The organism is Microcoleus sp. A6-C6 (genome assembly GCF_036705955.1).
In the GTDB taxonomy this organism is placed as follows: domain Bacteria; phylum Cyanobacteriota; class Cyanobacteriia; order Cyanobacteriales; family Microcoleaceae; genus Microcoleus.
In genome coordinates this window covers 57,672-115,342 of record NZ_JAUBVR010000005.1, presented here as the reverse complement: position 1 = coordinate 115,342, position 57,671 = coordinate 57,672, and the positions used below count along the sequence as shown (strand labels likewise).

Annotated in this window: 54 protein-coding genes and 1 tRNA gene (1 of these 55 only partly in view); 31 read left to right on the top strand and 24 right to left on the bottom strand. The window is 44.3% G+C overall.

The annotated features are described in order from the left end of the window. The 4 genes from QUB52_RS04230 to QUB52_RS04215 all read left to right on the top strand — a co-directional run. On the top strand, window positions 1-388 hold the 3' portion of the coding sequence (locus QUB52_RS04230; protein WP_265237212.1) for a serine/threonine-protein kinase. It extends 1,544 nt beyond the left edge of the window; only the last 388 of its 1,932 coding nucleotides appear in the window; its start codon lies beyond the left edge, outside the window; its stop codon occupies window positions 386-388. 80 nt (window positions 389-468) lie between these two features. Then, window positions 469-738, top strand: coding sequence for a hypothetical protein (locus QUB52_RS04225; protein ID WP_332967311.1), 270 nt, complete (start codon window positions 469-471; stop codon window positions 736-738). Window positions 739-1,163: 425 nt separating this feature from the next. Next, window positions 1,164-2,510 (top strand): EAL domain-containing response regulator, encoded by a 1,347-nt coding sequence (locus QUB52_RS04220; protein WP_265237208.1) that lies wholly within the window; start codon window positions 1,164-1,166, stop codon window positions 2,508-2,510. 314 nt (window positions 2,511-2,824) lie between these two features. Continuing rightward, entirely contained in the window at window positions 2,825-3,490 is a 666-nt protein-coding gene (locus QUB52_RS04215) for a response regulator transcription factor (protein ID WP_332972499.1), read from the top strand. A 125-nt stretch (window positions 3,491-3,615) separates the two neighbouring features. Here QUB52_RS04215 and QUB52_RS04210 read toward each other — a convergent pair whose 3' ends face one another. After that, the gene (locus QUB52_RS04210) at window positions 3,616-4,341 is read right to left on the bottom strand and encodes a pentapeptide repeat-containing protein (RefSeq protein WP_332972498.1); all 726 of its coding nucleotides are present in this window, start codon (window positions 4,339-4,341) and stop codon (window positions 3,616-3,618) included. Between the two features lie 191 nt (window positions 4,342-4,532). Beyond that, window positions 4,533-5,732 (bottom strand): phosphoglycerate kinase, encoded by a 1,200-nt coding sequence (locus tag QUB52_RS04205; protein WP_332972497.1) that lies wholly within the window; start codon window positions 5,730-5,732, stop codon window positions 4,533-4,535. A 185-nt stretch (window positions 5,733-5,917) separates the two neighbouring features. On the opposite strand from QUB52_RS04205, the gene QUB52_RS04200 reads away from it, so the two are divergent. The 4 genes from QUB52_RS04200 to QUB52_RS04185 all read left to right on the top strand — a co-directional run bounded on the left by QUB52_RS04200 (window position 5,918) and on the right by QUB52_RS04185 (window position 9,234). Then, window positions 5,918-6,328, top strand: coding sequence for a universal stress protein (locus QUB52_RS04200; protein ID WP_332972496.1), 411 nt, complete (start codon window positions 5,918-5,920; stop codon window positions 6,326-6,328). Then, window positions 6,304-6,429, top strand: a complete 126-nt coding sequence (locus QUB52_RS04195) for a hypothetical protein (protein WP_332972495.1) — start codon at window positions 6,304-6,306, stop codon at window positions 6,427-6,429. Before QUB52_RS04200 ends, QUB52_RS04195 begins: the two co-directional genes overlap by 25 nt. Before the next feature lie 261 nt (window positions 6,430-6,690). Beyond that, window positions 6,691-7,545 carry a ribosome biogenesis GTPase YlqF gene (gene ylqF, locus QUB52_RS04190; RefSeq protein ID WP_332972494.1) on the top strand — a complete coding sequence of 285 codons (855 nt, stop codon included), beginning with the start codon at window positions 6,691-6,693 and terminating at the stop codon, window positions 7,543-7,545. A gap of 75 nt (window positions 7,546-7,620) precedes the next feature. Continuing rightward, a complete protein-coding gene (locus tag QUB52_RS04185; RefSeq protein ID WP_332972493.1) occupies window positions 7,621-9,234 on the top strand; it encodes an adenylate/guanylate cyclase domain-containing protein in 1,614 nt (537 codons plus the stop codon). Window positions 9,235-9,396: 162 nt separating this feature from the next. On the opposite strand, the gene QUB52_RS04180 is transcribed toward QUB52_RS04185, so the two are convergent. After that, window positions 9,397-10,212 carry an MOSC domain-containing protein gene (locus tag QUB52_RS04180; protein ID WP_332972492.1) on the bottom strand — a complete coding sequence of 272 codons (816 nt, stop codon included), beginning with the start codon at window positions 10,210-10,212 and terminating at the stop codon, window positions 9,397-9,399. A 241-nt stretch (window positions 10,213-10,453) separates the two neighbouring features. On the opposite strand from QUB52_RS04180, the gene QUB52_RS04175 reads away from it, so the two are divergent. Further along, a complete protein-coding gene (locus QUB52_RS04175; protein ID WP_442923164.1) occupies window positions 10,454-11,140 on the top strand; it encodes a carbonic anhydrase in 687 nt (228 codons plus the stop codon). A gap of 166 nt (window positions 11,141-11,306) precedes the next feature. Here the strand turns inward: QUB52_RS04175 and QUB52_RS04170 are convergent, their stop codons facing one another. Continuing rightward, entirely contained in the window at window positions 11,307-12,494 is a 1,188-nt protein-coding gene (locus QUB52_RS04170) for a TPR domain-containing glycosyltransferase (protein WP_265237188.1), read from the bottom strand. 298 nt (window positions 12,495-12,792) lie between these two features. On the opposite strand from QUB52_RS04170, the gene QUB52_RS04165 reads away from it, so the two are divergent. Continuing rightward, complete coding sequence (locus tag QUB52_RS04165; protein ID WP_265237186.1) at window positions 12,793-13,062, top strand: GlsB/YeaQ/YmgE family stress response membrane protein; 270 nt, start codon at window positions 12,793-12,795, stop codon at window positions 13,060-13,062. 243 nt (window positions 13,063-13,305) lie between these two features. Here the strand turns inward: QUB52_RS04165 and sppA (QUB52_RS04160) are convergent, their stop codons facing one another. From sppA (QUB52_RS04160) to QUB52_RS04150, 3 genes are all read right to left on the bottom strand, one after another. Then, entirely contained in the window at window positions 13,306-15,126 is a 1,821-nt protein-coding gene (gene sppA / locus QUB52_RS04160; RefSeq protein ID WP_332972491.1) for a signal peptide peptidase SppA, read from the bottom strand. 224 nt (window positions 15,127-15,350) lie between these two features. Then, window positions 15,351-16,400 carry a type 2 isopentenyl-diphosphate Delta-isomerase gene (fni, locus tag QUB52_RS04155; protein ID WP_332972490.1) on the bottom strand — a complete coding sequence of 350 codons (1,050 nt, stop codon included), beginning with the start codon at window positions 16,398-16,400 and terminating at the stop codon, window positions 15,351-15,353. 180 nt (window positions 16,401-16,580) lie between these two features. Beyond that, window positions 16,581-17,264, bottom strand: coding sequence for an SDR family oxidoreductase (locus QUB52_RS04150; RefSeq protein ID WP_265237180.1), 684 nt, complete (start codon window positions 17,262-17,264; stop codon window positions 16,581-16,583). A gap of 81 nt (window positions 17,265-17,345) precedes the next feature. Between QUB52_RS04150 and QUB52_RS04145 the strand changes: the two genes are divergently transcribed. After that, on the top strand, window positions 17,346-18,455 hold the full coding sequence (locus QUB52_RS04145; RefSeq protein ID WP_332972489.1) for an S-(hydroxymethyl)glutathione dehydrogenase/class III alcohol dehydrogenase: 1,110 nt from the start codon (window positions 17,346-17,348) through the stop codon (window positions 18,453-18,455). 90 nt (window positions 18,456-18,545) lie between these two features. After that, window positions 18,546-19,400 (top strand): S-formylglutathione hydrolase, encoded by an 855-nt coding sequence (fghA, locus tag QUB52_RS04140; RefSeq protein ID WP_332972488.1) that lies wholly within the window; start codon window positions 18,546-18,548, stop codon window positions 19,398-19,400. A 121-nt stretch (window positions 19,401-19,521) separates the two neighbouring features. Here the strand turns inward: fghA and QUB52_RS04135 are convergent, their stop codons facing one another. Next, the gene (locus QUB52_RS04135) at window positions 19,522-20,436 is read right to left on the bottom strand and encodes a branched-chain amino acid transaminase (protein WP_265237174.1); all 915 of its coding nucleotides are present in this window, start codon (window positions 20,434-20,436) and stop codon (window positions 19,522-19,524) included. A 306-nt stretch (window positions 20,437-20,742) separates the two neighbouring features. Between QUB52_RS04135 and QUB52_RS04130 the strand changes: the two genes are divergently transcribed. From QUB52_RS04130 to QUB52_RS04120, 3 genes are all read left to right on the top strand, one after another. Continuing rightward, complete coding sequence (locus QUB52_RS04130; protein WP_265237172.1) at window positions 20,743-21,111, top strand: Lin0512 family protein; 369 nt, start codon at window positions 20,743-20,745, stop codon at window positions 21,109-21,111. Between the two features lie 342 nt (window positions 21,112-21,453). Next, window positions 21,454-21,936 (top strand): YqhA family protein, encoded by a 483-nt coding sequence (locus QUB52_RS04125; protein WP_332972487.1) that lies wholly within the window; start codon window positions 21,454-21,456, stop codon window positions 21,934-21,936. Between the two features lie 784 nt (window positions 21,937-22,720). After that, window positions 22,721-23,440 carry a methyltransferase gene (locus QUB52_RS04120; RefSeq protein WP_332972486.1) on the top strand — a complete coding sequence of 240 codons (720 nt, stop codon included), beginning with the start codon at window positions 22,721-22,723 and terminating at the stop codon, window positions 23,438-23,440. A 52-nt stretch (window positions 23,441-23,492) separates the two neighbouring features. Here QUB52_RS04120 and QUB52_RS04115 read toward each other — a convergent pair whose 3' ends face one another. From QUB52_RS04115 to QUB52_RS04105, 3 genes are all read right to left on the bottom strand, one after another. Further along, a complete protein-coding gene (locus QUB52_RS04115) occupies window positions 23,493-24,593 on the bottom strand; it encodes an iron-containing redox enzyme family protein (protein ID WP_332972485.1) in 1,101 nt (366 codons plus the stop codon). Window positions 24,594-24,769: 176 nt separating this feature from the next. Then, entirely contained in the window at window positions 24,770-26,074 is a 1,305-nt protein-coding gene (locus QUB52_RS04110; protein WP_332972484.1) for a sterol desaturase family protein, read from the bottom strand. Window positions 26,075-26,097: 23 nt separating this feature from the next. After that, on the bottom strand, window positions 26,098-26,661 hold the full coding sequence (locus tag QUB52_RS04105) for a type IV pilin-like G/H family protein (RefSeq protein ID WP_265237165.1): 564 nt from the start codon (window positions 26,659-26,661) through the stop codon (window positions 26,098-26,100). Between the two features lie 291 nt (window positions 26,662-26,952). On the opposite strand from QUB52_RS04105, the gene QUB52_RS04100 reads away from it, so the two are divergent. Continuing rightward, window positions 26,953-27,513, top strand: coding sequence for a Uma2 family endonuclease (locus QUB52_RS04100; RefSeq protein ID WP_332972483.1), 561 nt, complete (start codon window positions 26,953-26,955; stop codon window positions 27,511-27,513). Window positions 27,514-27,520: 7 nt separating this feature from the next. On the opposite strand, the gene QUB52_RS04095 is transcribed toward QUB52_RS04100, so the two are convergent. Then, window positions 27,521-29,332, bottom strand: coding sequence for an AAA-like domain-containing protein (locus tag QUB52_RS04095; RefSeq protein WP_332972482.1), 1,812 nt, complete (start codon window positions 29,330-29,332; stop codon window positions 27,521-27,523). 138 nt (window positions 29,333-29,470) lie between these two features. Then, complete coding sequence (locus QUB52_RS04090) at window positions 29,471-29,620, bottom strand: hypothetical protein (RefSeq protein WP_332972481.1); 150 nt, start codon at window positions 29,618-29,620, stop codon at window positions 29,471-29,473. A 58-nt stretch (window positions 29,621-29,678) separates the two neighbouring features. Between QUB52_RS04090 and QUB52_RS04085 the strand changes: the two genes are divergently transcribed. The 9 genes from QUB52_RS04085 (at window position 29,679) to QUB52_RS04045 (ending at window position 39,756) form a co-directional block, all read left to right on the top strand. Next, window positions 29,679-30,293, top strand: coding sequence for a type IV pilin-like G/H family protein (locus QUB52_RS04085; RefSeq protein WP_332972480.1), 615 nt, complete (start codon window positions 29,679-29,681; stop codon window positions 30,291-30,293). A gap of 66 nt (window positions 30,294-30,359) precedes the next feature. Continuing rightward, complete coding sequence (locus QUB52_RS04080; RefSeq protein ID WP_332972479.1) at window positions 30,360-31,187, top strand: pentapeptide repeat-containing protein; 828 nt, start codon at window positions 30,360-30,362, stop codon at window positions 31,185-31,187. Between the two features lie 215 nt (window positions 31,188-31,402). After that, complete coding sequence (locus tag QUB52_RS04075; protein ID WP_332972478.1) at window positions 31,403-32,596, top strand: DUF6745 domain-containing protein; 1,194 nt, start codon at window positions 31,403-31,405, stop codon at window positions 32,594-32,596. A 464-nt stretch (window positions 32,597-33,060) separates the two neighbouring features. Further along, window positions 33,061-33,615, top strand: a complete 555-nt coding sequence (locus QUB52_RS04070) for an NfeD family protein (RefSeq protein WP_332972477.1) — start codon at window positions 33,061-33,063, stop codon at window positions 33,613-33,615. A gap of 128 nt (window positions 33,616-33,743) precedes the next feature. Beyond that, window positions 33,744-34,289, top strand: coding sequence for an SPFH domain-containing protein (locus QUB52_RS04065; protein WP_332972476.1), 546 nt, complete (start codon window positions 33,744-33,746; stop codon window positions 34,287-34,289). Between the two features lie 189 nt (window positions 34,290-34,478). After that, complete coding sequence (locus tag QUB52_RS04060; protein WP_332972475.1) at window positions 34,479-34,925, top strand: type IV pilin-like G/H family protein; 447 nt, start codon at window positions 34,479-34,481, stop codon at window positions 34,923-34,925. 175 nt (window positions 34,926-35,100) lie between these two features. After that, complete coding sequence (locus QUB52_RS04055; protein WP_265237153.1) at window positions 35,101-35,610, top strand: type IV pilin-like G/H family protein; 510 nt, start codon at window positions 35,101-35,103, stop codon at window positions 35,608-35,610. A 19-nt stretch (window positions 35,611-35,629) separates the two neighbouring features. Further along, entirely contained in the window at window positions 35,630-38,617 is a 2,988-nt protein-coding gene (locus QUB52_RS04050) for an AAA-like domain-containing protein (RefSeq protein WP_332972474.1), read from the top strand. An 80-nt stretch (window positions 38,618-38,697) separates the two neighbouring features. Continuing rightward, window positions 38,698-39,756, top strand: a complete 1,059-nt coding sequence (locus tag QUB52_RS04045) for a potassium channel family protein (protein WP_265237149.1) — start codon at window positions 38,698-38,700, stop codon at window positions 39,754-39,756. A 134-nt stretch (window positions 39,757-39,890) separates the two neighbouring features. On the opposite strand, the gene QUB52_RS04040 is transcribed toward QUB52_RS04045, so the two are convergent. The 4 genes from QUB52_RS04040 to pyk form a co-directional block, all read right to left on the bottom strand. Continuing rightward, window positions 39,891-40,256 (bottom strand): hypothetical protein, encoded by a 366-nt coding sequence (locus QUB52_RS04040; protein ID WP_265237148.1) that lies wholly within the window; start codon window positions 40,254-40,256, stop codon window positions 39,891-39,893. Window position 40,257: 1 nt separating this feature from the next. After that, window positions 40,258-41,316, bottom strand: coding sequence for a hypothetical protein (locus QUB52_RS04035; protein ID WP_332967344.1), 1,059 nt, complete (start codon window positions 41,314-41,316; stop codon window positions 40,258-40,260). Between the two features lie 425 nt (window positions 41,317-41,741). Beyond that, window positions 41,742-41,813, bottom strand: a tRNA-Thr gene (locus QUB52_RS04030). Between the two features lie 93 nt (window positions 41,814-41,906). After that, entirely contained in the window at window positions 41,907-43,694 is a 1,788-nt protein-coding gene (gene pyk / locus QUB52_RS04025) for a pyruvate kinase (protein WP_265237144.1), read from the bottom strand. 429 nt (window positions 43,695-44,123) lie between these two features. Between pyk and crtR the strand changes: the two genes are divergently transcribed. Next, the gene (gene crtR / locus QUB52_RS04020) at window positions 44,124-45,014 is read left to right on the top strand and encodes a beta-carotene hydroxylase (RefSeq protein ID WP_265237216.1); all 891 of its coding nucleotides are present in this window, start codon (window positions 44,124-44,126) and stop codon (window positions 45,012-45,014) included. After that, a complete protein-coding gene (locus QUB52_RS04015; RefSeq protein ID WP_332972473.1) occupies window positions 45,011-45,151 on the top strand; it encodes a hypothetical protein in 141 nt (46 codons plus the stop codon). Before crtR ends, QUB52_RS04015 begins: the two co-directional genes overlap by 4 nt. A gap of 107 nt (window positions 45,152-45,258) precedes the next feature. On the opposite strand, the gene QUB52_RS04010 is transcribed toward QUB52_RS04015, so the two are convergent. The 4 genes from QUB52_RS04010 to sppA (QUB52_RS03995) form a co-directional block, all read right to left on the bottom strand. After that, on the bottom strand, window positions 45,259-45,708 hold the full coding sequence (locus QUB52_RS04010; protein ID WP_332972472.1) for an HNH endonuclease: 450 nt from the start codon (window positions 45,706-45,708) through the stop codon (window positions 45,259-45,261). Further along, window positions 45,699-45,944 carry a hypothetical protein gene (locus QUB52_RS04005; RefSeq protein ID WP_265237140.1) on the bottom strand — a complete coding sequence of 82 codons (246 nt, stop codon included), beginning with the start codon at window positions 45,942-45,944 and terminating at the stop codon, window positions 45,699-45,701. Before QUB52_RS04005 ends, QUB52_RS04010 begins: the two co-directional genes overlap by 10 nt. Before the next feature lie 228 nt (window positions 45,945-46,172). Further along, a complete protein-coding gene (aroH, locus tag QUB52_RS04000; RefSeq protein ID WP_321161626.1) occupies window positions 46,173-46,580 on the bottom strand; it encodes a chorismate mutase in 408 nt (135 codons plus the stop codon). A 196-nt stretch (window positions 46,581-46,776) separates the two neighbouring features. Further along, window positions 46,777-47,595 carry a signal peptide peptidase SppA gene (gene sppA / locus QUB52_RS03995; RefSeq protein WP_332972470.1) on the bottom strand — a complete coding sequence of 273 codons (819 nt, stop codon included), beginning with the start codon at window positions 47,593-47,595 and terminating at the stop codon, window positions 46,777-46,779. A 319-nt stretch (window positions 47,596-47,914) separates the two neighbouring features. On the opposite strand from sppA (QUB52_RS03995), the gene QUB52_RS03990 reads away from it, so the two are divergent. Then, a complete protein-coding gene (locus QUB52_RS03990; protein WP_332972469.1) occupies window positions 47,915-48,985 on the top strand; it encodes a DMT family transporter in 1,071 nt (356 codons plus the stop codon). A 114-nt stretch (window positions 48,986-49,099) separates the two neighbouring features. Here QUB52_RS03990 and QUB52_RS03985 read toward each other — a convergent pair whose 3' ends face one another. After that, window positions 49,100-49,774, bottom strand: coding sequence for a phage tail protein (locus QUB52_RS03985; RefSeq protein ID WP_332972468.1), 675 nt, complete (start codon window positions 49,772-49,774; stop codon window positions 49,100-49,102). 1 nt (window position 49,775) lies between these two features. Next, window positions 49,776-50,945, bottom strand: a complete 1,170-nt coding sequence (locus QUB52_RS03980) for an AAA family ATPase (protein ID WP_332972467.1) — start codon at window positions 50,943-50,945, stop codon at window positions 49,776-49,778. Between the two features lie 47 nt (window positions 50,946-50,992). Here QUB52_RS03980 and QUB52_RS03975 point away from each other — a divergent pair, with 47 nt between their 5' ends. Genes QUB52_RS03975 through QUB52_RS03965 form a run of 3 tightly spaced genes read left to right on the top strand, consistent with a single transcriptional unit; the run spans window position 50,993 to window position 56,898 of the window. After that, on the top strand, window positions 50,993-51,889 hold the full coding sequence (locus QUB52_RS03975; RefSeq protein ID WP_332972466.1) for a M20/M25/M40 family metallo-hydrolase: 897 nt from the start codon (window positions 50,993-50,995) through the stop codon (window positions 51,887-51,889). A gap of 50 nt (window positions 51,890-51,939) precedes the next feature. Continuing rightward, complete coding sequence (locus QUB52_RS03970; RefSeq protein WP_332972465.1) at window positions 51,940-55,704, top strand: hydantoinase B/oxoprolinase family protein; 3,765 nt, start codon at window positions 51,940-51,942, stop codon at window positions 55,702-55,704. A 51-nt stretch (window positions 55,705-55,755) separates the two neighbouring features. Beyond that, entirely contained in the window at window positions 55,756-56,898 is a 1,143-nt protein-coding gene (locus QUB52_RS03965) for a three-Cys-motif partner protein TcmP (protein WP_332972463.1), read from the top strand. On the opposite strand, the gene QUB52_RS03960 is transcribed toward QUB52_RS03965, so the two are convergent. Beyond that, window positions 56,873-57,667 (bottom strand): DUF5131 family protein, encoded by a 795-nt coding sequence (locus QUB52_RS03960; RefSeq protein ID WP_332972462.1) that lies wholly within the window; start codon window positions 57,665-57,667, stop codon window positions 56,873-56,875. The two genes, QUB52_RS03965 and QUB52_RS03960, sit on opposite strands and share 26 nt — an antisense overlap. Window positions 57,668-57,671 lie beyond the last annotated feature (4 nt).

Here is a 57,671-nt window from a genome sequence, read left to right as displayed (position 1 = left end):
CGGTTTGCCGATCGGACAAATTTGGCAAGCAATTACCGCCGACGCCCTCACAGCTTTGCAAGCGGGAGCAACTCTCGAAAGTGTTGAATTTGACCGCCGCTCCAACAGCAAAGCCCTCACGGGCAATCTCAAGCCCGGAGAAGGCAAAGCTTACATAGCCCGGTTCGCCCAAAATCAGATTTTGAGTGTAAATTTGCAAGCTGCGGGCAAATCGACTCTGCTATCAATTTATTCTCCTGGGCGGACAAACAAAGCCAAGGCTCTGCTGGAAGATGCAGAGGAGGTAAGTTGGTCTGGAACTCTGGATGAGGCTGGTTTTTATGAATTTGTGGTGGTTTCTCAGTCATCCGAGGCGATCGCCTACGAATTGAATCTGGCGATCAAATAAGGGCTATTGACGCAGGAAGTGCGATCGGGCGATAATCAAGTAATCCCGATCGGGTAAATTTTCCGGTTTACAAAAAGAATATGCTGAGATTCGCGATCATAGCTTTAGTAACTTTGGGATTAGTATTAGTGACTGCATTTGGTTTATATCCCGCCAGTGCGACAGTCAGCAATCCCGAATTTTATGCTTGGAACTTTGCCTCTGTAGGCAGCAGCGAACTGGTTTGCAAAAAGACAGTTATAGTTCCGCAAAACCTGATCATTCCGTCATCATCAATGCAGGCTGTCAGGATCAATTCTGCAATTGTAGATGACAAGTTTTGCACAAATTCCACTAAGCCTGTGAATTAATCCAGTGCATCCTACGATGTCCCCTCGAACTATCCAATAAAATTGATTTGATCGTTCGGACTTTAGTCCGTATTCATCATAGGACTAAAGTCAGAACTATCGAACACTTTTTTAGAGCGAATTGACCGGACATTGTATAGAGCTTGCCGCCATCCGCGCAGTGAAAGTGTTGACGGCATTTTTTATGAGAAACAACCGATAATTTGTCATAAAAATTTATCAAAATAGTCTGGCGCAGCAGTTTTCTCTCCTCGAACTCTTCCCAAATTAGCCACTTCTTTAATGTGACTTAAAAACCGAAGATAAATCATTAGCCAAATGGCTAATAATTTATTGGCTAATTGGCCTAATCAGTAAATCGCTAGTTTGAGTATGCTAGAGTTAGTCAGGTTCTGATATATAGTGCCATCTGTAATCTAAGTATCATGCTCAAAATTTTAGTCATTGAAGACGACGAATTAATCCGGGAAACTCTTGTACAACTCCTGGAATCTCACAGCTACCGGGTCATCGTGGCAGAAAACGGTCGATTTGGTGTGCAGATGGCACTTTCGGAGATCCCCGATTTAATTTTGTGCGACGTGCAGATGCCGGAGATAGACGGTTATGACGTGTTGCGGACTCTGCGGCAAAACTCACTGGCTGCAACAATTCCATTTATTTTCCTCACAGCTCAAAGTGACAAAACCGATTTTCGTCGGGGGATGGAATTGGGGGCCGACGATTACCTGACAAAGCCGTTTACTAAGGCTGAATTGCTGGGGGCCATTTCTTCTCGCGTCTCTAAACGGCAAACAATTACCCAACCGCTGACACTCGCACTTCACCAAGCAGAAGCCAGACTCAAAGATTTAGTTAACGACTCTACCAAGGTTTGTGTCCTTTCTCCCGAAAAATTGGCTCTGGAAGCTCTGCTGCGCCGCGCTTTGGCACAAGGTGAGTTTCAGGTATACTATCAGCCGCAGGTGAATATTGCTACCGGACAAGTTATCGGCGCTGAAGCTTTGGTGCGCTGGCAAAATCCCGATCGAGGTATAATTTCTCCCGCCGAATTTATTCCCTTAGCCGAAGAAACAGGTTTAATTATTCAGATTGGCGAGTGGGTACTGCTTTCAGCTTGCGCTCAAGCCGCTAGTTGGCTGGCGGCGGGGTTTTCGCCCTTTACAATATCAGTAAATTTGTCGGCCCGGCAGTTGTCCGACCCGGAACTCAAGAACCGAATCGTGCAAATATTGGAAACTACAGGCTTGGAGCCTGCTAATTTAGAATTAGAAATGACCGAAAGCGCTTTGGTAGAAAATGCGACAGTCGCAGGCACAACTTTAAACGAACTTAAAGCTCTCGGAATTCGGATTGCCATTGACGACTTCGGCACAGGTTATGCTACTTTAGGATATCTCAAGCAATTTGCTTTTGACGGCTTAAAGATCGATCGTATTTTTGTGCGAAATGCCAACGAAGACGCTCAAAATGCTGCTATTACCACAGCAGTAATTTTACTGGGTCACAGCTTAAATATGACAGTAATTGCTGAAGGAGTGGAAACAGAAGCAGAACTAGCTTTCTTGAAACAGCACAACTGCGACATCATCCAGGGGTATCTGTTCAGCCGCCCCGAACCCGCAACGATATTTGAAAGTATCCTAGTTGCCGACCAGCGTTTGTTCGCGCCGCCCGCTGCTGCTGCAACTGCTCGCGTTATGCCCTTTGTACCCCTGTCCGAACCAGAAAAATCTAAAAACCTTTCCATGTCGAGTCTAGGAATAGTGTAAACGTTAGCAGGATTTGTGTATAATAAAACAAAATTCTGGCTTTTAGCTGCTATTTTCTGCGGAAAAGTTGACGATGCCCCATAAAAAATTGTAACTTTTTTGGATAGGCAAATAAAAAAAGGAAATTTTCCCCAATATTCCTCTACTTCTTCCCATTTTATTCGCTTGACGCCCGTAATTGGACTATTTGAGGAATTGTGCCGTCTTGAAATTGGGAACCTTGATCAAGTTGCAGCAAGTAAACTCATTTAAGTTCCTAGTTTGGGAACCGCAGTTTCAAGAACTGTCAACTGACGAATTGGTGCAAGGCTGTAATGGAAAGAATCTTAGTAGTTGACGACGAAGCAGACTGTCAAACAGTCTTAGCAATGTACCTGGAAAGTCAAGGATACCGCGTTGAATGCGCTACTTCTGGCGCTGAGGCACTCTCGATTTTTGAGAATGCCCCCCCAGATTTAGTAATTTCCGATGTGATGATGCCGGAAATGGACGGGTTTGAGTTTTGTCGCCGCTTGCGCACTACACGTTTGGGACAATTGGTGCCGTTTATATTTTTGTCTGGTCAAGGCGAAATTGAGGCAAAAGTTGAAGGTCATGCGATCGGCGCGGACGATTATCTGGTAAAACCTTTTCATTCTGAAGAAATCTTGGCTAAAGTGAAAGCGCAGTTAGAACGCTCTCACCGCATTCACGCTGAGATTGTCCGACTGTTGCAAACTTCTACCGCCTGGGCGCCGGAACCAAAAGTTGTCGCAGTATTGCCTAACCCTGCACCTTTACCTCTGACACCAGCCGAGGAAAGAGTTTTTTGGGAGGTGATCCAGGGTTATACTAACAAACAAATTAGCGATCGACTATTTATTAGTCCCCGAACTGTCCAAGCTCATTTAGGCAGCATTTTCAGCAAACTAAAGTTAGAAAATCGCGCCCAGCTTGTGAAATTCGCCCTAGAAAGGGGATACAAACCACCTCAAACTTAGCTAATATCTCAACAACCGAGGGCGCGCCAGCCTTTAATTACCCGTAATAAAAAACAGTTTGTAGTGAGGACTAAATTCCTCACTACAAACCAATCAGACTGTGGTAGTTCTCTTTGGAAATGATATTATTCCACACTGAAAACACAATAGGGAAAAGTCGTTGTCACACAAACAACCGGCCCCAAATTCGTACCCCGCAAATTTGCACGCTCCAAATCAGCCTGACGCAGGTTATTAACCGCATCGATATTTGTCCCGCTCAATTGAGCCTTAGGAAGCCTGGTATTTGACAGAATAGCACTCTGCAAATTAGTATCGCGCACATCAGCGAAAGACAAATCCGCACCGCTTAAATTAGCGCGACTCAAATTAACTCTAAACAGCAGCGAACGCCGCAAATCAGCATTCGATAAATTAGCTTGTAGCAGATAAGCTTCGCCCAAATTAGCATTAAAAAGTTTAGCACCGCGCAAATCAGCTCTCGTCATATTTGCTCGCCCCAAAAAAGCATTAGACAAATCCGCATTACGCAGATTAGCACTGTCCAAGTCAGCTCCATACATCTCCGAATTAACTAAATTAGCATTCGCCAAATTAGCGCCACTTAAATCTGCTTCTAGCAAATTAGCTTCGTAGAGATTAGCTCCGCTTAAATCAGCTCCTCTTAAATTAGCTCTGTACAAACTCGCTTTAAACAAATCAGCATTTCTCAAATCGCAGCCTTCGCACTCTTTAGTTTCCAGCAATTGCCTAACATGATCTGGATTTTGAGCTTTGACGGGAGCTGCAAGCAAAAACGGGGCTAAAACTGCTACAGTTGCCGTTATACTTGCCAAGATTTTAAGTTTCACAAACAAACCTCACTGCCACTTCAGACCAATTATACTAGCAAACTGTAGACTTTAAACCCATATCCTTCTCTCTTTTCTCTTGCTCTGCGTTCTCTGCGCCCTCTGCGGTAAATATTCAAAAACATGATTCGCAGCCAACAATTTAGACCTGCTTCCAGCAAGGCGGGCAAAGCCCGCCCTACTTAACTTAATTAAGCCTCATCTAAAGCAGCAACACCAGGCAATTCCTTACCTTCGAGCAGTTCCAAACTAGCACCCCCACCAGTAGAAATGTGGCTCATTTCAGGCCCCAAATTCAACTGTTCCACAGCCGCTACCGAATCACCGCCGCCGATAATTGTGGTAGTACCAGTTTTAGTAATTCCAGCCAAAGAATGGGCAATTCCTTCAGTTCCAGCAGCAAACTTCTCCATCTCAAACACGCCCATCGGCCCGTTCCAGATTACTGTTTTGCAATCGGCCAAAGCATCTTGGAAAGTTTTCACAGAATCCGGGCCGATGTCCAAACCCATCCAACCGTCGGGAATATTTTCAACTGAGACAGTTTGAGTGTTAGCGTCAGCAGCAAACTTATCAGCAACTATCACATCAGTAGGCAACAGAAAAGTAACTCCCCGTTCCTTTGCTTTAGCTTCCAAAGACTTAGCCAGTTCCAACTTGTCATCTTCCACCAAAGACTTACCCACGTTCAAACCGCGAGCTTTGTAGAACGTGAACACCATGCCGCCTCCCAGCAGCAATTTGTCGCACTTTTCGAGCAGTTTTTCAATGACTCCAATCTTGCTGGAAACCTTAGAACCACCGATGATAGCAGCTAAGGGACGTTGCGGATTGTCGATCGCACTACCGAGATACTGCAACTCCTTCTCCATCAAAAACCCAGCCACAGAAGGACTCAGATACTTAGTAACGCCCTCAGTAGAAGCGTGAGCCCGGTGAGCCGTACCAAAAGCATCATTGACATACAAATCGGCCACAGAAGCTAACTTCTTCGCAAATTCCGGGTCATTTGCCTCTTCTTCGGGATAGAAGCGGACATTTTCCAGCAAAACCACATCGCCATCAGCCATCGCCGCCACTGTAGCAGCCACTTCATCGCCGATGCAGTCGTCAGTCTTTTTGACCTCTTTCCCCAACAATTCCGACAGCCGCTTAGCAACCGGAGTCAAGCGCAACTTCTCCGTCACACCCTTGGGACGCCCGAAGTGACTGCACAAAATGACCTTAGCGCCCTTCGACGCTAAATCCTGAATAGTCGGCAGAGCAGCCCGGATGCGAGTATCATCAGTGATATTGCCGTTGTCGAGCGGCACGTTAAAGTCCGCCCGCACCAATACCCGTTTGCCCGATAAGTCTGATGCTGATAAATTTGCTACAGTTTTTTTGGTCACAGGATTAACCTCCTAATATTTGTGTTTTTGTCTAATTCCGTTGAAATGGCAGCACTCGTCACTTGCACTTGGCGCCTCGGACGCATTCAACCGCGCCCGCACACAAAACGGAAGATGAAACAAACGGCACTGATTTGGCTCAACGTAAACATTTTATCGGAGTCCGTGTCCGGGAAATGCGAACTATGTTCAAGACTGTCTTATTTCCTGTAGATCAAAGCCGAGAAGCCCGCGAAGCTGCGGAAAAGGTGATCAATATTGTGAAAACCTACGCTTCTCGTTTAGTTATTCTGTCGGTAGTCGAACCCCCAGCCGAGGAGGGCGACGCGCCGCCAGAGGTGATGAGTTCGCCCGAAGCAGTCGCAAAACTGCTGTCTGAGGCCCAATCGATGTTTTCCCAGCAGGGAATCGAAGCTGAAATCATTGAACGAGAAGGCAAACCGGCTTTCACGATTTGTGATGTGGCTGACGAAATTGGCGCTGATTTGATTGTGATGGGCTGTCGGGGGATGGGTTTAACCGATGATGGGGCGTCTGACAGCGTTACCAATCGGGTGATCAATCTGTCTCCTTGTGCAGTTTTGATTGTGCCTTAACAGAAGGAAGAAGGAAGGAAGAAGGAAGAAGGAAGAGGGAAGAAGGAAGAAGGAAGAAGGAAGAAGGAAGAAGGAAGACAACTCTTTCTTATTGCTTCTGACATTTTCCTTTTGCCCTTTTCCTTTTGCCCTTTTCCTGATTTCTTCCTTATTCCCTCTGATTTCTTCTCTCTGCGCTCTCTGCGCCCTCTGTGGTTAGTTCCTTCTTATTTATTCCTTAGATTTATTGTAAAAGTTGCTTTCCAATTACGAAATCATCTGCATTTATCTGCCTTTCATCTGCGGTTGACTGGCTCGATCAAAGATTGATGTAATAAGTCTCTTCCTTCTTCCCTCTTCCCTCTTCCTTCTTCCTTCGTATTATGAAAATTCACTGGTATCCCGGTCACATTGCCAAAGCTGAACGGGCATTAAAAGAACAACTAAAGCGCGTAGATGTGGTGCTCGAAGTCCGAGATTCCCGCATTCCATTGGCTACTTATCACCCCCAAATGCCTAGCTGGGTGGGCGGTAAGGCGCGAATATTGGTGGTCAACCGCATGGATATGATTACGCCTCGAACCCGCGAGGCGTGGGAAACCTGGTTTGAGTCCCAGGGAGAAACCGCCTATTTTACCAATGCCGAACACGGCCAAGGAGTACACGATGTTTCCGATGCTGTCCAAGAGGCTGGGGTGCAGCTAAATAAACGCAGGTTCGATCGAGGTATGCTACCCCGTCCAGTCCGCGCCGTGGTAATGGGCTTCCCAAATGTCGGAAAATCTGCTTTAATCAATCGGCTGTTAGGACAGAGAGTAGTGGACAGTGCCCGCAGAGCTGGAATAACTAAATCGCTCAGATGGATTCGCATTTCTGACGAAATTGAGTTATTAGACGCCCCCGGAATCATCCCCACCCGGATTAACAATCAAGAAAATGCCATAAAATTAGCTATTTGCGAAGATATTGGCGAAGCAGCTTACGACAATCAAGTAGTAGCCGCGGCTATGGTAGATTTGCTTCTCAAACTTGAGGCGGATGATGACACTTTGATGTCAGTATCTGGTTTCAAATCTAGGTATAAATTAGATATAGCATCTAGTAACGGTGAAGATTATTTGCACGAGGTAGCAAAAGACAGATATAAAGGAGATGTCGAACGAACGGCGCGACAAATGTTGAATGATTTTAGAACTGGTGTGTTGGGTCAGCTTAGTTTGGAATTGCCGCCTACTTGATGGGACTGATGGAAGATTTTATCTGATGAATTCAATTCTTATCAAAGTCTTGAAAATTCAACAGCGGTGCTGTGTATGAATGAATTGAATCTGGAAGTTCAAATTAATGGAATCATCGAAAAAACCGTGCCTGTCGAGGGCGAGGAATTTATTATCGGTAGATTGCTAGAATGCGATTTGCAACTGCCTTTTTCTGACGTTTCCCGCCACCACACCCGCTTGTTTAAAATAGCTTCAGGGGAGTGGCTAGTTGAGGATATGGGCAGTACCAACGGGACGCTACTCAACAACAGTCCCCTCGACCACCCTCACGTAGTCAATCAGGGCGATGTGATTTATTTGGGACACCGGATTAATTTGATTGTCGTTTTACTCGATCGCTCCGACCCCGAACTTCCCGAAATCGGCACCATGCCCGAAGGATTCACCATCCTCGGCAAAGCCAAAGAACTGCAAAAGCAGTGGATAGAACCCGACACAAAAATCGAAAAAAACTACGAACAAGCGATCTCGCGTTTAAAATATTTAGTCGATATTGCCAAGTATTTGAACACCGCTGAATCCATCGAAGCAATTTTCGATCAAGTCCAGCAAATCGTGTTCCGCGACATCAAAAACATTGAACGTTTGGCGCTGTTAATAGACTTCCGAAATAACGGCGAACTCGAAGTAGTTAAAACCGCTGCCAGAAGCACAGCTAAAAATAAATACATCCCCGCTGACGGCAGTTGGATCGGCCGCACTATTTGCCGCAAAGTATTGGAAGAACAAGTTTCTATCAAAACTGCCGACGCTCAGTTTGACGAACAGTTTGACGACAATATGAGCATGATCGATAAAGGAATTCGCACGGCGATAGCTGTTCCTCTCTGGGATGAAAATACAGTTTTTGGAGTGCTTTACGGCGACGCTGAACTGACTTCTAGAGAGTGGCATCAGGGCGGAGATGAAGACTTGAGCTTTTTTTCAGCTTTAGGCAATATCGTCGCTTCCAGCGTGCAGCGGTGGCTGCTGACACAGAAACTCCGCACCGAAGAAACTATGCGGCTAAGATTGGAACGCTATCACTCTCCGGCTGTTGTCCAGCATTTAATGAATACGGGGACTTTAATCAATCACCGCTTGCCACCTGTGGAACGCGAAATCAGCATTTTGTTTGCAGATATTGTTGGCTTTACTGCGATGTCGGAACGATTGAGTCCACCTGAAATTGCCCGGTTACTAAACAATTTTTTTGAAGAAATGTTGCAAGAAGTTTTTGACGAAGGAGGAACTTTAGATAAGTTTATTGGAGATTGTATTATGGCGTTTTTTGGAGCGCCGGAACCTCAACCAGATCATGCCGATCGGGCTGTGGCCGCTGCTTTGGGAATGCTCAACCGTCTTGACAAACTCAATGCCAATAACAGTTTGAGTGAACCGCTGCAATTGCGGATTTCTATTAACAGTGGCAAGGCGATAATTGGCGATGTCGGCAGTTTTAAAAGAGTTGATTATACTGTGTTGGGTTCGACAATTAATCTGGCCGCTCGGATGGAGGGGATTTGTCTGCCAGGGGAATGTGTGGTGAGCGAAGCTACTTACAAGTTGCTGCGATCGCCCCAAAGTTTTGAGCCGATGGGAGATTTCCGTTTTAAAGGAATTGACAGACCGATTGTGGTTTATAGTACCAACCGAAATCAAAGGTAATTGGTCATTAGTCATTAGTCATTGGTCATTGGTCATTAGTCAACCCTTCTCTTTCGCAAGCTGTCAACTGTTAACTGTCAACTGTCAACTGTCATTGCGACGTTTAAGTCAGAAGGATTTAGCGATCGGTGAGGAATGGAATTTCTCATAAAAATTTGAGAACTAATCAGGAATGTTATTAAATAGGGATTTGCTGACGCTGAGGATTTGAACTTCATCTCCTATGTGTACTATTTGTCCGGCTGCTTGATGTGGCACTCGCGTGTTAACTATCAGCCGACTAAAGTTATTTAAACGCCCTATTTTTACCAAGTCAGGCATAATTTCTTTTTGCTTGGCTGCTAGTACATTTTTGATGTTTGAATAAGCTTCTGTCGCCGCATAATTTCGCGTAGATCGGATACAGGGCTGACCGGGATTAATAGCTTCAAATATTACTGTCCCTATTTTAAACCTGAGAACTTCATTGGCTTCTGGGAAAAGTTGGTCTTCCCAAAAAGCCGGGACATCTCCTATTTCAATATTAGCTCGCAAGCGGTGGCGCATCTCGTTAACGCAAACTCTCGGAAACCAAGATGCTACTTCGGCAATTGTTTCGGTACTGATAATGGTTGGCCCCGGTGTAGCGGTATCGTCGGGAAAGCCTGTCAGCAAGTTTTCAATTAACTTGACGGGGAAACCGAAGTAGCTGCTCAACCAACATTCTATGCCTGGGCGTTCTCTATCTACATGAAAAAAAAATTCTTGTTCGGTGTCTTTAATTTTCAGGCAGGCAATTCTCTGTTTGATGTCAAATGATAAGTGCAGAAAATCGACTCCGCAGTTGCGCTTACTGTTAACCAATTCTCCTGCTTGATCGCAGATTGCCAAAGAGCGATCGCCTTCTAGAGCTCCGCTGGCTAGAATAGTGGCTTGACTGACAGCTATACCGTCAAGGGACTTGACCGGATAGATATGAATGCTGGCGACGTAAGACATTGCGATTCATTGATAAATAATTGTCGTTTTAGATACATTCTAGCATCCCTTGCAGGCAGAAGCATGACTGCTGTTAGCTTTATGAAATAAAAAGGGGCAACTTTTTGAAGTTTACATTTTGCCGTAGCTGCTTGTAAAGAAAAATTAAACAAGTCTGGCTAAGCTTGTGGTATATATTATGCTAAAAAATACAAACAATTGAACCGAGTTGCAGCCAATGACACAAAGCCAAAAAACAGGTATGATTTCGCGACGTAATCTAATGTTGAGGGCTGGTGCAGGGATGCTGGTGGCAAGCATTGCACCTGTGCTTTTACAAGCTCAAGTCGCAAAGGCAGAGGGAATCTCTGACATTACTCCCGACGGTGCTCTCAAAAAATTGATGGAGGGGAATCAACGCTACATTGAGCAAAAACGGACATTTCCCGACCAAACTCGATCGCGAATTGTAGAAGTAGCAGAGGGTCAACATCCGTTTGCAACCATTCTGGCTTGTTCTGACTCGCGGGCTACTCCCGAAATTATTTTCGACCAAGGATTGGGGGATTTATTTGATATCCGAATAGCTGGAAATTTTCTCGATGATGTGGTTCTCGGAAATATGGAATATGCCGTAGTAGAATTAGGAGTTCCGCTATTAGTAATTTTGGGTCACGAACGCTGCGGTGCTGTTAAAGCAGCTTTAGATGGCAAAGCTCTTCCAGGTCACCTTAGCACTTTGGTGGCGGCGATTAAACCGGCAGTTGATTCGACTAAAGGTCAAACAGGTGATGCGTGGGATAACGCAGTCAGAGCTAATGTGAAAATGAATGTAAATAAGTTACAATCCTTGTCGCCTATTTTAGCTGAAGCAGTTAAAGCAGGTAAGCTTAAAGTTGTTGGGGCGCGCTACGATTTGGATAGCGGCAAAGTAGAGATAATTGCTTGATTTTGCTGTAAGTCATTAGTCATTGGGCATTGGGCATTGGGCATTGGGCATTGGGCATTGGGCGAAGCGAAGCGGAGGGATTGGGCATTGGGCATTAGTCATTGGTCATCTTGCCCGATCGCGAAGTCGAAGAGTGGTCATTAGTCAATAAAGTAGATATGCAAGTTTAGATTAAACCCATTTCTTGCAGTCCCCGGCGCAGGCGTTCGGCTTCAAAGGGGCGGCGCTGTTCGTGAAGGGCGATCGCTCTTTTGAATTCTGCTAAACTCTCTGGCATTTTACCAATTTTCAGCAGCGCTACTGCCAAATTTTGATGAGCTTCGGCGTGTTCGGGAGCGAGTTTAATGGCTTGTCGGTAATAGGCGATCGCATCTGCTAAATTTCCCGCCGCTTTCAGCGTCAGTCCCAAATTGTAGTGACCTGCTGCAAAATTGGGGTCAATTTTTAAGGCTGCTTTGTAAGCTTTTTCAGCGGCTGGCAAATCTCCTTCATCTTTGAGCAAATTGCCCAAATTATTGTAAGCACCTAACTTGAGCGCCGGGAAGACATCTGTATTAATTGCGACTTGATAGTGTTCTTTTGCTTTGGCGAATTGCTGTTGCTGGCGGTAAGCAATTCCCAAATGATAGTTGAGTTCGTAAACAATAGAATCATCAATTGTCGCAGCAGTCAAGCCCTTTATTAATAAATTAATTCCCCGCTGAAGTTCCCCGCTTTCTACGTACAGCGCGCCTAATTTGCTACAAGCATAAGCGTCGTTTGGATAATAAGCTATGTAGCGTTCCATTGCTGCTTGAGCTTTTTGGAATTTACCTTTGGCTGCGATCGCATCTTTGTGATAACCAGAGTGGTAAATCGCCACATCGGGGAGAGAAGCTATTTTCCATTGCGGTTCCCGCTGCAAAATCTCAGCCACGCTGTCGTCTACCATTGCGTGGTATGGGCGAGAAAAGCGGAGGTTGGGGCGATTGCGAAACAAGCGCGACACTAGGGAATAGGGAGATTGAGATGCGCCGATTTCTTGGCGGATGAGATTGATTAGCAGCAGTCGATCGCTCTTAATTGCCTGTTTAAGTTGAGGTACAATCTCCGGTACCAGCACCTCATCGGCATCCAACACCAAAATCCAGTCGCCCTGGGCGTACTTGAGAGACTCGTTGCGCGCCGCTGCGAAGTCGTCGCACCATTCAAAGTCATAAACTCTGGCCCCGGATGCTCGGGCAATTTCACGGGTGCGATCGCCCGAACCGGTATCTAGCACCACAATTTCGTCAACAACACCCTTAACGCTGTCCAAAGTCCGCGACAGTGTTGCTTCTTCATTTTTCACGATCGTGCACAGACTTAGATTCATCGGCGGTCAATTTTCCTAGTTTGACAGAAATATTGTAATTTTTTTTACCAGTAAAACACAAAAAGTCCCAGAAAAAATTCTTTTATTTCCCTTCGGCTTCAAGTATAAGTATCTTTCGGCGCGAAAAAAAATGGCTTAACTCTTTTGACTGATTAAAAAGCCTCAAAATCCGACGATTCATCAAAAAATCTACCACTTTTGGTTCCTCCCTACGGTAGAGGAAAGGACGGGATATCTGTTGTTATTCTTAGAACATAAGACAAGGCAGACAAAAGTTAAGCACTCAGGAGAAAGAGAAATGGGAATTATTGCTTGGATCGTTTTAGGACTGATTGCCGGTGCGATCGCCAAAGCCATTTATCCGGGAACTCAAGGCGGTGGCTTCCTGGCAACAACAGGTTTAGGAATTGTGGGTGCGCTAGTGGGAGGTTATCTAGGTCAAGTCTTTGTGGGGACTAGCGCGGGGGCATCCTTCGGAGCATTAACTCTACCCAGCATAGCTTTTGCAGTCATCGGCGCGATCGTGGTACTTTTCATCTGGGGATTGTTGACTCAGCGTGCAGCATAATAAATATTGCCAATTCCCAGTCGATCGACTTTTAGGGTATTCATAAACCCGGTTTCTTGAAGAAACCGGGTTTTTCAGTTTTTCAGTTTTTCAGTTTTTCAGTTTTTCAGTTGAAACTCGGCGGTTGAAACCGCGACTACACAAACAAAACCCGGATGGTGCGCGGGTTGAAGATCGGACTCGGCGGTTGAAACCGCGACTACACAAACAAAACCCGGATGGTGCGCGGGTTGAAGAGTAAGGTTAATCAATCCGCAAGTTGAAAGGTAAGCGAACGTAAACTCCTTGCGGGTCGTTCATCGACTTGACAACAGCCAATTCATCCTGCATTTTCTTAACTTCTGCCGTCAGCGGGTCGAGTTTGGTGGCTGGTTTTAACACATGAACGCCGGAAATTCTTTCCAAAATTTGCTCCTCGAAACTGCGGCGTTTTGGATATTCTTCCAACTGCCAATCGTCGCCGAGTTTAGCTTGCTTCGCCGCTTCTCTAACAGCATCTTCTAGCCCGCCAATTTCATCGACTAAACCCAACTGTTTCGCTGCCGTACCAGACCAGACTCTGCCTTGAGCAATTTCTTGCACCTTGTTTTTCGGCAGTTTGCGGGAGTCGGCGACTTTAGTAACAAATCGATCGTAAATGCGATCGACTATTTTCTGAATATTTGCCAATTCTTGAGGATTTTTCGGGCGGGAAACCGTGTTAGTATCGGCAAAGCGGGCGGTTTTCACCACATCCCAAGTTATGCCGTTGTTAGCAGCCAATTTTTCGGCATTGAACAGCATTCCAAAAACGCCGATGGAACCAGTAATCGTACTCGCTTCGGCAAAGATTTTGCTAGAACCCATCGAAATCCAATAGCCGCCGGAAGCTGCTAAGTTGCCCATCGACACGATAACTGGCTTTTTTTTGCCCGTCAGCGCGACTTCGCGCCCGATGACTTCCGCCGCCGTCGCGCTGCCTCCGGGGCTGTTAACGCGCAAAACTACTGCTTTTACGTCGTCATCTTCGCGGATTTTCCGCATTTCTTGAGCGATGCGATCGCCTCCTACTTGAGTCGGGCCGCCTTCCCCGTCTACAATCTCTCCTTCAGCGTAAAGTACAGCAATCTGATTTTTCTTGTTAGCGCGAGTTGAGTTTTTATTCTCAGCAATTCTCGCGTAATTTTTCAAACTTATCTGTTTGAAAGATTTATTTTCTGCATCAGTTCCTGTCAGTTTTTTAAGTTCGGTGGCAATTTCGTCAAAGTATACAACTTTATCAACTAACTTGCCTTTGAGAGCTTCATCAGCCATCAAAGTTCCGCCATTATCTGCCACTGCTTGCAGTTGCGGAACGGTCAATTTGCGACTTGGCCCGACAGTTTTTAGGTATTCTCCCCAAATATCTCCGAGCAATTTTTGAGTTTGCTGGCGATTTTCTGGACTCATTTTTTTGAGCAAAAATGGTTCAACGGCTGACTTGTATTTGCCGACGCGAGTCACTTGCACTCCCACGCCGTATTTTTCCAAAGCACCAGTCCAAAACATTGCCTGACTGCTAAAACCGTTGATTTCTACAGATCCGTAAGGATTGACTGCAATTGTATTTGCAACTGAACCGAGGTAATAATCTCGCTCGCTCCAGTCCATTTCGTAAGCAATAATGGGTTTTTTGGCATCTCGGAAACCCTGTAAGGCCGATCGAACTTCTTTGAGATTAGCAAACCCGCTGCTGCTGGCATCCGAACTGCCTTCGAGATACATACCGACGATTTTCGGGTCTTTTTTCGCAGATTCGATCGCATTTAAAACAGTCCGCAGCGTCACAGCATCGCCGGACTCGTCCGAAAGCGCTTCTTGAATCGCCGCGCTAGTGCTGCGACTCGGTTTGCTGTCCGTGATATTTAAAGAAAGGTCTAATACCAATACAGACTTATCTTTAACTTGCGGGCCTGAATCTTTAGATGACGATGCCGCGACAGTAATTAACAGTACCAGTCCTCCCAATCCAACGCCGCCCAGCAGCAACAGTCCGAGGAAGGTTCCGAGCAAACTTGCACAAGTATATTTTAGGAAATCTTTCATTTAGATAGTTGATAGTTGATAGTTGATAATTGACAGTTGATAGTTGACAGTTGACAGTTGAAAGTTGATAGTTAGTAATTAGCAGTTGACCGTTGATAATTAACATTTGGTAATTAACATTTGGTGATTGGCCGTTGTTATTTGTTATTTTTGAATCTCTCCCAATAATCAGTAACTACTAACAACTAACGACTGCCCACTGCCCACTGCCCACTGACATCTTTCTATCTTAACCTTTCCAAAACCCCAGAATGTTGTAACTCATCCAAGTTAGCGCAGCCAGTACAGAACATCACGGTAGCGATTTCTGCAATTAAAACCTCAGCTAGCTGGGCTGCGGCTGATTCCGATTCCGCTGCGGCTTGCAGAAACGGCCGCGCCAGTCCCGCCACATCGGCGCCCAGGGCGATCGCTTTTGCTGCATCCAAGCCGTTTTGCAAGCCTCCAGAGGCAATCAGGGGAACATCCGGCGCTACGGCGCGGGTGCTGACAATGCACTCGGCTGTGGGTATTCCCCAGTCGGCAAAGGTTGCGCCCAACCTGCGCTGCTTGTCGTCTGTGGCTCGCTGTCCTTCTATTTTCGCCCAAGAAGTGCCTCCGGCGCCGGCAATGTCGATCGCGCTTACTCCAGCCGCGAGCAATTTCTGTGCCATTTTTCCAGAAATACCGTTACCGACTTCTTTCGCAATCACCGGTACTGGTAATTTAGCGCACAATTTGGCTATTTTATCTAGGAGTCCTTTAAAGTTAGTATCACCTTCAGTTTGAACGCACTCTTGCAGCGGATTTAAGTGTAAAATAAGGGCATCTGCTTCGAGAATATCAACGATTTTTTGGCATTCTTCCAAACCGTAATTATAGTTTAATTGAACCGCTCCGATATTAGCAAATAGCAGAATATCGGGAGCGCGGCGCCGCACGGCAAATGTAGGAGCTAGTTGAGGGTTTTCGACAGCGCATCGCTGGGAACCGACTCCCATTGCCAGTTTGTATGTTTGAGCGACATCGGCGAGGCGATAGTTGATTGTCTGGGCTAGTTCGGTGCCGCCTGTCATTGACGAAATTAGCAGGGGTACGGCTAGTTTTTTGCCGAGGAATGTGGAGGTTAAATCGATTTGGGTGCGATCGAGTTCTGGCAAACAACAGTGAGCAAAACGGTAGTTTTCTAGTCCGCTGGTAGTTTCGCGAAATTGTACATCTTCTTCGAGGCAGATCCTGAGGTGGTCTGCTTTGCGGGTTTCGGTTTGCGAGGGCGAGGTTAGCGGCAAGTTCACAGTGGTTATTTGGGGAGAAATTTCTGGCGTTGGATCTGACAGGAATCTTATTTTACTATTTTATGATCCTTCTTGCATGAGTTTTTAATTGATAGGTGAACCGCAAATGTCAAGCAGATTAACACGGATTAACACAGATAATTTTTAGATGATTTCGGCGTGAGTGTAAGCAGTCTATTATTATCCTGGAACTGTCATTGGCACGCCATTATCTGAAGGTTTCAATTTCAGCAAAAAAGGCACTGCTTTTTCCACCCACGCTTTGATTGGCGTGTAATTTGCTGCTTCTTCTCCGAAACAAATGTCCAGCATATCGGTGTGAATTATGCCGGGATTTAACGGAATTGCGGCCATCCCTCGCGGGAGTTCTTGGGCTAGCGATCGCGTCAGTCCTTCGATCGCCCATTTGGAAGCGCAATAGGGCGCGACTTCCGGCGAAGTTGACCTTCCCCAACCGGAACTAATGTTGACAATTATGCCACTTTTTCTCGCAATCATTGCCGGGACAAAGTGGCGAATCACATTAGCAGTACCTTTAATATTAACATCTATTAGCTGCGAAAATTCTTCGCTGCTGACTAACCAAAGCGGCGCGGGATTGTTGACTAAAGCTGCATTGTTAATCAGCAAGTCGGGAGTCTGTTTTTTGGCGATAATTTCTGTTGCCCAAGTTTTGACTTGCTCGTCGCTGGCGACATCCAAACAAGTAAAATGGTGGGGTGCACTATATTTTTGGTTGAGTTGTTCAACGGCTTCGGAAGAACGGGCGCATCCGAGAACTGTATGTCCCAATTCTATAAATTTTTCGGTCATGGCGAGACCTAGACCGCGACTGACTCCGGTAATTACAATTAATTTTGTCATAGAGTTGGTGCAATTTTGTGATTAAGTAATACAATACATATTGACTGGTCAGTTGACAAATGAATCGCACGGGGAAAAAGCATGAAAGTAAAAGCAGCAGTTGCTCGCAGTGCCGGCAAACCTTTGACTATTGAGACGGTTGATCTGGATGGGCCGCGGGCTGGTGAGGTGCTGGTGGAAATTAAAGCGACGGGTGTTTGTCACACCGATGCTTACACTCTTTCCGGCGCTGATCCCGAAGGTTTGTTTCCTGCTATCTTAGGCCACGAGGGAGCCGGGATTGTCGCAGATGTTGGAGCGGGAGTAACGAGTGTCAAAAAGGGCGATCGGGTAATTCCACTTTACACTCCCGAATGCCGCAACTGCGAATATTGTTTGAGCGGCAAAACGAATCTCTGTCAAGCAATTCGCCTCACTCAAGGACAAGGAGTGATGCCCGACGGCACGAGCAGGTTTTCAATTGACGGTGAAAAAATTTTCCATTACATGGGAACTTCTACCTTTGCCAATTATACAGTATTGCCAGAAATTGCCGTAGCAAAAATTCGCGATGATGCTCCTTTTGATAAAGTTTGTTTAATCGGCTGCGGCGTCACGACGGGAATCGGTGCTGTCATCAATACGGCGAAAGTTGAACCAGGTTCTAATGTCATAGTTTTCGGTTTGGGTAGCATTGGTTTGAATGTAATTCAAGCGGCTCGCATGGTGGGAGCTAACATGATTATCGGCGTAGATTTGAATCCAGACAAGCGAAAAATGGCGGAAAAATTCGGCATGACTCACTTTGTCAATCCCCGCGAAGTCGAAGGCGATTTAGTGCCTTATTTGGTAGACTTAACCAAAGGCGGAGCTGATTACACTTTTGAATGTATCGGCAACATTAATGTGATGCGGCAAGCTTTGGAATGCTGTCACAAAGGTTGGGGAGTCAGCGTGATTATTGGAGTAGCGGGAGCAGGTCAAGAAATTAGTACCCGCCCATTTCAGCTAGTAACTGGTAGGGTTTGGAAAGGCTCGGCTTTTGGCGGGGCGAAGGGCAGAACTGATGTTCCAAAAATTGTTGATTGGTACATGGATGGTAAAATTGATATTGATAGCTTGATAACTCAAGTAATGCCGATCGAGCAAATTAATCAAGCCTTTGATTTGATGCACCAAGGCAAGTCAATTCGCACAGTTTTGACATTTTGAACAAAAATCTTGCTCTCTTCTCTCTTCCTCTGCGCTCTCTGCGCTCTCTGCGGTAAAAAAAATCTAATTCAGAAATGAAAGAGAATTAATATGCTCTCTAAATCCCTCAAACTGGAAAAACAATATAAAAGTTTTGGCGGCAAACTAGGATTTTACAGCCATCAATCCTCAGCCTGCAACAGCGAGATGAAATTCACTGTTTATCAGCCGCCACAAGCCGAATCACAACCCGTACCAATCCTGTACTTTCTATCAGGTTTAACCTGCACGGAAGAGAACTTTATGGCAAAAGCAGGGGCGCAGCAATTTGCGGCAAAATACGGGTTAATGTTAGTTGCACCAGACACTAGCCCGCGCGATACTGGCATTCCTGGGGAGGCCGACAATTGGGATTTGGGAAGTGGCGCGGGTTTTTATGTGGATGCGACAGCCTCACCTTGGAATTCTCATTATCGAATGTACAGTTATGTGGTTGATGAATTACCAAATTTAATCGCTGAAAATTTCCCAACAATACGGGAAAAACAGGGAATTTTTGGTCATTCGATGGGCGGACATGGGGCTTTAATTTGTGCGTTAAAAAATGCCGATCGCTATCTTTCAGTTTCCGCGTTTGCGCCTATTTGCGCGCCCGTGCGCTGCCCTTGGGGTCAAAAAATATTCGGACACTACCTTGGGGGCGATCGAGAGAGTTGGAGGGCTTGGGATGCGAGCGAATTAGTTCGGGAAAAGCAATACAACCGCCCGATTCTGATTGACTGTGGCACTGCTGATTCCTATCTTGCTGAGGGGCAATTGTTGCCGGATGTGTTCGCGGATGCTTGTGCAAAAGCGGGACAGCCGCTGACTTTAAGGATGCAGGAAGGTTACGATCACAGCTATTATTTTGTCGCTAGTTTTATGGAGGATCATATTCGCCATCATGCGGCTGCTTTGTGTGAGTAAAACTTGTTTTTAGTTACAAATTAAGTTGTTGCGTATTGAAATTGCATATTCGGGGCAGCGTCGAAGCCCACCCCACAAGAGTTTGATTATTTCTTGATATACGATTTAAAGGCAGAACAGCTTAATTCAGATCGATCGCAAATACCCACTCTTTGTACTTACTATCGCGATTTTCCATAATCCCTGTGATTTTGTGCAAGAGTTTTTCGGTGATGGGTCGGTTTTTGGGCAGTTGATAGTTTTCTATTCGGTTAATTGGGGTGATTTTGGCGGCGGTTCCGCATAGGAAAATCTCGTCTGCAATCAATAGTTCTGATTTGTCAACTGGTCTTTCTATGACTTCAATTCCTAAGTCTTTGGCGATTGTCATCACGCTATCTCTGGTGATTCCTTCGAGAATATCTTGGTCGAAACCTGGAGTAATTAATTTACCGTTTCTGGCGACAAATATGTTCATTCCTGAAGCTTCGCTGACTTTTCCCTGGGTGTTCATCATAATCGCTTCGTCGAAGCCGGATTCTACTGCTTCTGTTTTGGCTAAAGCTGAGGTGATGTAAGCGCCACTAATTTTACCTCTTAAGGGTAAGCTGCGGTCTTCTTGGCGATACCAAGAGCTAATTCTACAGTTGACTCCTTCTTTTGGCAAATAGTCTGAGAGTTCTAATCCATAGACAAAAAAGTCTGTTTCTACGTTGTGCAGTCTGGGGGCTATTCCTAAACTTGATGTGTAGATGAAGGGGCGGATGTAAAATGATTTTTTGGGCTGATTTTTTTTAACAAAATCAGTGATTACTTGTTGGATTTTGTCGGCGGGGAGATCGCAGTGGAGGAAGCTGGCACTTTGACTTAATCTTTGACAGTGACGGTCTAATCTAAATAGTAAGATGCGATCGGCATTTTCGGGGTCGGGAATTCCTCGCAACCCGCCTAAAACTCCGGTTCCGTAGTGCAGGGCGTGGGTGGCTATGGAAATGTTGGCGTCGGTAAATGGGAGAAATTGGTTTTGAAAGTAGGCAATTGGTAGAAAACTATCCATGATTTAAGCTGGAGATGAGTTTGGCTTTCCGCGAGGAGTCGTGAATTGGGTTATACTACCATAAGTTAGACGATTTTAGATTTTATATTTTAAATTGAGACTGATTGATGACTATCGGGCTTTGGCGCTTGCAGACAGTTGCATTATTTGTTTAAACTGGGATGATTGTTGTGTGGTTGTATCGATCGATAAAATAATATAAATAGCGGTCAGGTTGGGAGATAATTGGATTGTTTTGAGCAAGAGTGCGATCCTGTTTGGGGGCTTCGCTAACGACTGCAAGCAAATATCAACGAAGGGGTAACTGTGGCACGTAAATGTTTCATCATTGAAATGGGGATGGGTATCGACCAGCACGGGCAGGAACCGACTGTAGCGGCGGCTAGGGCTGTACGGAATGCGATCGCCCATAATGCTCTCCTAGGTGTCTGGGAAGTGGCGGGTTTGACTGATCCGAATCAGATGATTGTTGAGGTAAAGGTGGCTGTTCCTTACCCGGAACAAGTGCGTCACGACGAAGTTTTGGCGGCGCTGCCTTTTGGTAGCAAAACTCTGATTGTGGAGCAGGGCGGGATGATTGTACCAGGAAGGGCGATCGCCTCTCTGAATGATAAAAATGATGAAATGTTAATCGCTGTGGCGGCTGTGACTGTTTTTGTGGACGCTGAGGACTAATTTTGTGTTGTTTGAATAAATCAGCCCTGAAGTGCGATCGCCCGTGAGAAAATTATGATTAATTTAGGGAAAGTGGTAGGGTGCGTCAGAGATTTTGCCTCACATAGGGGAGAAAAGGCGAGGTTCTGACGCACCCTACAAATTTAGTGGTAGTCCGATCGCACTTTCACGCGATCGGACGCTGCACGGTATTTCCGAAGCAAGTTGAGCAAACCCAACGCGCCCAAGGTGCCCAGCCAACCGAAGTTATTCGGGCGATCGGGCAAAACCTTGATATAGTAAAGCCAAAGGTATGCCAGAGAGCGGTTCTTCTCTCACAAATTTCCCCAGCGGACATCAACTATGCTGCATCGAATTCTTGCCAAAAGTCGGTATCTAATGATAATTGCTGTACTCGGTTCTTTTGTAGCCTCTGTGACGCTTTTGATCTACGGTGCCCTGGAAACGATCGCTACCATCGGCTACATTATCACTACAGGGCCGATTTCCAGCGAAAACTCTAAAACACTGATTCTGTCCTTTGTCGAAGTTGTAGATTTGTTTCTGCTAGCCACAGTATTTTATATTACGGCACTCGGACTTTACGAACTGTTTATTGACGATCGCATCAAAGTACCAGACTGGCTAGAAATTCACACCATAGACGACCTCAAAAGCAAACTCACCAGCGTGATCGTCGTCGTATTGAGCGTATTATATCTCGGTCAGGTAGTTAAGTGGAACGGTGCGGATAACATCCTTCCCTTGGGAGCAAGTATCGCTTTAGTAATCGCTTCACTGACGTATTTTTTGAATTCGCAGGTGAAAAAGTCCAAGTCAGATTAAGGCCTGTTTGAGCAGGGAAATTACCCAAATTTTGCTGATAAAGCAAGAGCAAGAAAATGGGACTATCGGCTCACAATAAATTTTATATAAAACCTGTTAATCACTATAGCAATCCTCGCAGGATTTGTAGGAATGCTCGTTACCAGTTCGAGGGAAAGCAGAACCCACAGGCGAGGAAGAGCGGATCTAGTCGTGTGCTGAGGCTCTTCCTCGCTTGCATGGTTTCCTTTCGCTCGAACTGGGAACCACTTATTTAAATTTATGAACGGATTGCTAGAGAATTGCCATCTATCAATAGGATGAATATTATTAATTTTACGATCGCTCGAAAGTAATAATTTTACAATCGCACCAACTCAAACAGGAAGAGATTTTCCATTTTTCGATTTGAGATTGAAGAATTGAGGGATTGAGAACTCGATCGCTCAATACCTCATCTTTGGCTCGAACTGCTATAGATTTTTCATTTTTTGAGTAGAGATTTTAAATGGGGGAATCGAACGAAAGATGAGGGAGAGATATATTCCAATACGGTTCACTTAAGACAGATCCCCCCTAACCCCCCTTCCCAAGGTGGGGACAAGAATGCTCTCAAAGTCCCCCTTCTTAAGGGGGATGCGAGGGGGATCTCCGGGGCATAAATATGTTAAGTGAACCGTATTGAGATATATTCCTCATCTTTAGATAGAACTGCTATCAAAGTTGATTAAATAGCTCTTGCGACAGATGGCTGCACTATTACTTTTTAGATATTTTAAAAATAGTAAACCTTGTTACAGAATTTATGCTCACTTCATCCAATCCTCTCAAACAGGTATTCCACTGCCCGGAAGAATCCGATTTTTACTCGCACTGCTTGGAAAGTTTAGTGTTAAATGCCAGCGATCATTCTCGACTGATCGTAGAGTTTGGTTCTGGTGAAGGAAGTCCAGTTATTAAGTCTTTGCTGAGAACAGATTTTAACGGGACAATACAAGGATTTGAGTTAAATAATGTAGCTTGGAAAATTGCTCAATCTAAAATTAAGCAATATCAAATCAGCGAAAAATATACGGTCAACAATTGCTCTTTTTTTGATTCGCTTTTATATCAGTCGGCAGATTGTGTTATCTCAAATCCGCCTTATTTGCCTGCGGTGGATGACAAGATTTATCAGCCGCTGTTGCACGGCGGGACTGATGGTTCGACAATTGCTAAGAAACTTTTATCTTTGGACTGCGATCGAGTTTTGCTGATGGTTTCTAGCTATTCTAATCCTGTGGGTTTGATAGATTATGCCTTGGATCTAGGCTACTCGGTGGCGAATTTTGAGATTGCACCTTTAAATTTTGGCTATTACAGTTCGGAGCCCAAGGTGAAAAGCGCGATCGCCAATCTCCGAAAACAGGGAATGGCTTTTTATTCGGAAAATATCTATCTGCTGGCTGGAGTTTTGTTTCAGAAGCAGCAAAAGTCGCAAAGAGACTTGTCGATCGAGCTAATTCAGTTATTGACTGCTTTTTAATATCTAGCCTGGGTGCGGGTGTGCCACAGACTGACGCACCCGCGCATAGCGGTTAATTTTGTTCTGCGGTTTGGATCGATCGCACTACAGCCAACCCAGCCCGATCGCCGATCGACTTCTCCTGATCGTACCCCAACACCAATTCCCACGCTTCCTGCGGGTATTTGTCAACCAGCGGTAGCGCCACCTCATCAAGCATCCAGCGCCCGTGACGTTCGTCTTCGCGGATGTGCAATTCCCAATAACCCATCGCAGCCTGCGAGAGGCCCAGACGCTGCGCCGCGGCTAGATAATTGCGGTAAGCAACGGGCCCCGCCACCTCAAAATAGGTGAGTCCGCCGTTGTAGCGCAGAAAATGGCGCTTGCGTTCGGTAAGCAAGAAGTTGTGGTTGATGCTGGCGAGCACTTGCCAAGGCACTAAATCGAAGTAGGCTTCCGGTTCCGTACTCATCCCGAATTCTGCCAGCATTTGGGCAAAATAGGTCGAGTGCTTGCGAGCTAAGCGACCGCCGCCGTATTCTTCGATCAGCACCCGCGTCAGCGTTGACTGAATTTCGTTGCCGGCACCGCCGATGATGCGAGAAACGCGGCTGGCTTCCACTAAACCGTCGAAGGAGGCGATCGCCAGCAAGTGCTTGTATCCCCCTTCAGTCATCTGTTCCCGCAGGTAGCGATCGATTTCAGTTAGCTCTGGATCGACATCGGCGGCCGCGCGATCGCGCAGGGCTTGCTTGACATCCTCGATGTTTTGCAGCGCTGCAACGTCGATTTGGGCGCTTTCCCATTGCTGCCAGGGTGATTCGATGCGATCGCGCACTCCTCGCAAATAGTGCGATCGCTCGTTGTTGTAGCGGCGCAAATCGTCGTACCAAAAAAAGTTGAGGCGGTTGATGCGGTAAAGCACGCGCTGCAAGAAACGGTGCGCGGCCTCGTCGCCCGGTTCCTGTTGGTAAGCTGCTTGAAGTGCAAAGGCGATCGCGCTTTCAAAATCGCTGACGAGTAAAGGTTTTGCCGCCACCGTCTTGTCTAAATCATCTACCTCTAGCAGATTGACAAATTGGCGATCGGCTGCTTCATAATTTGGGAGTGCCGGTTGATTTTTGGTAAGACTCGGCGACTCAGAAGAAGAAAGTATCTCTAGGGTGTTTTGCATGGAATCAAATTATGCTAACTCAGATTATTGTGGAGCCTGCTACTACAGCCAACCTTTGCAGATTGCTGAATATTCGGGCTGCTTATTTTCAAGATACCGAATCATTCAGCAGGCTACACCTTTCTATTGATAGATATTTTTGACTCCCCCTTTTTCTCTGCTCTTTTTTTAACCAACTAATTACTTCTGACAGTCTCTTTTGACGATCGCATAATTGGCGCTAATACTTCAGAGTCCTGTTTAGCAGGCACAGCTTCCCGCCACGCAGCGATTCCTCCCGATAGAAAAGCTAAATTAAAGCCTATTTTTTGCAATTTTTGGTAAGCTTTAACCGATCGCCCGCCCCGCGCGCAATAAAGTACAATAGTTGGCTGGGTGCGATCGGAATTGACGGTCGATCGAGCAATATCTTGCACTTGCTTGACACCGAATCCCACTTCAATGTCAGTTAGGGGAACCAGCGGACTTTCACCGATGCGATCTTCTGCGTACTCTTCGGGCGATCGCACGTCAATCAAAATCACAGGTTTCAACTTACCCTGCTGCAATTCGGCAACAGTTACTTTTTGGGAATTCAAACTGGCAATAAAAGTAGGAATATCCATGTGATTAATTAAGGAAACTGCACTCAGAGAACTAACCGCAACTAATATCGCACCAAGCGTTACAGGCAAAGGGCGAAAATAGCGACTCATGCCTTGTTTTAATTGGTTATTTACCATTTTAATGTTTCCAAAAAACGGATAGAGTAATTGTCCGAGATAGCCAACAGGTATGCGATCTGAGACACCATATTTTCGGGGTCTTTTCCCTGCTGGCATATACAGAGTGCCAAATAGTAAATCTAACAGTGGCAACTGAACAGCAAAGTTTTTGTTGTAAATTTCCGGGATTTTACTGTGATGCCATTGATGAAATTGTGGGGTAGCCACAAACCATTTTAAAACGCCAAATCTGAGAGTAATATTAGCATGAATCAAAAAGGCGATCGCCGCCGAATAAAGAGCATAAACCACAAAAGTTTCTTTGCTAAATCCCAACCAGACAAGAGGCATAATTTTGCAAATCTGAGTAAAGAGTTGCTCGCAGGGATGCACCCGCACTGCTGCCAACCAGTCCATGTGTTCAATGCTGTGATGGACTGCATGAAATTGCCAAAGCCAGGGTACTTCATGGAGCAGACGGTGAGCGATATAATATGCCATATCTGAAACGATAACTGCTTCTGCAAACTGCAACCAAATAGGTTGAGAAGCTACTTTGCTTTGCAATTCTGAGTTGAGAAAATTCGTCATCAGTGACCAAGTTAGTGTCACAACAATGGCACCAAATCTGCCAATAAAGTGACCTGTAAAAAAATAGGTGGCATCGGTTGCCCATCCGAGACGAAATATCTTTTGCTTGTGCAAGGAAAAGATTCTTTCTAGGGGAATGAAGATGCAGGCTAAGATGATGAAGCCTTTGACAATTTCTGGTAACATGAGCTTCTCGGTAATGTCGATATTTACTTAGTCACTTCACTACTACCAGCAGCGCAGACAGGAACATTATTCTGAAGGATAGGATTAGGCAGTTGGATCTTCCCAGGAGAATTTGCTTCACACAGAATGCCTACAGTAGTCTTGTCGTTGTTAGCTGGGGAAACAGGTAGTAAAAATACAGCCCCGACATAACTACGAATATTATTGCTACGGGATACCCCATAACTAAACGCAGCATTTTTGGTAGCTATGGCTGAATAGTTATAATTGGTTGTCTCAGTTTTAATGCCGATAGCCAAAGGATTAATGGAATTAGAAAATGCACCTTTTTCCCCAAAATAAGCTTGTTGGGCGCGGTTAATTGAGCTAACATATTGCTTAGCTTCTGACTGCATAGCTTTATACGGCCTACAACGGGCGAATTCAGGGAGGGCGATCGCAGAAAGGATTGTAATTATCATGAGTATAATAGTGAGTTCTACTAAAGTGAATCCCCCATCGTTTTTTTTGTTGCGAGTAATGTTTGTTTGTGAAAATTTTGCTTGTTTCTTGAGTTGATCGAGTCGAGGATTTATTTTAAGCAACATGATTGTTCTCCAAATGAGTTAGCAGAGTAGTTTCCAAGCAAGTCACAATTAGAGGAGATGCGCGAGCATATTTAGGTTTTAGGTAAATGCCTCATTTGAGTGCGGTGAGGTTTGTAAACCTCGCATATTGTGCCTTGCTTCTACTCTATCTCTATTAAATCACCAGGCTATTTGAGAACATGAGTGAGTTCTCATCGACTTCTCATCGACTTCTCATCGACTTTAGAAATTAGTGGTATTTAATGGTGCGACTGACTATAATTGAAGAAATGATTAGAGGAACGGTAAGTTATGGCTGTGCAGTTGCTCAAAAGACTTTTCACAGTAGAAGAATACCATCAGATGGGTAAAGCTGGGATTCTTTCCGATCGCGATCGCGTAGAATTGATAGAAGGAGAACTTGTTGAAATGGCCGCTATTGGAACTCGTCATGCTTCCTCTGTGAGGCGCTTAGCCAGACTGTGCAGCCAAATTCCCGAAAATTTGGCTACTTTTGACGTGCAGAACCCCGTCCAGTTGAGCGATCGCACTGAGCCGCAACCTGATATAGTATTGTTACAACCTCGCGCCGATTACTATTCAACCGCCCATCCCCTACCATCGGAAGTTTTACTATTAATAGAAGTAGCTGACACTTCAATAGATTATGACAGAGATGTGAAACTTCCTATTTATGCCCGATCGCAAATTCAGGAAGTATGGATCGTCAATTTACAGGAAAATTGCTTGGAAGTATACCGCCAACCAACGGTTAACGGTTACAGTTTAATGCTGAGGTTTTGGCGGGGCGACGAAGTTGCGCCGCTGGCTTTTCCCGAATTTGTGGTTAGTGTGGATTTGGCGATCGGCTAAATCATGATTATTTGCATTCTAGGCGATCGCGAAAATACTCCTCATACAAACTGCATCTCGCACTGCAATAATTCCCCTCCAGTTTCACCAATCCCATACTATTTAATTTAAACCCTAATTCTAACTTCAATCTAACGGGATTTGAGACAATCACAACCTCTCTCATCGCCTCGATCAATTCTGGATATTTTTCTAAATTCCACAAATGCCGCCGCAAATGATCGCTGTAAATTCCTGCCTCCGTTGTCGCCGATTTCACCAAATTATTTAAAGTCACATCTTGACAGACAATCCGATACATAGCCAGCCGCACTAAATAGGGATGTCCTCCCACTAATGCCATCAATTCCTCAACTTCTATCGCATTCCAATTCAGTCCGTGTCGCGCTGCTAACTCTTGCACTTGCTGCGAACTAAACTCCGACAATTCAATCGGCAATCCGACATTAAACGGCGATTTATTCACATCCAACGGAATATAAACTTCCGTGGAATGTACCACAATTAGACGAAACTTTTTCCAAATATCTCGCCGTTTTGCTTCTTCGTGCAAAGCGCGCAACAGCCCAAAAAAGTCATCGGCAATTTCCGGGGATTCAAATAGGCGATCGCTCTCATCTAAACCCAATGTCAGAGGTGGTGAGGATTCCGACAGCAAATACTGTTCAAAGTAAGCCTTACAGCACTGATTGCTGCCAATCAAATCTGCTAATTCCCAACACTTCGGCAACTGATCTAGCATTCCCAACTCTTGACCGACGCTAGCACAAAACCACTGCAAAAATGTATCTGAATTCGCGAATATTCTCCGATTGGCTAGCTGAAAACTCAGCGCTACCGTGCGAGAACCTTGCGCTTCTGCATGATGCAAAATCCGCGCCATTAAGGAAGTTTTGCCCATCTGTCTGGGTGCTTTGATGCGGATCAGGGCTCCCGGTTGGGCGATCGCCTCGTAACACCGGGATTCGATCGGAGGGCGATCGACATAAAAGCGAGAAACTAAATCTACTTGTCCTCCCGGCAATTCTGGCGCTGCTGCTGGTATGGGTTGAATTATCGAATTTTTTGTGCTAGGAATTTCGCTCAAATTGACAGCTAATTCATGGTCTGCATTTAAGGATGTGCGACCTTCTTTAACTACGGTTAAAATTTCAGAAATTAACTTTGATGAGTCGGCCGCACACCGCCAATGCCAAGACTGGACTCCTGCTAAACAATGCAATAAATCAAAAGAAAATGGTGCATTTAATTCAATGCAAATTGGTAATATCGCTGGTTTTTTATTAGTGAAACTGTGCAATTCTTGGGCTAGCTGTACTTGTTCTAATATCATTTCGCTAGCGGCATATTCTGCGGATATCGGTAACAGCAAATAATCGCAAAGCTTTAAATATGAGTTATCTTTGCTGCTGTTGTTAACTAAAAAGACTTCGTGGCTAGCAAAAGTCAAAGCTTGGTGCAATTGTTGAATCAGGGTGTGGTTTGGGTTCGATCGCGCGTAAGCGTTGCCCGCCCCTACGGGAGGCTGATCAACGAAGAGGATCGCAATTTTGGCTATTTTGGCTGCGATCGACTGTGTTTCTACCGATTCGCACTGAGTCTCAAAATCGGCTATATCGCGCCATTCCTGGCCCAAGCCGCGACAAATTTCGATGAAATTAGCATAATCCACAGGTTTGCCATTCAGGAAATGACTGACAGTAGATTGGGCTATCCCTAAATCCTCAGCCAAGATTTTCTGACTGGGAAAGCCATTTCTCAGCAGAGACGATTTAACTGTGGGAATGTACTGGAGATGCAGCCTGAGCGATCGAGGCATTGCTTATAACGATCGAGACACTGAAACCATCATAAATGCCTATTGTCCCTAAAGTCGATAAAAAGTCGATGAAAAGTCGATGAATTTTCAAATAAGTCACTCACCAACTCAAATAGCGGCCTGATTAGATGAGAAATATCAAGGTTGGATCGCATCAAAACGAGGTAAAAGCATTGTGCATTCTATCCTAATTTGGTCGCTGGCGTCAGCTACCGATCTACCAAGTTTCGCCTTCACACCGCCGCTGTTGTTGCTGGGAGTTGTGCTAAGTGCGATCGATCTATTCATTCTCACAACTCACCCGCCCAGATAAAATTGCGATCGTAAACATAGAGGAAAAAATACCATGCGTCAACAAAAGTCTAAGTCAAATAGCATTTTACTCCAGGTTTTTAGCGGTTTACTCAAGGTTGGTGGATGCTTATTGCTTGCGTACATTGGATTGATTGCATTTTTCACCCTGTTTGTCATGCCATTATTTTTTTCTTTTGGAATTAGGGATAAGCAAGTTGAGATATTGCTAGGGTTATCTGCAAGTATGGTAACTAATTCTAAGCAGGTGGAAGGCAAACAGTTTGTTGGTTCAATGAACAAAGGTCAGCTAGCTTATTTGGCAGAAAATAGTGTTCTTGGCAATTCAATTGCGGCTTTAGGACTTGGCATTAAAACAGAAACAAACGACTACAAATATTCAACTCGTGCCACTCAAACAGCAGCATTTAATTATGCAGTTTCCAAGAATAAGACTCTTAAGAATTATGTCGGCGGTGTTTTTTTAGTTCCTGCTCAAAAATTAGATCCAAACGGCCGTCGAGATGAAATGATGACTATAACCATACTTTGCGAAACTGAAAAGCGCCCTTTCTTTAGAGTTAAACAAGCAGATGAGCCGGATGAGCCAGCGGAACCAATTTATCAAAATGGCGAGGTTATTTGCGGTAAAGGTACAACACAGAAGTGACCAGATAATCTAACTAATCAACTCTCACAATATTTCAACCACGTAAGTAAATAGGAAGCGATCGAAATGAAAGCATCGGAATTAATTCATCTGTATCAACAAGGTAGAAGAAACTTTAGCAGAGAAAACCTCAGAGGTGAGAATTTTGATGGTCAGGAACTGTCTCATATTAATTTGAGTTATGCCGATATTCGAGGCGCTAGTTTTGTTAATGCTAATTTAACAGGAGCGAATTTTACTTATGCTCAAGCTGGCACAACTTTTACAGTATCATTTATCCGAACCATTTTTCAGTTAACTGTTGCTTTTTTAGCAATGCGTCTATCTATTTTTTACTGCCTTAGTTTTAATAGTGCTTTTATTAGGGCATCAACCGAATTACGTAATTCTGATACAGGTGGCCTGGTATTCCTTGGACCTTTTGTAATTGGAATGTCTTCACTACTTTTTCTGTTTTTTTTACCAACATGGCTTTCCAAAAACTGGATCGGTATTTTATGTTGCTATTTTACTATATTTTTAGTGCCACAAATAATTGGTTCTAGTTTTTATTTTATAACTAGATTAATACTTGGCTTTGTTCTGCTGTTTATGATACTGTATCCACTAATTATTTGGGTTTCTGTTGCGACGCATTATGTTGTTGAAAGCCTACCCTATCAAGGAACATGGATCTGGCAAGCTACTACTTTTAGAGGAGCTATCTTACGAAAAGCTGATTTTTATAAAGCTACTTTAGGGAATACAGATTTCAGATTTTCTGTGCTAGAATATACTTGTTTATATCAGGCAATATATCTTAATGTTAAACTCTTTAAAAAAACACGATTAGAGTCAAGGAAGCTCTTAATAAAATCAATCAAAACCAAAGTAAATAGGAAGCGATCGACATAACAGCCTTAATTCCCAATCTCAAATCTTAAATCGATTTAACATCAAATGCTGTACCGATATCGTTTGTAAGTCCGATAGTCCGACAGGGAATGAATTCCCTGTCTCATAGCGAAAGTCCTCTCAAAGAGGACTGAAAAGCCTATTTTACGCCAATAATCGCAAAACTCTATAATTGAGTTATATTTAAATTGCGACAAGATGAACCTGGAAGAGATATGTCGCCAACGAAGATGAAAAAATTAACTCCTGAGCAAGAAGCTTTGATTCCTGTTTATCGCGACAAGTGGCGACAAATCGCCCTTTCAACAGAGCGGATCGATCGCGCCAAAGCCGAATCAGCCATCAAAGCAGCTTACATTGCCAATGGTAAACCAGAGCCTGAAGTTGAGTTTTTTAGTAGTCCTTGTGTAGTTTGGAAAAGTCTTTCATGCTACTGGCAAAACTATTATGGTAATAGACTCCGATCGATCGCAGAACTCCCGTTGACAAAAATACCTGAGAATCAATTGGAAAGCTACGAATTAGGGAAGCGCTTGTTTAAGTTGCGCCCACGAATGGACGAACTGTTTTTCGATTTAGTCCAATCACTTAAAAAACCACTAGAATCACTTCAAAAACCACGAGAAAGTCATTTTGAAAATTCAGTACCGCGCTCTCTGATAGAACAACTCGATCGACAATCCCGATCGATCGGAGAAGATGGCAGTTATACTTGTTGGGGCGGTGTTAGTTTTTTCGATGTTATGAATGGTTGTAAAAATTTCATAGTATATCAAAAATTTTGTATGTGGACTCGACCTCAAGTATGGGCTGGTGACGCAGCTTTCCTAGATTTTGGCTTTTCTGTTTTAAATTATCCTTACGATCGAGAAAAATGGGAAATATTCCAACAACTGATCGTGAGTTGCGGCTGGATTTATTCTTGTGAAAAAACTTGTATTGTTTGCGATCGCCCGCTCAAACTTTCTTTTGACAGTCAAGATCGCCTCCACGCAGAAGGAAAACCCGCCATCCAGTTTCCTGATGGATGGGGATTGTACTCGTATCACGGCGTAACATTACCTGAAAAATATGGGGTAGTTCATCCCCAAGAGTGGCAATCCCAATGGATTTTACAAGAGACAAACTCGGAATTTCGTCGATTGTTAATCCAGGAGATTGGCTATGCACGTATCTGCGAAGAATTGCAAGCTACTGAATTAGATTCATGGGCTGAATACACTCTGTTAAAAATAGACAAAATGATTGATAATGGAGATAGACAGCCATTTTATTTGCTAAAAATGACTTGTCCTAGCACGAAATTCATTCATGCCTTGCGGGTACCACCTGATATGCGATCCGCGAGGGAAGCGATTCGCTGGGCTAATTGGGGAATCGACCCACAGGAATTTTCAGTGCAAACCTGATTTAGTAATTGCGATTAAATTGGCATAATCCACAGGTTTGCCATTCAATAAATAACTTTACCGATATCGTTTGTAAGTCCGACAGTCCGACAGGGAATAAATTCCCTGTCTCATAGCGAAAGTCCTCTCAAAGAGGACTGAAGAGCTAATTAAATAAACCTTTTAATCCTCAATTTTAACTCTCAAATATCCCATCTAAAATCAATAATTTCCAATCTAAAATCTAAAATCTAAAATCTAAAATTGATAGTCGGTTTCAACCGACTTTAGCTATGAGGCAGGGGTTTAAACCCCTGCCTCAATGCGCGTTTGACCTTAAATTGACTGCTAAATGTCCCCAAAATCGATGACAAGTCGATGACAAGTCGATGAATTCTCAAATAACTCACTCACCAACTCAAATAGCGGCCTGATTAGATTAGAAATAACAAGGTTGAATCCCATCACAACGAGGTAAAAGCATTGTGCATTCTATCCTAATTTGGTCGCTGGCGTCAGCCACCGCTCAACCAACTTTCGCTTTCACACCGCCGATGTTTTGGTTTGTGCTGGGAGTTGTGCTAAGTGCGATCGATTTTTTTATCCAAAAAACTCAGCCCCACAAATACAGGTTTTACCTGCTGATGATGGGAGTTGCTGCTCTAATTTCATCCTTTATTTTGTGGAGAGGATCAGTCGCATTTCAGTTCAGTTGGGCCAACGTAATGTATGAAGATTTTGACTGGCAGATATCCTACTGGATGGGGATAGCCCTCGCTCTGAATATCTGGATTAGACCGATTTTCATTGTTCGCAAAAAGTTTGTGATTCCCGAAGCAACGGAAGCAACAACTATCTCCGAAATTTTATCGGGAGAAATCGGAATGGTGATTTATGAAGGTGCTTCGTGGAAAGCTCGCAATGAAGATAACCAAGTAATCGCACCCAGACAAAAAGTATACGTTTTGCGTCGCGAAGGAAACACCTTGATTGTGATACCTGACAGATTCATTCGCATCAACAGAGCACTCGGCGATTGAAATCGCTGCTACACAAACAAAGTCCGCCTGCGCGGACTAGGAAATAAAAGGAGTAAATAAGGCTTACGGAGTCAACTGTCAACTGTCAACTGTCAACTGTCAACTGTCAACTGTTTAGGAGATTCACTATGTATCAGTATTTTTTGATGGTGTTGTTTGCAATCACCGGAGTATCTTTAGCCAGCAGCGTGAAAATCGTCCGTCAAGGAGATGAGGCGTTAGTTGAAATTTTTGGAAAGTACGATCGCAAAAAACTAGAACCTGGTATAACATTTCTGATTCCTTTTGTCGAGCAAGTCGCCTATAAAGAAACTCTGCGCGAGCAAATTTTAAGATTGCCATCGCAACAATGCACCACGCGCGATCGAATTTCTATTACTGTTTATTTTATCGTGTACTGGCGAATCATTAACTTAGAAAAAGCTTGTTACAAAGTGCAGAATCTCAAGGAAGCAATGTTAAATATGCTGATTGTTTCAATTCGCACTCACATTGCTAAATTATCTGTTGAGGAACTTTACGCGGCGCGCCACGAGATTAATAATGCTTTAGTAAAGGAGTTGGATACAACGACAGATCCTTGGGGGGTCAAGTTTACCAGGGTGGAATTGCGCGATTTTGCGATCGGCACTAAAGCGACTAAGCCAGCATATCCTGACCAAAAAGAAGCATAAAAGTTGCGATATTAGGAACATCCCATTTTTGCCAATATATCTGTAGGGGCGAAGCATTCCGGCAATAAACCTCTGCTTCTAACGAATAAATTATCTGCCGGAATGCTTCGCCCTTACAAACTTGGGATACTCGCAATTCATTCCCTGTCGGATTATCGGTTTTACTAGAAACACAGAGAGCAAACTACCATGAGTCAACAAAAATTTGAGTTATCTAGCCTTTCACTTTATCGTTACGAATGCTTGTTGTTTTTAATCTACGTCGGAGTAATTGGCGTGCTAGCTAGCCCCTCATTTATTAACGAAGAAATTCTGGAGATACCATCGGAACAAAAACAGTATCTTAGCTCAATGAACAGAGAACAAAAAGCCGATTTCGCTCAAAAAAATACTTTTGCTAATTCTGTTGAAGTATTGGGAACAGGCATTCAAACTGAAACCCCAAATTACAACTATTCAGTTCACGCCAGCAAGCAAGCAGCATTTAATTATGGAGTATCCAAGCACCCAAAAAGTACAAGTTATGTGGGCGGTGTCTTTGTAGTTCCTGCTAAAGAAGTTGAACCAAATGCTGCCAAAGATGAACTCAAGACAATAGCCATATTGTGCAAAGCTGATTATCTCGGTTCAATTTAACCAGCAGAACCCACTTATCAAAATGGTAAAACTGCTTGCGGCAAAGGCACGACAGAAGTAACAGAATAATCGAATTTTAGGGCGGATAATGACAGCCGATCGCGAGTTAGAATCGGCATTTAATTCACTATTTAAGGACTAAAGTCCTTACTACAAACAAAAAGGAGACAATACCATGCGTCAAGAAAATTCTAAGCCAGCTATAATTTCAGTTGATGGTTGTGGATGTTTAGTGCTTTTGATGTGCATTGGAGTAATGGGTGCGATCGCTCTTCCGTCTGTTCTGAGTATGGCAAGTAAGGCTAAGCAGTCGGAAGGCAAACAGTATGTTAGTTCGCTGAACAAAGGTCAGCAAGCTTATTATGCAGAAAAAAATGCTTTTTCCACTTCCATTGAAGCTTTAGGACTTGGACTTAAAACAGAAACCACCAACTACAAATATTCACTTCGTGTGACAAAGCAAGCTGCTTTTAATTATGGAGTATCCAAGCAAAAAAAAGCAAAAAGTTATGTGGGCGGTGTTTTTCTAGTTCCTGCCGCTCCCAATGCTCCTAAAAATGCAATGATAACATCATCCACAATCTTGTGCAAAGCTGATTCTCCCGGTACAATTGAACCAGCGGAACCAACTTATCAAAATGGCAAACTGATGTGTGGTAAAGGCACAACAGAAGTGACAAAATAATCTAACTATAGGCAACATTATGACAGTCAATTATCAATATCAAATCGGCGGCAGTCTCCCGCAAGATGCACCTACTTATGTAGTGCGACAAGCTGATTTAGAACTCTATGAAGCTCTCAAAGCCGGAGAGTTTTGTTATGTTCTCAATTCCCGACAAATGGGCAAATCCAGCTTATTAGTTCAAACGGTACAAAAGCTCTCGGCCGATCGCATTTCTTGTGCTACGATCGACCTTTCGGACATTGGCAGCCAGCAAGTCTCTCTGGATAAGTGGTACGGCGGCGTCGCTTACAAGCTTTTGTGCAGCTTCAACCTGTTTAACGCAGTCGAGTTTATGACTTGGTGGCGGGAGAGAGAGTTGATGCCGCCCGTGCAGCGTTTAGGAGAGTTAATTGAGGAGTTGCTGCTGGCAAAAATTGCTCAACCTATTGTAATTTTTATTGATGAAATTGATAGTATTCTCAGTTTCCAAGAACCGCTAGATGATTTTTTTGCGTTAATTAGAGCTTGCTATAACAAACGCGCTTATAAGTCTGAATACCAGCGGTTAACTTTTGCTTTGCTGGGAGTTGCTTCGCCGTCGGATTTGATTTCTGATGCAAGCCGCACTCCATTTAATATTGGTTTAGCTATAGAATTGTACGGTTTTAATTTACAGGAAGCTCTGCCTTTAGCTAAGGGATTTGAGGGAAAAGTTGACAATCCTCAAGAGGTTTTGCAAGAGATTTTGGATTGGACTGGAGGGCAACCATTTCTGACTCAAAAGCTTTGCAAAATTATACTTCAAAATATCAAATGCTTAGAAGATGCTTCTACTATTTATGGTGCAATGGAGGAAAGAAGGACTGAAGTCCTTACTACGAACCTGGAGGAAAGAAGGACTGAAGTCCTTACTACGAACCTATTCATTGCTGAGATAGTGCAATCTCAGATTATTGATAATTGGGAATCATCCGATGAACCGGTACACCTTAAAACAATTCGCGATCGCCTTTTGAGAAGTCAGCACCGCGCTAGTAGGTTATTGGGATTGTATCAAAAAATCTTGCAACCCGATCCCCCTCAACCCCCCTTAAGAAGGGGGGAGAAAATGCAAGTCGATCCCCCCCAACCCCCCTTAAGAAGGGGGGAGAAAATGCAAGTCGATCCCCCCCAACCCCCCTTAAGAAGGGGGGAGAAAATGCCAGAATTCCCCTCAGTCAAATTAACCAGGAATGAGGAACTTTCAGAACCCCCCTTGTTAAGGGGGGCAGGGGGGATCGGGGCCGATGATACTCCCGAAGAAACAGAATTGCGGCTGAGCGGATTAGTGGTAAAACGAGGTGGCAAATTAACCGTATCCAACCGCATTTATGCAGCTATATTCAATCAAACCTGGGTAGAAAAAGCACTCGGCGACTTACGCCCCTATGCCGAAGCGCTAACAGCATGGATAGCATCAGATTGTCAAGATGAATCTCGCTTATTGCGCGGTCAAGCGCTGGAAGAGGCTAGAGAGTGGTCTGCAAATAAGAGCTTGAGCGCGCAAGATTATCAATTTTTAGGTGCTAGTCAAGAAGCGGAATTTGCCCGATTTCGCGATCGCGAAAAACAAACTAAAGCTGAAATGGAGCAACTGCGCCGCGAAAAAAAGTTACTAGAGGAACTAGCAGAAGCACAAAAACAGAAAAGAATTACTCAATATAAGTTATGGCGCGAGTACAACCTCAGATTAGCAACTATTACAGGGGCCGCAGGAATATTAATATCAATCCTGATTGTAGCATTTTGGGTGAAACCGTCAATCGAAGAAAGAAATAACAAAATTCTGACTCTCAGCGTACTATCAGAAACGCTATTTGCTGCTGGCAAAAAAGATGAAGCTTTGCTAGAAAGCATCAGGGCGGCTACTGAAATTAAGCGATCGCTCGGAGTGAGTTCAGAAATTCAGACGCGAGTGGCGATCGCCCTAGAACAAATAGTTTACAGCTTTCGGGAACGCCGCCACTTACAGGGTGAAACCAGTACCCTTGCTTTCGTCAGTTTCAGCCCCGACAGTCAGATACTGGCTACACCTAACGATGACAATACTATCAAACTTTGGCAAACTAATGGAACTTTGCAAGCAACACTGACAGGGCATACAGATAAAATTATAAGTGCAATCTTCAATCCTAGCAGTCAAATAATTGTCTCCGCCAGCGACGACCAAACTGTCAAAATTTGGCAAAACAACGGAAAATTGATGCACAATTTAAAAGGACATAGCGCTAAATTAACCAGCGTTTGTTTGAGTCCAGATGGTAAAATTATTGCTTCAGCAAGTACCGATGGAACTCTTAAGCTATGGCAAATAAACGGTGCAGAATTTTTAACTTTAAAAGTGGAGCGAGGTTGGATAACCAGTGCTAGTTTTAGCCCAGACGGTCAGATACTTGCTGCGGCTGGTACTGATGGCACTGTTAAACTTTGGAGTTTGACAAAGGTTGTGGAACAATTGCAAAAACAGCAGTCAATCGAGGCAAGTATGGATATCAAATTGCTCAAAATTTTACACATAGAAAGTGATAAAATTATGAGTGTAAGTTTCAGTCCCGACGGTGAAATGCTAGCGGCTGCAAGTGCTGGGGGAACTGCAAGACTTTGGAGCAAAGACGGCACGCCGGTGAGTATTTTGCAACATACAAGTGGATTGACAAATATTAGCTTTAGTCCCGACAGTCAAATGTTGCTATCTGCAAGCACAGACAAAATGGTGAGGTTGTGGAAAATTGATGGCACATTGATCGGAACTTTAAAAGGTAACAAGGATGCTGTTTGGAGTGCGAGTTTTAGTCCTGACGGTAAGGCGATCGCTAGTGCTAGTGCTGACGGTACGGTGATGCTGTGGAATTTTAATCTTGACGATTTGTTGGTGCAGGGTTGCAAGGTTGCCCGCAATTATTTTCAGACAAATCCGATCGCAAATCAAAACAATCGCTACCTCTGCGACGGGATTGGAACTCAGTCAGTCGATTTGAGATTTTAGATTTACTCCACAGATAAATCTGGGAGTTTGAAACTTGGTCTAAGATGTAGCAGCTAATAAATAATAGGTCAGGGCGATCGGTGTATTCAACTCAAGAGCAAAAGTATCAGAATTTGGAAAAAGAGTTAAGGGGCGGCGCGATCGCCCTTGGTGGCGTTTTATGCACGGGTACTCTCTGGTATTGGCAAGTAGAAAAATGGTCTTTGCTGGATGCAGTTTATATGACTGTATTTACTTTAGCAACTGTCGGCTATGGCGAAATTCACCCCCTGGGCAGCCGCGGGCGAATGTTTACCATGTGTTTGATTTTGATGGGTGTGATGGTGATTGGTTATATCGTTAACCGCTTTACAGAAGCGCTGATTCAAGGGTATTTTCAAGAAGGAGCAAGAATTAGGCAGCAGCGGCGTTTGGTAGATTCTTTGATCGGACATTATATTCTCTGCGGTTTTGGGCGAACTGGGCGGCAGATTGCCTTGGAATTTGAAGCAGAAAAAATCCCTTTTGTGGTGGTAGATTTGGCGATACATTCGATCGAGGCTGCCTTGGCGCTGGGGTACAAGGCGGTGCAGGGAGACGCGACGCTGGACGAAATTTTGCTGAATGTGGGGATCGATCGCGCAATTTGTATCGTAGCAGCTTTGCCATCGGATGCTGAGAATTTGTACACTGTGCTGTCGGCGAAAACTCTGAATCCGAAGGTAAGGGCGATCGCCCGCGCCACCACAGAAGAAGCTGTAAAGAAGTTGCAGCGTGGCGGCGCCGATGCCGTCGTATCCCCCTACATTACGGGCGGAAAACGCATGGCGGCGGCTGCTTTGCGCCCTCAAGTGATGGATTTTTTAGATGGGGTTCTGACGGGAACCGATAGTTCTTTTTACATGGAAGAATTTCTGGTAGATCCGAATAGTTGTGTTTACGTCGGAGAAACTTTGAGAAATGCCAAATTGCGATCGCAATCCGGGGCCTTAGTTTTAGCAGTGCGGCGGGCTGACGGCCATTTGATTGTGGGGCCAACTGGAGAAACTGCGATCGAAGGAGGAGATATGCTGATTTGTTTGGGTACTGCTGAACAATTGCGAGCCCTGAATCAAATCCTCAGCCCGCTGAGTTCTCGCGTCCCTCGCCCTCCGAAGTAATAGAGCCGAGTTATGTGGGGCTTGTTATGGGGAGTCGCCTTGTCAGAAGATTGAGTGGCAGTTTAAGGGGATGCAGGGCTGTGGGAGGCATGGGTTAAGGTTGCGATCGGAGTGTCCTCATTGTGGGGCGCGGTTTAAGGTGTCGGCCCTTTGGGTGGATGGCCAGTGTCAGCATTGTTTTCTGGAGTTTGGGGAAATGGTGAAGTATCAGAAGTATTTATAATTTCTTTGACTTGGAGAATTTTTTCATAGTCTTCTCGAGTCAGTGGACAATCAATCAAATCTAAAAATTGTTGCTTTGCTAAAAAACACTGTTTCGCCATTTGACCCAAAAGATTATCAGGAATATCTTTCATCTTCTTTGTATGGCTTGTTTTAGTTTTTACTGCTGTTTTTTTGCCGTCTCGGGTAAAGTAAATGAAATAATGATGATCTCCTTCTGACTCTTGAAATCCCTTTTTTAATAATCCAGACTCAACTTTTGATTTCGGGCGTGGCATTCTAGACCTCTTCAATTTGGTTGAGTAACTGCTTTCTTAAATGTTGAGCATCTGAGGCTAGATCCTCAACACTCGCTTTGGCATATTCATCCCACATCATCACAATTTGTTCATTAATTTCATTAATTAAATCATCACGAGTATAAGCAAAAACGTCAATCCCTATGTTAGGTTCTTCAACAACAAATAATTGACTGGTATCTTCATCCATTTTAGGGGTCAGTCTTAGGGGATTTTTGCAAATAAGCTTTCTATCTAACCAGGAAATTTCTCGCAGAATAATGGGAGATAGTTCTACAGGTTCTATTCTGGTAACATCTGTTAGTTTAGTAGGATGACCATCAGCATCCAAAGTAAACTGACCTGTTACCTGGATTGGCAGGCGACGATTTTTAATCATTGAATCTTCTAACTCTTCCAGGTAAAAACATTCGATTTCCTGATGAGTAGGTGGATACTTTAAAACTACCGTGTGTTTATCAAAGTCAATGCGAATTAGTTCTCCTGTGACTGTCATTACAGTATCTTCAGAGGATTCTTGATTGAGCCAATCATTGATATAAGCGGTAGATTCGTTGGTGAGATTTAATTCAGGTCTATCAGCTAGTGAAAATCCTAAACTCCAATTTTCTCCGGCTTTTGGTAGGATTCTTTTACTTTCTAATAAAGCTCTATTCCTGAGTTTAGAATCGGGGAAAATATCCTGAACTTGGTTAAAGTTTGAATGGATTAAACTGGAAAAAAATTCCTCCAGTTTGTCCATAATTGCTGTATAATTGCCCACGTGACTATTAAAACCTGAGTTCAGCACAACAGGAAGGGTATAGCTTCCAGGTTGAGGAATGCTAGCACGTAAAGCATAACGCTGCTGCATTTCCAAAGGCACTTTAAATCGTTGTTTCACTGTCCCTTTTTCTTCGACAGTAGCGAGTAGGTAAATAATTTGTTGCAATCCACCTAGAACACGCACTAAAATTTCGATGGGGACTTCACAATTCTCCATTTCCTGACCCATCAAGCGGATAGTGGCTTTTGCTTCTGGGGGTTGTGCGAGAGACATTTTTCTATATAGTGGCTTTTATTGTTTCTTAATCTTAACCTAAAAAAGGCTTAAAAGCTAAATTTTTTTTCTGGTATCTCTAGCCTTGTATCTCTGACAAGGCGCACTATTCCAACAGAGGCAATAGCACTCCCAACACAGGCAATAGCACTCTCGTTCTCCCCTGCTAACCTACTTGCCAAATGCTGTATCCGATATAACCATACCGGAATCACAGGCTCACCTGTTTTCAGTCATACGATCGCCCTCGACCTATCAAACTTTACCATTTGGAGCGATCGCACCCTACTTCTTTACTCTCTCACGCGATCGCCCATAAATCACATCCAACCACACCGACACAACAAACTTACCCGTCAAAATCCAGATCCAGCGCCTCGCGGAACAGCTAACCCCCAGAATACCCAAAGGTCGAAATTTTTTAAAGCCGATGGTGGGATTTGAACCCACGACCGTTCGATTACGAATCGAATACTCTACCCCTGAGCTACATCGGCACAAACAACTTTTGACTATAGCATAACTTCGATAAAAAAGCAAGAAGCTGTAGAATTAAATTCAAAACTCCACAACTCCTAACTCAGAACTTGTTAAACAACCAGTTCCCCGTCATTTGAGCCGGCTCTGGCCCCGGAATAAACCAAACCCCGCTGCATATCCAGCGTCAGCATAGTGCCGTCCCGAATTATTCGCATCGCATTCTCCACACCCACCATCACCGGCACGCCCAAGCGCAAACCGATAATCGCAGCGTGAGAAGTCAAACTTTCCTCCTCCGTCACCACACCAGCGGCTTTGCGAATCATCTCCACAAAATCGGCGCTGGTGCGCTCCACTACCAAAATGTCGCCAGCGCGGAAATTCGCCACATCCGTAGCAGTGCGAGCAACCCTGGCCATCCCGCTTACCGAACCCAAACCGACACCGGTGCCTTTGCCTAAAACCGCTGTCACTACTTCAACTTTGATCAAATCCGTCGATCCGGCAACCCCTTGCAGAGTACCGGCGGTCATCACCACTAAATCTCCGTCGGACAATAATTCTTTTTCTTGGGCGACATTGATCGCAGATTGAAATGTCTGGCCTGTGGAGGGCAAATCTAGCACCAACAGGGGTTTTACTCCCCAGACTAATTGCAGTTGTCGGGCTACGTCTACGTGGGGAGTAATTGCCAAAATTGGAGTTTTTGGTCGAAATTTGGAGACATTGCGGGCTGTAGAGCCGGTTTTGGTCAGCGTCATAATCGCTGCGGCGTTTAACTGTTCGGCGATTTGGCTGACTGCTTGGCTGATGCCGTTGGTGATCGATCGACCAACATCTTCTACATTTCTAATATTGCCCCTAATTCCTTCCCTCTCGATGCGGACGGCAATTCTCGCCATCGTCGCCACCGCTTCCACAGGAAAGTTGCCGACAGCGGTTTCATTGGAGAGCATTACCGCATCAGTTCCGTCCAGAATGGCGTTAGCCACGTCGGAAATCTCGGCGCGGGTAGGACGGGGATTGTTGACCATGCTGTCGAGCATCTGGGTAGCGGTAATTACCGGAATCCCCATGCGGTTGGAAGTCGCAATCAGCCGCTTTTGCAAAATCGGCACGTCTTCGGCGGGTAGTTCCACGCCCAAATCGCCGCGGGCGACCATCACGCCGTTGCAAAGGGCGAGAATTTCTTCCATTTGTTCGATCGCCTCGTGCTTTTCGATCTTAGCAATCACCGGTACTTGCTTACCCGCACTGGCAATCAGTTCTTTAATTTCGAGCATATCCTGGGGATTCCGCACGAAACTCAGGGCTACCCAATCGACACCTTGGTCGAGGCCGAACATTAAATCTTTGCGGTCTTTATCAGTCAGCGCCTTAATTGACAGGTATACTCCCGGAAAATTCACGCCTTTGTTGTTGGAAAGCGGCCCACCAACGACAACGCGGCAGTAGAGTTCTCCCGCGCCACGGTCTACTTTTTCGACGCGCATTTCCACTTTCCCGTCGTCGAGCAGAATCGTGGCTCCCTCTGGGACTTCCGAAGCTAGGGTTTCGTAGGTGACGGAAGAAATGAGCTCTGTGCCGACAACCGGGCGGCTGGTCAAAATGAAAGGATCGCCGTTTTTGACAACTATAGAGCCTGTTTCAAAGCGCCCTAAACGAATTTTTGGGCCTTGGAGATCCTGGAGGATGGCGACCGGCTGGTTGAGTTCAAAGGAGGTTTGCCGGATTAAGCGAATGCTGCGCTGGTGGTCTTCTTCTGTTCCGTGGGAAAAGTTGAGTCGCAAAGTTGTCGCACCAGCTTCTATGAGGTTCCGCAGCACTTGTGGGTTGGATGTGGCTGGGCCAATGGTGGCGACAATTTTAGTTCGGCGTAGGGCTTTTGACGGTTGCATGAATTGAGATGGGGTGGCTGGAGGATTTCTTGTTTAAATTTCGGCTAACGTTTCATCTTTTACTACAAGGAATGACGCTAGTCTCAAGTCTTAAAAATTTTGATAGTGGTCAAAACAGCAGGCATTGACCAATATATACAATATCTGACTTTTTACCGATCGGTAATCTTTTCTTGGCGATCGCCCTTTTTTGAAAATATTTCCGATTCCAGGCTTGACATAAATACAGATATACCCATTTATTTGAGTTGGGCTGCTCTGCCCTTTGACTAATCTAGCATTGGTATGGTTTCCGAGCAGCAATACTTTGCTTGTGGTGCAGGCGCTAGTGTCTTCTGAGCCAACTCAGTTTTTTTACCAAACTTTACTATTTGGAGACTTGATATCTTATACTACGCAAGGGTGAAATATTAAGGAGTGTTAACAAAGATGTCGGAGGCAGGACGGCCACTGACAGTGCCGAAAGAGTTTCTGAGTCCTCCGGGTGACTTGAATCCGACGCTGCTGTTGTTTTTGAGTGCATTAGCGATTATCGCGATTTCCTTTGTGGGTTACTGGTACGGAAACTGGCCAGATTGGTGTTGTTTTTCGCTGAACGTGCTGGCCTTGCATATGGCCGGAACAGTCATTCACGATGCGTCTCACCATTCAGCGCATCGCGATCGCACAATTAACGCTATTTTGGGACATGGTAGCGCGCTGATGTTGGGCTTTGCTTACCCCGTATTTACGCGGGTACATATGCAGCATCACGCCCACGTCAATGACCCAGAAAACGATCCAGACCATTATGTCTCTACTGGCGGGCCTCTGTGGTTGATTGCTGCAAGGTTCTTTTACCACGAGATTTTCTTCTTTAAGCGTAAACTGTGGCGGAAATACGAACTTTGGGAATGGTTTTTTAGCCGCTTGTTTGTAATCGGAGTGGTTTATATCTCAATTCAATACGACCATTTGGGTTACGTGCTGAATTTCTGGTTTTCTCCTGCTTTGGTGGTGGGGTTAGCCTTGGGGTTATTTTTTGATTATTTGCCGCACCGTCCGTTTCACGAGCGCGATCGCTGGAAAAATGCCAGAGTATATCCAAGTCCAATTCTGAATATTTTAATTTTGGGGCAGAACTATCACCTGATTCATCATTTGTGGCCTTCAATTCCTTGGTACAATTACCAGCCAGCTTACGAAGCTGTGAAGCCGCTATTAGATGAAAAGGGTTCTCCTCAAAGTCTGGGAATATTGGAAGGTAAAAAGGATTTTTGGAGTTTTATATATGACATCTTTTTAGGGATTAGGCTGCATCACAAGAAGGCTAATGATTGACGAAAAATCCGGTTTCTTGGAGAAGCCGGTTTTTTTGCGAAGGAACAGGGAAGAAGGAAGAAGGAAGAAGGAAGAGGGAAGAATTAAATTTTCGTGACTTTCCTCACAATCTCACAACTGACGCACCTCTGGAATAGATGGTGCGGAGCGAATTAGATTAGGAGTAATGATTGAGAATTAATGTTTCTGACGCACCCTACCGCTTACTATGGCGCAATACGCTATGGATATAAGATCGATCTTATTAATTTTGGCGAGGATCGCGCTTAGGAGGATGCCACCCTGCACTAATCCATAAACGACGAGCTTTGATAATCGCTCTTTCATTATGATATCGATCGTTAAGGTCTAATCGATCGCAAGTCCCCCTACCTGTTGGAGTAATACCGATTATTTCTAAACCATCTACAGACCATATAAAATGATCTAACCATTGCTGTTGACGTGGATCAAATAAAGTTACTTCCTGTTCAGTTGCTGGATCAGTACCAGTAATAAAGTTATAGCGATTATTATTACAGCGATGACAAGCTAAAGCTAAGTTTTCGAGTTCATCACTACCACCAATTGATCGAGGTAAAATATGATCTATCGTAAATAAAGTAGAGCTACTTTCTTCGGCAGAATGGCAATACTCACAAAAAAAACTAGCCCTACTTCTTACTAAATTTCGAGTAGTACGGTTTATGGACATGAGGCTGCTATAACTTTAGCGTTAATTAAGGTAAAAATCCGATCCAGTTCTAGTAAGCTTGCTAATTCTACAACCTCTTCTGAATTTAAAACATTAGCCTTTTTTCCCTCTGCCAGTTCTTCCAATCTAGCTTGCAGATTTTCGGTAAATTTGAATAAGCAAAGATTTCTGACTTTCTGAATTGATATGTCACTATCAATCCAGTAGGAAGGTTGTACCATAAGTTCAGCTATCATGGTTATTTAATGATTTAATTACTAATTTTAAACACTAATTATACCATAAAATTGAGTCAATTTTATTTCTTTTGGGTTAATTTTTATAAAGTTTATAGAGGATCGTTTGTAGAGAAACGGAAGAGCGTCTGTATCGTTTCCCATTTCTGAAAAGTGGGCTAACTCAGTTAAAAATAAACCCACCGTTGCTGGTGGGTTAACTCTTGAATCAATCAAAAAGTGATTTTCTTATTTTTCTGCGGCAAGCGCGACGGCTAAATTCCAATCGGGGCGCAAATTTTGAGCTCCGCGCAAATAAGGATGATAAATTTCGGTATGTGCCGGCCAATTGATGTGAATTAAAAAGCGGATGCAGCGTTCTAAAGAACCCTTAACGTGCATTTGTTGGACATCCAACAAAGGAACATTGCACCAGCGGGGACGTTCGCGGGCGATCGCGGCCGGAAAGACAGCATCCAAATCGCGGGTGACTGAAAACGTAGCACTAATCATTAATTCCGGCTCTAAATTATTTCTTGTTTCTAATTCATCTAACAATTCTCTCACCGATTCTCGAATTGCTTCTACCGAATTCTCGCTGGCAGTTGTTGCCCCGCGAATCGCCCGCACTTGCCATTCCACGCAAATATTCTCCATTTTTTTGTCAGTTGTCAGTTGCTAGTTGTCAGTTGTCAGTTGTTAGTTGTTAGTTGTTGGTTGTTAGTTGTTAGTTGTTAGTTGTTAGTTGCAATTACCAATTACCAATTACCACTGCCAACTGACTACTGCCAACTGCCAACTGCCAACTGCCAACTGACTACTGCCAACCGCCAACTGCCAACTGACTATTAAATCACGGGCGATACAGCCACAGCGGTAAACCGCTAGTAGAAAGCTCGAATTCCAGCAAGTTTTTGTAAGCTGAAAGCCCGGATGTATCCAGACTACTCCCCAATACCCGATTTAGGAAAGGTTTGGCTTTTTCTAGCGTGCAGCATTCGGTTTTTTCGGGGTCGAGACCTGCGAGTTCGGCTGTCCAGCGGCGAGCGTCCTCTTCGGTTCCCAGTCGATCGACTACACCCAATTCTAAGGCTTGCTGACCGCTAAAAATGCGACCGTCGGCAAAGGTTTTGACTTTTTCAACTGGGAGTTTCCGGGCTTCGGCGACGGTTTCGACGAATTGCTGGTAGGTGGTGTCGATTAAGTCTTGCAGAATTTGCTGTTCTGGATCGGTCAATTGTCGATCGAATGCCAAGATATCTTTATACGGCCCAGATTTAATCACCTGAAAAGAAACGCCGACTTTTTCTAACAGCCCTTCTAGGTTGTTACCCCGGATAATCACCCCAATGCTGCCGGTAATTGTACCGGGATTGGAAACGATATGGTGAGCTCCCATGCCGATATAGACTCCGCCAGAAGCTGAAATATTGCCGAAACTGGCGACTATTTTGATTTTTTCGCCCAAACGCTTGAGGGCGCTGTAAATTTCCTGGGAATCGCCAACTGTACCGCCGGGGCTGTCTATCCGCAGCAGCAAGGCGGGAAATTTGCGTTCTTCAACGGTTTTGAGAGCTTCTAGGACTCGTTTGCGGGTTTCTCCGGCGATGGCTCCGGTGACTTCGATACGGGCGATTTGTTTGCGGTAGCGGGGCTTGAATGGCCAAATCATGGGCAGTTTACAGGCAATGTTACGATTTTTTGTAGCTAACTTATAGTGTGACTCATCTGAAGGAAGAGTTGACAGTTGACAGTTGACAGTTGACAGTTGTCAGAGGGAAGAGGGAAGAAGGCTACTCGATGAGACTGAAGAAACCGGGTTTTTTGCAGAGATTCAGGGTTTGAAGCGAATATCTGGGTGAAAAAACCCGGTTTCTTGCCGATCGGTCGATCGCACTTAACCCACCTTCGATCTATAATTGTAAAAATTGCTTAACAAATCTACATCATTCCCGTGAGAGCCACTCTCATCAATTATTTGGAGTCCCGCCATGCAGCTAAAAATTACCGATTCTAAACTGCCCTTTGCGCCGCTGTTGCTAATCGCGCCGTTTTTCCTGTGGGGAACCGCGATGGTAGCGATGAAAGGAGTCATGCCGCACACGACACCGCTGTTTGTGGCTGTCGTGCGTTTATTACCTGCGGGCGTGTTGGTGTTGCTGGCGGCGGCATTGATGGGAAAACAGCAACCGCAGGGTTGGAAAGCTTGGCTGTGGATTTCGTTGTTTGCTTTGGTTGACGGTACTTTGTTTCAAGGCTTTTTAGCCGAAGGTTTGGCGAGAACCGGTGCGGGTTTGGGCTCGGTGATGATTGATTCTCAACCGCTAGCAGTGGCGATTTTGTGTTTGTGGCTGTTTCAAGAAAAAATCGGTTTTTGGGGCTGGTTGGGACTAGCAATCGGCGTTATCGGCATCAGTTTAATTGGGTTGCCAGATGGCTTTATTTTGGGGCTGTTTCATCCTGAAAGCGCGCAGGTTTCTGCGGGTATCGAAAGTGTGTTTGAGGGCGGGGAATGGTTGATGCTGTTGGCGGCTTTGTCGATGGCTGTGGGTACGGTTTTGGTGCGCTGGGTTTGCCGTTATGTTGACCCGATTGTGGCGACGGGCTGGCACATGATTTTAGGCGGTTTGCCGTTGTTGGCGATGTCGGCGGCTACTGAGTCGGAGCAGTTTGTGAATATCGATTTTTCTGGTTGGATGGCTTTAGGTTATTCTACAGTGTTCGGAAGTGCGATCGCCTACGGTTTATTCTTTTATTTTGCTTCTAGCGGCAGTCTGACAAGTTTAAGTTCTCTGACGTTTCTTACTCCAGTTTTTGCTTTACTGTTCGGTAATTTGTTCTTGGGTGAAGTCTTGAATCCGCTGCAATCGATGGGAGTAGGGCTGACGTTGGTGAGTATTTATCTGATCAACCAGCGGGATACTTTGGCGGAGAAGTTGGGAAAAGGGCGGAATGGTGAAGCTAATTCTGAGGAGAAAGTGCAGTTATTAGAGTCGTCTGAGTTGAAGAAAGTTGAATTTTCAGTGAAATTACGGGCTACAGAATTGGAGTCTGAGGTTTAGGAATTTGGGGAATTTATAGCCGTTTTCAGGTAGGGAAACGGCACTACCATGTCCTGTATTTCTTGCTAATCTCCTAATTTTTATCTCTATTCTGCGACATAAAAATCTTGAGCGTTACCAGTCATCCTCTTCAACAATTTGAATGTTTCTACTCTCAATCTCTTCTATAAAATTTTTCAAACTAGCATTATCTTGATAATGCTTCATCAAAATTTTATGCTTGCCATATTGTTTGGCCATTTCTCGATAATATTCAGATTTTTTAGCATCAATTGTAAAATCATGTTTCTTGGAAAGTGCCTGATTTAATGTTTCGAGACAATTTTGAGATTTAGATTTTCTATTGTCTGTATAATACAATGGGAGTAGCCAACACTCAATAGAGTCAACCGAAATTGCAAACACTATCCGCTGTTGATTTTTATCGTAAAATTCCTCACCTATCACATCTCTAAATTTTTCAATGACTTTTTCAATCAACTGCTGAATAGTAAATTGATTGCCATTTTCATCTCGACTCGGAACATTGTAATTAGAATTTTCTGAATCCACCAAAACATCAGTATCTATTTGAATGATGATATACTCATTAGATTGAAATGATTCTTGAAACTTTTTTGACCTGCAATAATCAAAAACCAGAGTCCAACCACCAGGATTTTTGTCTTTATCTATTTCTGGTTGCAGTGGTCTGATAACTAGATCGGATCTGTTGAAATATCCAGCTAAAATACTCTTAATAACAATCTGATCAGTATGTCCTTCTGTAATCAATCCAAACTTAATCATATTAAAAATTTTCAGGAAGTCCGCCGATATAGCCTCTCAAGAATGCCTCTGATAATGATACAGGTTCTTGTCCCTCCAAAGGTTCAGGTTTTAGAATGCGTATTGCTTTAGTATGCCCTAATTGGCTGCGGTAGATCGCAAACAGCCGCTGTTCCTTATCCTCTAAATCCAAACCATCCAAAACTGCCGGGTTGTGAGTTGTAAAGATGACTTGTTTATCGTTATTTTTTGCTAGTTCGACTAATTCTTGGATTAATCGGCGACATAATCTGGGATTAAGAGAAGCGTCAATGTTATCAATTGCAAAAAACTTAGGTGTGATATCGCTGATGAATAAGGTAAAGTAAAAAAGTAAAAACAAAAAGCCTTCATTAGAACTTCTTTGGTCGAAATAACTTAAATCTGCATCTAAGTACCTATCTTTGATTTGGAGAGAAGTTTGCAGCGCTGCTAAATTTTGAGGAACTTCAAAATCTTTAAACCAATCTATCAATCGCAGCTTTTCTTTGATTGCATTAAGTTTGTCTTGATTCTGAGCTAAACTTAAAAAGTTGATAAGTTTAAACAAGCCTTCACCATTAATGCCTAATGGTTGAATTTGCCCTTCTTTTTCAAAAGTTCGTAAAGCTGGGTTTTCAGGAGAGTAAACTATAAATTTATTTAAGTGAAGTATTTGAACAAATGATTCTATATCCTTGTCCAATATTGATAATTCTGGTTCTGGTAGTTCCGTTTTATTTTCTAAAATCGATATAAGTCTGTCTTGCCCTCCGTATTTCTGAACAAAAAGCTTAAGAACATTCTCTGTAGAGGTTTCATTGTTGCCCCAAAAGTTTTTACTAACCCACTGAGAATAAGGAGAATTATCATTTTGTAAAATACAACTGAATTCTTCTCCCTTATTCGCTCTTAACTCAATGCTGATATCTTTAACCAAATTTTCTTTTTCAAAAGCCGATCGCATAAATCGAGGTTCTGTCACCCGAATCCCCCGTGCAGCAAGAAACTCGTTATCCAGTTTATCATTAGCAGCCGCAGAAGCCAGGGCGATCGCTTCCAAAATATTGCTCTTACCGCAGCCATTTTCGCCAATCAATACGGTGACTCGTCCTAATTCCAGCTTCAGCTTTTGAATAGACTTGTAATTTTGGATTCTGACTTCTCCAATCATAATTCAATCTCATATAATTTGAGTGTACTCATTGTATGTGCGATCGCATGGAGCTCAAAGAACGCCTGCACAGTCACCTAATTCAAATTATACGCGATCGCAATCCTTACTTGGCATCCGCAGGGCATTTCTATGTCCAGCAATACATCCGCGAACAATTGGGAGAGTGGGGAACTGTAGAAATTGACGATTTTGCGGTGCGCGGGCGAATTCATCACAATTTTATCTTAGATTTACCCCCCCTCAATCCCCCCCTTGCTAAGGGGGGGGAGCCAGAAAAATTTCCTCCCTTTAGCAATGGGGGGAAGCAAGAAAATTTGCCGATTATTATCGGTGCTCATTACGATTCTGTACCTGGTACGCCTGGGGCGGATGATAATGCTACTGGGGTGGCTGTGTTGCTGGAATTGGCTAGGGCGATCGCACTTCAGCCACTAAAATATCCAGTACAATTAATTGCCTTCGATATGGAAGAAGCTGGTTGTTGGGGAAGCCGTCATCATGCAGCTAAATACAAACAACAGAAACAGTCAATTCGGTTGATGATTTCTTTGGAAATGTTGGGTTATTGCAACCATAATCCGAACTCCCAAAGCTATCCGGCGGGACTAAAATATTTTTATCCGAATATTGGCAATTTTATTGCTTTAATCGGGAACTTGCGGACTGTTCGCGATATGATGGCCTTGAGCGGAAATATCCGCAAATCTGGTCAAGCTTGCGAGTGGCTGCCGGTGCCGAATCGAGGTTTAATTGTACCGGATACTCGCCTCAGCGATCATGCTCCTTTTTGGGATAATGGTTATCCGGCTATTATGGTGACGGATACGGCTAATATGCGGAATCCGCATTATCATCAAGCGAGTGATAAGATTGAGACTTTGGATTTGGATTTTCTTGCGGGTGTTTGTCGGGGTTTGGTTGAGGCTATTCGATATCTATAGATTTTTTTAACGAACCGCGAAGGCGCGAAGGGCGCGAAGGAAGAAGGAAGATGAGAGATAAAGATATTAATGCTGATTTTCCCGATCGCACTTCCTGGCAATTCTGGATCGATCGCGGCGGCACTTTTACCGATATAGTAGCCCAAAAGCCCGATGGTAAGCTCGTAATTCACAAGCTGCTGTCGGAAAATCCCGATCGCTACACCGACGCAGCAGTGCAAGGAATTCGGGATATTTTGGGGATTGCGGCGGGGGAATCGATCCCGGCGGGGGAGATTGCAGCGATTAAAATGGGTACGACGGTGGCGACAAATGCTTTGCTGGAACGTAAGGGCGATCGCACTATTCTGCTAATTACTAAGGGTTTCGGCGATGCGCTGAGAATTGGCTATCAAAACCGCCCGAATATCTTCGCCCGCCACATTATTTTACCAGAAATGCTGTACGATCGCGCGATCGAAGTTGCGGAACGCTACAGCGCCAAAGGTGAGGAGTTAATGGCTGTGAATTTGGATTTTATCCCATCTTTGCAGCAAGCCTATGATGACGGAATTCGCAGTTGTGCGATCGTCTTTATGCACGGCTACCGCTACTCGGAACACGAAAAACAAGTTGCTCAAATAGCCAAAAAAATTGGCTTTACTCAAATTTCATTATCTCACGAAGTCAGCCCTTTAATGAAATTAGTTTCGCGGGGAGATACTGCGGTTGTCGATGCTTATTTGTCTCCGATTTTACGCCGTTATGTCGAACAAATCACCCATGAATTAATCGAGGCAGAGCCTCTGGATCTGCGTTTCCAGGCAGAGCCTGTAAACGAGGTTAATGAGGGATTATCAATGCCCAATGCCCAATGCCCAATGCCCGATTCCCACATCCCCAAATTAATGTTTATGCAGTCAAACGGCGGCTTAGTAGATGCCGCCAAATTTCAAGGAAAAAATAGTATTTTATCCGGGCCTGCTGGGGGAATTGTCGGTGCAGTTCAAACCAGTAAAAAGGCTGGTTTCGATAAAATTATTACCTTTGATATGGGCGGGACATCGACAGATGTTGCCCATTTTAACGGCGAATACGAACGGGAATTCGAGACAGAAATTGCTGGGGTGAGATTGCGATCGCCCGTGATGGCAATTCACACTGTAGCAGCCGGTGGCGGTTCCGTTGTGTTTTTTGACGGGGCGCGCTACCGCGTCGGGCCGGAGTCTGCGGGCGCTAATCCAGGCCCCGCTTGCTATCGGAAAGGCGGGCCTTTGACGGTGACTGATTGTAATGTGATGTTGGGGAAAATTCAACCGGATTTTTTCCCGAAGGTGTTTGGATTGACGGGAGATTTGCCGATCGCCACTGAGGTAGTCAAGCAAAAATTCGTGCAGTTAGCGGGGGAAATTGGGCGCGAGAAGACACCGGAACAGGTGGCGGAGGGGTTTTTGGCGATCGCCGTGGAAAAGATGGCTAATGCGGTGAAAAAAATCTCGCTTCAGCGCGGTTATGATGTTTCGGAGTATACATTGTGTTGTTTCGGCGGCGCGGGCGGCCAACACGCTTGTGCGATCGCCGATTGTTTGGGCATGAAACGGGTGTTTATTCACCCCTACGCGGGGGTGTTATCCGCCTACGGTATGGGTTTGGCTGATGTGCGGGTTATGCGCGAAAGGGCGATCGAGGAATTATTAACTGGTGAATTAATTGATGATTTACAGGATATTTTAGGGCAATTGGAGGCGGAGGGAAAGAGGGAATTGAACCGCAGAGGCGCAGAGGGCACAGAGAATGAGTCAGAGGTTTTAGTTATTAGGAAGTTGCGCTTAAAATATCAGGGAAGTGATTCGGTTTTGCTGGTAAATTTTGCGGGAAATCTTGAGGAGATGCAGGCTGAGTTTGAAGTCTTGCACCGACAGCGATACAGTTTTATTATGCCGGAAAAATCGCTAATTGTCGAAGCGGTTTCGGTGGAAGTTGTAGAAATTATGAATGTGGCGGATGAATCGACAGTTGCTAATTCTCGTGATGCGGAATCGATCGCCCACCAGCCAATCTCTACCGTGCAAATGTATGTTGCTGGCGAGTGGCGGGAAACGCCTGTGTATCGGAGGGAAGATTTGCGATCGGGCGACGACATTAGCGGCCCGGCTGCGATCGTAGAAGCAACTGGAACTAATATTATAGAGCCTGGATGGGAAGCGACGATCACGGAAAATAACGATTTAATTTTGAACCGCCGATCCACGGAGATAGACGCAGCTCGCATCCGCGTTAATTCGCGTTTATCTGCGGTTGCAGCAGATCCTGTTTTGCTGGAAATTTTTAATAACTTATTTCGGGCGATCGCCGAACAAATGGGCGTTACATTACAAAACACAAGTTCATCCGTCAACATCAAAGAACGCCTCGACTTTTCCTGTGCAGTATTCGACAAAAACGGGCAATTAGTTGCCAACGCGCCGCACATTCCCGTGCATCTAGGTTCAATGAGCGAAAGCGTAGAAGCTTTAATTTTATCACAAAGTCATACAATTAAACCTGGGGATGTTTATGTTTCTAACAATCCCTACAACGGCGGCACGCATTTACCAGATATCACCGCAATTACTCCCATATTTGATAATTCTTCCTCCCTTCCTTTGTTTTATGTGGCTTCGCGGGGACACCACGCCGACATCGGCGGTATCACTCCCGGTTCCATGCCTCCCAACAGTAAAATAGTCACTGAAGAAGGCGTATTGTTTGACAATTTCCAGCTAGTTAGCGAGGGAAAATTTCGAGAACCAGAATTACTAGAAATTCTCACATCCGGGGATTTCCCGGTTCGCAATCCCGCACAAAACATCGCGGATTTGCAAGCTCAAGTTGCTGCAAATAATCGCGGTGTAGCAGAACTTCTCAAGATGGTTGAACATTACGGTTTAGAAACAGTACAAGCTTATATGGGTTTTGTGCAAGATAATGCTGAAGAATCAGTGCGGCGGGTAATTGATGTTTTGAAAGATGGCGAGTTTACTTATCCGATGGATAGTGGCGGACAGATTAAGGTAGCTATTACAATTAACAAGTCGGCGCGCCGTGCAAAAATAGATTTTACTGGCACATCTTCTCAGCAATTTAACAATTTTAATGCTCCGGTTGCGGTGTGTAAAGCGGCTGTGCTGTATGTTTTCCGCACCTTGGTAGATGACGATATTCCTCTGAATGCGGGCTGTTTGAAACCTCTGGAAATCATCAATCCGGCAGGCTGTATGCTGAATCCGCGCTATCCGGCGGCTGTGGTGGCGGGAAATGTGGAAACGTCGCAGAATATTACGGATGCTTTGTATTGTGCACTGGGGGCGATCGCATCTTCCCAGGGCACTATGAATAATTTCACCTTTGGAAATAACCGCTATCAATATTATGAAACAATTTGCGGCGGTTCGGGTGCTGGTGCAAGTTTTGACGGTACTGATGCGGTGCAAACTCACATGACTAATTCGCGTTTAACCGATCCAGAAGTATTAGAATGGCGGTTTCCGGTGTTGTTAGAAAGTTTTGCAATCCGGGCTAATAGCGGCGGGAATGGAGCTCATCGCGGAGGTAATGGAGTGGTGCGGCGAGTGCGGTTTCTGGAGGATATGACGGCGGGTATTTTATCGGGGCGGCGGGTGATTTCTCCCTGCGGTTTGCATGGGGGTGAATCGGGGAAAGTTGGGCGGAATTATGTTGAGAGATTTGATGGAAATGTTGAGGAGTTGGGAAGTACGGCGAGTGTGGAAATGCGATCGGGGGATGTGTTTGTAATTGAGACTCCGGGTGGCGGCGGTTATGGTAGAGCAAAATAGTAGTATAATTCACTAAAATGTAATAATCATTGATATTGGGGACGCAAAGTTATGGTTAATAATTCTTTCTTTGATAGGCCTACAGAACAGTCTTTAGTCAAAATTGATATAGTCACTAAATACTTTGGGGCATGGGCTCAGGTAATTATTTCTCAAATCCAAAAAAGACCAAGCCCAAAAAGACCAGAAAATATTGCATACGTAGATCTATTTTCTGGTCCTGGTCGCTATCAAGATGGTTCTAAGTCTACACCATTACTTATTTTGGAGCGTGCCATTGCAGAACCAAAAATCAGAGAACTTTTAGTAACAATTTTTAATGATATAGACCCAAATAATACTCAGTCTCTCGATCAGGCAATAGCATCCTTACCTGATATACACACCTTAAAACACAAACCAATTATTTTTAATAAGGAGGTGGGAGAAGAAATCATCCAGGATATTAAAAATAATGTAAAATCAGCACCGACACTTTTTTTTATTGACCCTTTTGGTTATAAAGGTTTATCAATTAATTTAATAGGTTCAGTCATCAGTAATTGGGGTAGTGAGTGCATATTTTTCTTTAATTACAACAGAATTAACATGGATGTAAATAACAGATTTGTCAAGGAAGACATGAACTCTCTTTTTGGTAAAGAACGAGCAAATGCGCTAAGGGAAAAACTTAAACCTATGCAGCCTGAAGAACGAGAGTCAACTATTGTAGAGGCTATTTGTCAAGCATTGAAAGATGTTGGAGGATCGCACGTTCAAAATTTTTGCTTCAAAAAATCTAGTGGTAGCCGTACTAGCCATTATCTTATTTTTGTATCTAAGGATAAATTAGGTCACTCAATTATGAAAGACATTATGGCTAAAAAAAGCTCTGTTTTTACTCAGGGAGTACCCTCTTTTGAATACAATCAGAGTCAGGCGGCTATTCAGCTTTCACTCTTTGATTTTCAACCGATCGATGACCTTGAAAATATGCTTCTTGATGAATTTGCTGGTCAAACACTGACAATGGAACAAATTTACAATCAGCATCATGTTGGCAAGCGTTACATTAGTAAAAATTACAAGGAAGCTCTTAAGAAACTAGAACAACAAGGTAAAATTATCGCAGATCCACCAGCTAGTGAACGAAGGAAGCAAAGAGGAGAAATTACATTTGGAGAGCAAGTCAGAGTTTCATTTCCACCAAAGTAGCTGCTACTACTTTATTTGAGTTACGACTCATCCTGAAAGTGTAGCCATTGAATTGCTTTTGATGTTGATCCCATGCTTCGGGCATCTCATCCCAAATTTTATCATCCAGAAGTCTGCCAGCAGCTTTAGGTGTTCTACCTCCCCACTGCTTGAAGAAAAATGCTACTTCCGCATCTTGACATTGCTGCTTGATACGATCGACCCATTCAGCCTGCATGGGACGGTGTTTTACCCCCGATTCTCCGCCAACAATTACCCAGTGAATGTCTTTTAAATTGAGTTCTAAATCACCTAAAAGCGGTTCGCATGATAAAAATCTGACTTTAGCTGGCACTTGCCGCAAACAGTCAATCCTGTTAACGTAGTTTTGATTTTCGACTGAAACTCCCATCCAAATATTATCATGCCACTCTAATTCGTCAGCGATTTCTCGAAGGCGTTCGTGTCTTTTGGTCAAGATTTGATATATGTGCCAAGGAGTTTCACGCATTACATCAAAAACTTCTTTGAGAAATTCAATGGGCACTTCTTCATGAAATAAATCGCTCATTGAGTTGACGAAAATACGGCTAGGCTTTTTCCAGCGCTTTGGTTCTTCCAAGCGATTCCTATGGAGTGTTAAATCAAAGCCGTTAGGAAAATTAGTATGGAAACGCTTTGTTAATGCTTCTGCATAACAATGGGTGCAGCCGGGACTGACTTTATCGCAGCCAGTTGTTGGATTCCATGTTCTATCAGTCCATTCGATACCAGTATTAATGCTAGACATAGAA

Excerpts from the sequence above, each read along its gene's own strand:
- QUB52_RS03990 (WP_332972469.1), top strand. The coding sequence starts at position 47,915 with ATGCAGCTAAAAATTACCGATTCTAAACTGCCCTTTGCGCCGCTGTTG.
- QUB52_RS04175 (WP_442923164.1), top strand. The coding sequence starts at position 10,454 with ATGATTTCGCGACGTAATCTAATGTTGAGGGCTGGTGCAGGGATGCTG.
- QUB52_RS03965 (WP_332972463.1), top strand. The coding sequence starts at position 55,756 with ATGGTTAATAATTCTTTCTTTGATAGGCCTACAGAACAGTCTTTAGTC.
- crtR (WP_265237216.1), top strand. The coding sequence starts at position 44,124 with ATGTCGGAGGCAGGACGGCCACTGACAGTGCCGAAAGAGTTTCTGAGT.
- QUB52_RS04150 (WP_265237180.1), bottom strand. The coding sequence starts at position 17,264 with ATGACAAAATTAATTGTAATTACCGGAGTCAGTCGCGGTCTAGGTCTC.
- QUB52_RS04120 (WP_332972486.1), top strand. The coding sequence starts at position 22,721 with ATGCTCACTTCATCCAATCCTCTCAAACAGGTATTCCACTGCCCGGAA.
- QUB52_RS04075 (WP_332972478.1), top strand. The coding sequence starts at position 31,403 with ATGTCGCCAACGAAGATGAAAAAATTAACTCCTGAGCAAGAAGCTTTG.
- QUB52_RS03985 (WP_332972468.1), bottom strand. The coding sequence starts at position 49,774 with ATGATTAAGTTTGGATTGATTACAGAAGGACATACTGATCAGATTGTT.
- QUB52_RS04005 (WP_265237140.1), bottom strand. The coding sequence starts at position 45,944 with ATGATAGCTGAACTTATGGTACAACCTTCCTACTGGATTGATAGTGAC.
- QUB52_RS04110 (WP_332972484.1), bottom strand. The coding sequence starts at position 26,074 with ATGTTACCAGAAATTGTCAAAGGCTTCATCATCTTAGCCTGCATCTTC.
- QUB52_RS04185 (WP_332972493.1), top strand. The coding sequence starts at position 7,621 with ATGAATGAATTGAATCTGGAAGTTCAAATTAATGGAATCATCGAAAAA.
- aroH (WP_321161626.1), bottom strand. The coding sequence starts at position 46,580 with ATGGAGAATATTTGCGTGGAATGGCAAGTGCGGGCGATTCGCGGGGCA.
- QUB52_RS04090 (WP_332972481.1), bottom strand. The coding sequence starts at position 29,620 with ATGAATAGATCGATCGCACTTAGCACAACTCCCAGCAACAACAGCGGC.
- ylqF (WP_332972494.1), top strand. The coding sequence starts at position 6,691 with ATGAAAATTCACTGGTATCCCGGTCACATTGCCAAAGCTGAACGGGCA.
- sppA (WP_332972470.1), bottom strand. The coding sequence starts at position 47,595 with ATGATTTGGCCATTCAAGCCCCGCTACCGCAAACAAATCGCCCGTATC.
- fghA (WP_332972488.1), top strand. The coding sequence starts at position 18,546 with ATGCTCTCTAAATCCCTCAAACTGGAAAAACAATATAAAAGTTTTGGC.
- pyk (WP_265237144.1), bottom strand. The coding sequence starts at position 43,694 with ATGCAACCGTCAAAAGCCCTACGCCGAACTAAAATTGTCGCCACCATT.
- QUB52_RS04170 (WP_265237188.1), bottom strand. The coding sequence starts at position 12,494 with ATGAATCTAAGTCTGTGCACGATCGTGAAAAATGAAGAAGCAACACTG.
- QUB52_RS04040 (WP_265237148.1), bottom strand. The coding sequence starts at position 40,256 with ATGCCACGCCCGAAATCAAAAGTTGAGTCTGGATTATTAAAAAAGGGA.
- QUB52_RS04225 (WP_332967311.1), top strand. The coding sequence starts at position 469 with ATGCTGAGATTCGCGATCATAGCTTTAGTAACTTTGGGATTAGTATTA.
- QUB52_RS04215 (WP_332972499.1), top strand. The coding sequence starts at position 2,825 with ATGGAAAGAATCTTAGTAGTTGACGACGAAGCAGACTGTCAAACAGTC.
- sppA (WP_332972491.1), bottom strand. The coding sequence starts at position 15,126 with ATGAAAGATTTCCTAAAATATACTTGTGCAAGTTTGCTCGGAACCTTC.
- QUB52_RS04085 (WP_332972480.1), top strand. The coding sequence starts at position 29,679 with ATGCGTCAACAAAAGTCTAAGTCAAATAGCATTTTACTCCAGGTTTTT.
- QUB52_RS03980 (WP_332972467.1), bottom strand. The coding sequence starts at position 50,945 with ATGATTGGAGAAGTCAGAATCCAAAATTACAAGTCTATTCAAAAGCTG.
- QUB52_RS04180 (WP_332972492.1), bottom strand. The coding sequence starts at position 10,212 with ATGTCTTACGTCGCCAGCATTCATATCTATCCGGTCAAGTCCCTTGAC.
- QUB52_RS04095 (WP_332972482.1), bottom strand. The coding sequence starts at position 29,332 with ATGCCTCGATCGCTCAGGCTGCATCTCCAGTACATTCCCACAGTTAAA.
- QUB52_RS04080 (WP_332972479.1), top strand. The coding sequence starts at position 30,360 with ATGAAAGCATCGGAATTAATTCATCTGTATCAACAAGGTAGAAGAAAC.
- QUB52_RS04200 (WP_332972496.1), top strand. The coding sequence starts at position 5,918 with ATGTTCAAGACTGTCTTATTTCCTGTAGATCAAAGCCGAGAAGCCCGC.
- QUB52_RS04060 (WP_332972475.1), top strand. The coding sequence starts at position 34,479 with ATGAGTCAACAAAAATTTGAGTTATCTAGCCTTTCACTTTATCGTTAC.
- QUB52_RS04165 (WP_265237186.1), top strand. The coding sequence starts at position 12,793 with ATGGGAATTATTGCTTGGATCGTTTTAGGACTGATTGCCGGTGCGATC.
- QUB52_RS04135 (WP_265237174.1), bottom strand. The coding sequence starts at position 20,436 with ATGGATAGTTTTCTACCAATTGCCTACTTTCAAAACCAATTTCTCCCA.
- QUB52_RS04100 (WP_332972483.1), top strand. The coding sequence starts at position 26,953 with ATGGCTGTGCAGTTGCTCAAAAGACTTTTCACAGTAGAAGAATACCAT.
- QUB52_RS04105 (WP_265237165.1), bottom strand. The coding sequence starts at position 26,661 with ATGTTGCTTAAAATAAATCCTCGACTCGATCAACTCAAGAAACAAGCA.
- QUB52_RS03970 (WP_332972465.1), top strand. The coding sequence starts at position 51,940 with ATGAGAGATAAAGATATTAATGCTGATTTTCCCGATCGCACTTCCTGG.
- QUB52_RS04220 (WP_265237208.1), top strand. The coding sequence starts at position 1,164 with ATGCTCAAAATTTTAGTCATTGAAGACGACGAATTAATCCGGGAAACT.
- QUB52_RS04115 (WP_332972485.1), bottom strand. The coding sequence starts at position 24,593 with ATGCAAAACACCCTAGAGATACTTTCTTCTTCTGAGTCGCCGAGTCTT.
- QUB52_RS04050 (WP_332972474.1), top strand. The coding sequence starts at position 35,630 with ATGACAGTCAATTATCAATATCAAATCGGCGGCAGTCTCCCGCAAGAT.
- QUB52_RS04145 (WP_332972489.1), top strand. The coding sequence starts at position 17,346 with ATGAAAGTAAAAGCAGCAGTTGCTCGCAGTGCCGGCAAACCTTTGACT.
- QUB52_RS03975 (WP_332972466.1), top strand. The coding sequence starts at position 50,993 with ATGGAGCTCAAAGAACGCCTGCACAGTCACCTAATTCAAATTATACGC.
- QUB52_RS03960 (WP_332972462.1), bottom strand. The coding sequence starts at position 57,667 with ATGTCTAGCATTAATACTGGTATCGAATGGACTGATAGAACATGGAAT.
- QUB52_RS04035 (WP_332967344.1), bottom strand. The coding sequence starts at position 41,316 with ATGTCTCTCGCACAACCCCCAGAAGCAAAAGCCACTATCCGCTTGATG.
- QUB52_RS04065 (WP_332972476.1), top strand. The coding sequence starts at position 33,744 with ATGTATCAGTATTTTTTGATGGTGTTGTTTGCAATCACCGGAGTATCT.
- QUB52_RS04055 (WP_265237153.1), top strand. The coding sequence starts at position 35,101 with ATGCGTCAAGAAAATTCTAAGCCAGCTATAATTTCAGTTGATGGTTGT.
- QUB52_RS04010 (WP_332972472.1), bottom strand. The coding sequence starts at position 45,708 with ATGTCCATAAACCGTACTACTCGAAATTTAGTAAGAAGTAGGGCTAGT.
- QUB52_RS04125 (WP_332972487.1), top strand. The coding sequence starts at position 21,454 with ATGCTGCATCGAATTCTTGCCAAAAGTCGGTATCTAATGATAATTGCT.